At 48.7% G+C, this 57,671-nt stretch carries 49 protein-coding genes and 1 riboswitch (1 of these 50 running past the window's edge); of the genes, 30 read left to right on the top strand and 19 right to left on the bottom strand.

The window, feature by feature from the left end; all coding sequences use genetic code 11:
* The 8 genes from L6I86_RS31335 to L6I86_RS31300 form a co-directional block, all read left to right on the top strand.
* Positions 1-308, top strand: partial view of a carbohydrate ABC transporter permease gene (locus L6I86_RS31335; RefSeq protein ID WP_171633585.1) — the final stretch only. It extends 574 nt beyond the left edge of the window; 308 of the gene's 882 nt are visible here — the last part of the coding sequence; its start codon lies beyond the left edge, outside the window; it ends in the stop codon at positions 306-308.
* Positions 309-388: 80 nt separating this feature from the next.
* Positions 389-2,230, top strand: coding sequence for a sensor histidine kinase (locus L6I86_RS31330; protein WP_236292577.1), 1,842 nt, complete (start codon positions 389-391; stop codon positions 2,228-2,230).
* Positions 2,231-2,239: 9 nt separating this feature from the next.
* Positions 2,240-3,436 carry a response regulator gene (locus L6I86_RS31325; RefSeq protein WP_236292575.1) on the top strand — a complete coding sequence of 399 codons (1,197 nt, stop codon included), beginning with the start codon at positions 2,240-2,242 and terminating at the stop codon, positions 3,434-3,436.
* 158 nt (positions 3,437-3,594) lie between these two features.
* The gene (locus L6I86_RS31320) at positions 3,595-4,128 is read left to right on the top strand and encodes a C40 family peptidase (RefSeq protein ID WP_236292574.1); all 534 of its coding nucleotides are present in this window, start codon (positions 3,595-3,597) and stop codon (positions 4,126-4,128) included.
* An 83-nt stretch (positions 4,129-4,211) separates the two neighbouring features.
* The gene (locus L6I86_RS31315; protein ID WP_056622355.1) at positions 4,212-4,610 is read left to right on the top strand and encodes a pyrophosphohydrolase domain-containing protein; all 399 of its coding nucleotides are present in this window, start codon (positions 4,212-4,214) and stop codon (positions 4,608-4,610) included.
* A 12-nt stretch (positions 4,611-4,622) separates the two neighbouring features.
* Positions 4,623-4,841 carry a helix-turn-helix domain-containing protein gene (locus tag L6I86_RS31310; RefSeq protein ID WP_236292573.1) on the top strand — a complete coding sequence of 73 codons (219 nt, stop codon included), beginning with the start codon at positions 4,623-4,625 and terminating at the stop codon, positions 4,839-4,841.
* Between the two features lie 169 nt (positions 4,842-5,010).
* Positions 5,011-5,211 carry a cold-shock protein gene (locus tag L6I86_RS31305; RefSeq protein ID WP_028555213.1) on the top strand — a complete coding sequence of 67 codons (201 nt, stop codon included), beginning with the start codon at positions 5,011-5,013 and terminating at the stop codon, positions 5,209-5,211.
* Between the two features lie 185 nt (positions 5,212-5,396).
* Complete coding sequence (locus L6I86_RS31300) at positions 5,397-8,054, top strand: SLC13 family permease (RefSeq protein ID WP_236292572.1); 2,658 nt, start codon at positions 5,397-5,399, stop codon at positions 8,052-8,054.
* Between the two features lie 344 nt (positions 8,055-8,398).
* Here the strand turns inward: L6I86_RS31300 and L6I86_RS31295 are convergent, their stop codons facing one another.
* The 3 genes from L6I86_RS31295 to L6I86_RS31285 form a co-directional block, all read right to left on the bottom strand.
* Complete coding sequence (locus L6I86_RS31295; protein ID WP_236292570.1) at positions 8,399-9,733, bottom strand: 5'-deoxyadenosine deaminase; 1,335 nt, start codon at positions 9,731-9,733, stop codon at positions 8,399-8,401.
* Positions 9,734-9,807: 74 nt separating this feature from the next.
* Positions 9,808-9,907: riboswitch (purine riboswitch) on the bottom strand.
* 126 nt (positions 9,908-10,033) lie between these two features.
* Entirely contained in the window at positions 10,034-12,157 is a 2,124-nt protein-coding gene (locus L6I86_RS31290; RefSeq protein ID WP_236292569.1) for a multicopper oxidase family protein, read from the bottom strand.
* Between the two features lie 25 nt (positions 12,158-12,182).
* Positions 12,183-14,291 carry a multicopper oxidase family protein gene (locus tag L6I86_RS31285; protein ID WP_236292568.1) on the bottom strand — a complete coding sequence of 703 codons (2,109 nt, stop codon included), beginning with the start codon at positions 14,289-14,291 and terminating at the stop codon, positions 12,183-12,185.
* 308 nt (positions 14,292-14,599) lie between these two features.
* On the opposite strand from L6I86_RS31285, the gene L6I86_RS31280 reads away from it, so the two are divergent.
* The 4 genes from L6I86_RS31280 to L6I86_RS31265 all read left to right on the top strand — a co-directional run bounded on the left by L6I86_RS31280 (position 14,600) and on the right by L6I86_RS31265 (position 19,206).
* Complete coding sequence (locus tag L6I86_RS31280; RefSeq protein WP_056622333.1) at positions 14,600-14,800, top strand: cold-shock protein; 201 nt, start codon at positions 14,600-14,602, stop codon at positions 14,798-14,800.
* Positions 14,801-14,890: 90 nt separating this feature from the next.
* A complete protein-coding gene (locus L6I86_RS31275; protein ID WP_056622331.1) occupies positions 14,891-15,118 on the top strand; it encodes a cold-shock protein in 228 nt (75 codons plus the stop codon).
* A 128-nt stretch (positions 15,119-15,246) separates the two neighbouring features.
* Positions 15,247-16,677 (top strand): M23 family metallopeptidase, encoded by a 1,431-nt coding sequence (locus L6I86_RS35755; protein ID WP_276574918.1) that lies wholly within the window; start codon positions 15,247-15,249, stop codon positions 16,675-16,677.
* A gap of 198 nt (positions 16,678-16,875) precedes the next feature.
* A complete protein-coding gene (locus L6I86_RS31265; protein ID WP_236292567.1) occupies positions 16,876-19,206 on the top strand; it encodes an ATP-dependent DNA helicase in 2,331 nt (776 codons plus the stop codon).
* Between the two features lie 73 nt (positions 19,207-19,279).
* On the opposite strand, the gene L6I86_RS31260 is transcribed toward L6I86_RS31265, so the two are convergent.
* A complete protein-coding gene (locus tag L6I86_RS31260; RefSeq protein ID WP_236292565.1) occupies positions 19,280-20,443 on the bottom strand; it encodes an iron-containing alcohol dehydrogenase in 1,164 nt (387 codons plus the stop codon).
* Positions 20,444-20,616: 173 nt separating this feature from the next.
* Here L6I86_RS31260 and L6I86_RS31255 point away from each other — a divergent pair, with 173 nt between their 5' ends.
* The 3 genes from L6I86_RS31255 (at position 20,617) to L6I86_RS31245 (ending at position 24,316) form a co-directional block, all read left to right on the top strand.
* Positions 20,617-21,666: a GGDEF domain-containing protein gene (locus tag L6I86_RS31255; RefSeq protein WP_236292564.1), complete on the top strand. Its 1,050-nt coding sequence runs from the start codon at positions 20,617-20,619 to the stop codon at positions 21,664-21,666.
* A 5-nt stretch (positions 21,667-21,671) separates the two neighbouring features.
* Positions 21,672-22,067 carry a VOC family protein gene (locus L6I86_RS31250; RefSeq protein ID WP_236292563.1) on the top strand — a complete coding sequence of 132 codons (396 nt, stop codon included), beginning with the start codon at positions 21,672-21,674 and terminating at the stop codon, positions 22,065-22,067.
* 434 nt (positions 22,068-22,501) lie between these two features.
* Positions 22,502-24,316, top strand: a complete 1,815-nt coding sequence (locus tag L6I86_RS31245) for an ABC transporter ATP-binding protein (RefSeq protein WP_276574920.1) — start codon at positions 22,502-22,504, stop codon at positions 24,314-24,316.
* A 61-nt stretch (positions 24,317-24,377) separates the two neighbouring features.
* On the opposite strand, the gene L6I86_RS31240 is transcribed toward L6I86_RS31245, so the two are convergent.
* Positions 24,378-24,989: an FMN-binding negative transcriptional regulator gene (locus tag L6I86_RS31240; protein ID WP_236292562.1), complete on the bottom strand. Its 612-nt coding sequence runs from the start codon at positions 24,987-24,989 to the stop codon at positions 24,378-24,380.
* 204 nt (positions 24,990-25,193) lie between these two features.
* Between L6I86_RS31240 and L6I86_RS31235 the strand changes: the two genes are divergently transcribed.
* Complete coding sequence (locus tag L6I86_RS31235; RefSeq protein WP_236292561.1) at positions 25,194-26,171, top strand: Gfo/Idh/MocA family protein; 978 nt, start codon at positions 25,194-25,196, stop codon at positions 26,169-26,171.
* Positions 26,172-26,237: 66 nt separating this feature from the next.
* On the opposite strand, the gene L6I86_RS31230 is transcribed toward L6I86_RS31235, so the two are convergent.
* A complete protein-coding gene (locus tag L6I86_RS31230; RefSeq protein WP_236292559.1) occupies positions 26,238-27,725 on the bottom strand; it encodes an MDR family MFS transporter in 1,488 nt (495 codons plus the stop codon).
* 117 nt (positions 27,726-27,842) lie between these two features.
* Between L6I86_RS31230 and L6I86_RS31225 the strand changes: the two genes are divergently transcribed.
* Complete coding sequence (locus L6I86_RS31225; protein WP_236292558.1) at positions 27,843-28,382, top strand: PadR family transcriptional regulator; 540 nt, start codon at positions 27,843-27,845, stop codon at positions 28,380-28,382.
* Between the two features lie 22 nt (positions 28,383-28,404).
* Here the strand turns inward: L6I86_RS31225 and L6I86_RS31220 are convergent, their stop codons facing one another.
* Complete coding sequence (locus L6I86_RS31220) at positions 28,405-28,890, bottom strand: hypothetical protein (RefSeq protein WP_056622309.1); 486 nt, start codon at positions 28,888-28,890, stop codon at positions 28,405-28,407.
* A gap of 190 nt (positions 28,891-29,080) precedes the next feature.
* Between L6I86_RS31220 and L6I86_RS31215 the strand changes: the two genes are divergently transcribed.
* On the top strand, positions 29,081-29,755 hold the full coding sequence (locus tag L6I86_RS31215) for a response regulator transcription factor (protein WP_056622307.1): 675 nt from the start codon (positions 29,081-29,083) through the stop codon (positions 29,753-29,755).
* On the top strand, positions 29,752-30,897 hold the full coding sequence (locus L6I86_RS31210; protein ID WP_236292557.1) for a sensor histidine kinase: 1,146 nt from the start codon (positions 29,752-29,754) through the stop codon (positions 30,895-30,897). The genes L6I86_RS31215 and L6I86_RS31210 overlap by 4 nt, the downstream gene beginning before the upstream one ends.
* 550 nt (positions 30,898-31,447) lie before the next feature.
* Here the strand turns inward: L6I86_RS31210 and L6I86_RS31205 are convergent.
* From L6I86_RS31205 to L6I86_RS31195, 3 genes are all read right to left on the bottom strand, one after another.
* Complete coding sequence (locus L6I86_RS31205; protein ID WP_063795711.1) at positions 31,448-31,819, bottom strand: DUF2500 domain-containing protein; 372 nt, start codon at positions 31,817-31,819, stop codon at positions 31,448-31,450.
* Between the two features lie 54 nt (positions 31,820-31,873).
* A complete protein-coding gene (locus L6I86_RS31200; RefSeq protein ID WP_056622305.1) occupies positions 31,874-32,317 on the bottom strand; it encodes a GNAT family N-acetyltransferase in 444 nt (147 codons plus the stop codon).
* Between the two features lie 177 nt (positions 32,318-32,494).
* The gene (locus L6I86_RS31195; protein WP_236292549.1) at positions 32,495-33,571 is read right to left on the bottom strand and encodes a M42 family metallopeptidase; all 1,077 of its coding nucleotides are present in this window, start codon (positions 33,569-33,571) and stop codon (positions 32,495-32,497) included.
* Positions 33,572-33,732: 161 nt separating this feature from the next.
* Between L6I86_RS31195 and L6I86_RS31190 the strand changes: the two genes are divergently transcribed.
* Both L6I86_RS31190 and L6I86_RS31185 read left to right on the top strand, forming a co-directional pair.
* Positions 33,733-34,458 (top strand): MBL fold metallo-hydrolase, encoded by a 726-nt coding sequence (locus L6I86_RS31190; RefSeq protein WP_236292547.1) that lies wholly within the window; start codon positions 33,733-33,735, stop codon positions 34,456-34,458.
* 18 nt (positions 34,459-34,476) lie between these two features.
* Complete coding sequence (locus L6I86_RS31185) at positions 34,477-35,055, top strand: TetR/AcrR family transcriptional regulator (RefSeq protein ID WP_236292545.1); 579 nt, start codon at positions 34,477-34,479, stop codon at positions 35,053-35,055.
* 611 nt (positions 35,056-35,666) lie between these two features.
* Here the strand turns inward: L6I86_RS31185 and L6I86_RS31180 are convergent.
* Positions 35,667-36,353: a DNA-3-methyladenine glycosylase family protein gene (locus tag L6I86_RS31180; protein ID WP_236292543.1), complete on the bottom strand. Its 687-nt coding sequence runs from the start codon at positions 36,351-36,353 to the stop codon at positions 35,667-35,669.
* A gap of 148 nt (positions 36,354-36,501) precedes the next feature.
* Between L6I86_RS31180 and L6I86_RS31175 the strand changes: the two genes are divergently transcribed.
* From L6I86_RS31175 to L6I86_RS31160, 4 genes are all read left to right on the top strand, one after another.
* Complete coding sequence (locus L6I86_RS31175; protein ID WP_236292541.1) at positions 36,502-38,502, top strand: GTP-binding protein; 2,001 nt, start codon at positions 36,502-36,504, stop codon at positions 38,500-38,502.
* A gap of 190 nt (positions 38,503-38,692) precedes the next feature.
* Complete coding sequence (locus tag L6I86_RS31170) at positions 38,693-39,271, top strand: glycerol-3-phosphate responsive antiterminator (protein ID WP_236292623.1); 579 nt, start codon at positions 38,693-38,695, stop codon at positions 39,269-39,271.
* Positions 39,268-40,776, top strand: coding sequence for a glycerol kinase GlpK (gene glpK / locus L6I86_RS31165; protein WP_236292539.1), 1,509 nt, complete (start codon positions 39,268-39,270; stop codon positions 40,774-40,776). Before L6I86_RS31170 ends, glpK begins: the two co-directional genes overlap by 4 nt.
* 135 nt (positions 40,777-40,911) lie before the next feature.
* Complete coding sequence (locus L6I86_RS31160) at positions 40,912-42,684, top strand: glycerol-3-phosphate dehydrogenase/oxidase (RefSeq protein ID WP_420851958.1); 1,773 nt, start codon at positions 40,912-40,914, stop codon at positions 42,682-42,684.
* A 375-nt stretch (positions 42,685-43,059) separates the two neighbouring features.
* On the opposite strand, the gene dgoD is transcribed toward L6I86_RS31160, so the two are convergent.
* The 7 genes from dgoD to L6I86_RS31125 form a co-directional block, all read right to left on the bottom strand.
* A complete protein-coding gene (dgoD, locus tag L6I86_RS31155; protein WP_236292535.1) occupies positions 43,060-44,208 on the bottom strand; it encodes a galactonate dehydratase in 1,149 nt (382 codons plus the stop codon).
* A 23-nt stretch (positions 44,209-44,231) separates the two neighbouring features.
* A complete protein-coding gene (locus L6I86_RS31150) occupies positions 44,232-44,879 on the bottom strand; it encodes a bifunctional 4-hydroxy-2-oxoglutarate aldolase/2-dehydro-3-deoxy-phosphogluconate aldolase (protein WP_236292534.1) in 648 nt (215 codons plus the stop codon).
* 28 nt (positions 44,880-44,907) lie between these two features.
* Entirely contained in the window at positions 44,908-46,524 is a 1,617-nt protein-coding gene (locus tag L6I86_RS31145) for a response regulator transcription factor (protein ID WP_236292530.1), read from the bottom strand.
* Positions 46,521-48,278, bottom strand: a complete 1,758-nt coding sequence (locus L6I86_RS31140) for a sensor histidine kinase (protein WP_236292526.1) — start codon at positions 48,276-48,278, stop codon at positions 46,521-46,523. Before L6I86_RS31140 ends, L6I86_RS31145 begins: the two co-directional genes overlap by 4 nt.
* A 108-nt stretch (positions 48,279-48,386) precedes the next feature.
* Entirely contained in the window at positions 48,387-49,202 is an 816-nt protein-coding gene (locus L6I86_RS31135) for a carbohydrate ABC transporter permease (RefSeq protein WP_056622278.1), read from the bottom strand.
* Positions 49,199-50,161 carry a carbohydrate ABC transporter permease gene (locus L6I86_RS31130; protein ID WP_420851957.1) on the bottom strand — a complete coding sequence of 321 codons (963 nt, stop codon included), beginning with the start codon at positions 50,159-50,161 and terminating at the stop codon, positions 49,199-49,201. The genes L6I86_RS31135 and L6I86_RS31130 overlap by 4 nt, the downstream gene beginning before the upstream one ends.
* A gap of 11 nt (positions 50,162-50,172) precedes the next feature.
* Positions 50,173-51,519 (bottom strand): ABC transporter substrate-binding protein, encoded by a 1,347-nt coding sequence (locus L6I86_RS31125; RefSeq protein WP_236292525.1) that lies wholly within the window; start codon positions 51,517-51,519, stop codon positions 50,173-50,175.
* Positions 51,520-51,796: 277 nt separating this feature from the next.
* Here L6I86_RS31125 and L6I86_RS31120 point away from each other — a divergent pair, with 277 nt between their 5' ends.
* Together L6I86_RS31120 and L6I86_RS31115 are read left to right on the top strand one after the other, a co-directional pair.
* Positions 51,797-52,837 carry a Rossmann-fold NAD(P)-binding domain-containing protein gene (locus L6I86_RS31120; protein WP_236292524.1) on the top strand — a complete coding sequence of 347 codons (1,041 nt, stop codon included), beginning with the start codon at positions 51,797-51,799 and terminating at the stop codon, positions 52,835-52,837.
* The gene (locus L6I86_RS31115) at positions 52,770-53,399 is read left to right on the top strand and encodes a LysE family translocator (protein ID WP_236292523.1); all 630 of its coding nucleotides are present in this window, start codon (positions 52,770-52,772) and stop codon (positions 53,397-53,399) included. The genes L6I86_RS31120 and L6I86_RS31115 overlap by 68 nt, the downstream gene beginning before the upstream one ends.
* A gap of 52 nt (positions 53,400-53,451) precedes the next feature.
* Here the strand turns inward: L6I86_RS31115 and L6I86_RS31110 are convergent, their stop codons facing one another.
* On the bottom strand, positions 53,452-54,336 hold the full coding sequence (locus L6I86_RS31110) for a LysR family transcriptional regulator (protein WP_236292522.1): 885 nt from the start codon (positions 54,334-54,336) through the stop codon (positions 53,452-53,454).
* A gap of 131 nt (positions 54,337-54,467) precedes the next feature.
* Between L6I86_RS31110 and L6I86_RS31105 the strand changes: the two genes are divergently transcribed.
* The 3 genes from L6I86_RS31105 to L6I86_RS31095 all read left to right on the top strand — a co-directional run bounded on the left by L6I86_RS31105 (position 54,468) and on the right by L6I86_RS31095 (position 57,165).
* A complete protein-coding gene (locus L6I86_RS31105; RefSeq protein WP_236292521.1) occupies positions 54,468-55,688 on the top strand; it encodes an MFS transporter in 1,221 nt (406 codons plus the stop codon).
* Between the two features lie 81 nt (positions 55,689-55,769).
* Positions 55,770-56,426, top strand: coding sequence for a glycosyltransferase (locus tag L6I86_RS31100; RefSeq protein WP_236292519.1), 657 nt, complete (start codon positions 55,770-55,772; stop codon positions 56,424-56,426).
* A 151-nt stretch (positions 56,427-56,577) separates the two neighbouring features.
* The gene (locus tag L6I86_RS31095; protein ID WP_056622260.1) at positions 56,578-57,165 is read left to right on the top strand and encodes a TVP38/TMEM64 family protein; all 588 of its coding nucleotides are present in this window, start codon (positions 56,578-56,580) and stop codon (positions 57,163-57,165) included.
* Positions 57,166-57,671: the final 506 nt, after the last annotated feature.

Raw genomic sequence — 57,671 nt, 5'->3', positions numbered from 1 at the left:
ATGGTGCAGGGATATTTAAAATTTTCACTGGAATTATTCTTCCAATTTCCGTTCCTCCGATGATGACGGTTTGTATTCTTACCTTTATCAACATCTGGAACGAGTACATCTTAGCAGCAACGTTCATTTCATCCGAGCGACTCAAGACACTTCCATTCGGGGTGAACAGCTTCGTAAGTCAGTATTCCGTTAACTACGGTGCCATTGGCGCTTTCCTTGTACTAGGGGCGTTACCGGTTATTATCGTGTACTTCTTACTTGCGGACAAAATTACAAAAGGTATGGTAGCAGGAGCGGTGAAGGGTTAACTTCACCCTCTTTTTTTCATTTATGCGCAGCTGTGTTAAAATAGCAAATACTGTCGCTGCGAAGGGGGATCACGATCAGCGTGAAACGGGGCTTTAATTCCATTCATAATCGGCTTTTTTTGCTATTTATCTCATCCATGCTAGTGCTTGTTGTGCTTGTCAGTGTCTTGTATTATCAAAAGACCACGCAAATCATACATAGTAAGATTAACGATTTAGCGCAGAAAAATATTTCACAAACGGTTGGTTTATTTGATTTGCTGTTACAAGGATATGATAGTATTACGAAATCTTTGAACAGTAACTATGAAATGATCCGACTCATTGAGGATCGCGACTCCAATTCAGATATGACCGCTAACATATTGAATGAACGTACGATTACGAACATTTTGGGAGCTATTTACTATTCGCGGGATGATATTATAGGGATTCATGTCATAACCAATGCAGGTAAAAACTACAACTATGAACGCGGCTTCGACAGTGTCATCGACACCAACTATTCATCAGCGGATTGGTACCAAAAGCTTCTGGACTCCTCTGGAGAAATGGTCTGGTTAGGACTCGTGCAAGGGTCGGTAATCAATCAATTTCAACGAAATCCACTCTTTGTTTTTGGACGAAAACTATATGATCTTACAGATCATCGCGTGATTGGTGTCATGTTGATTGAAACGAATCCACAGCCAATTGTGTCAGCATTATCGAACGTCACGATCAGTCCGAATAGCCGAGTCTATATCGTTGATCAAGAGAACAGGATGATTGCAACGACGGCGGAAGATAAGAAGAATCTGCCTCCCTCTTTTACAGGCTTACCGCGACCCCAAACGAGCGAGATCATCATCGATGATCGTACCGATCAGTTGATTGTAGCAGCAAAAGCAAAAATGTCGGACTGGACTGTCTTCGGTTTGACTCCAAAAGGGGATATTAATGCCGAAGTTGTCAAAACGAGAGAGTACTTATACGTTGTTGTCGTGGTCCTTATTATTTTATCTACGGCATTGGCTAGTTTGATTTCGCAGAATATTGCTTCCCCGTTAAAGCTGTTGATTCGTGAGATGAAACAAGTAGAGATGGGGAATTTCAAGGGGTCCGTGACGGTCAAATCCTTTGAAGAGATTAACTCGCTAGTATCCTCCTTCAATCGCATGGTGAAACGGATGGATGAGCTAATCGAACGCATTACCTTGGCTTCTATGAGTGAGAAAAATGCCGAACTGCAGGCACTGCAATCTCAGGTAAATCCCCATTTCCTCTATAATACTTTGGATATGATCTATTGGATGCTGGATGAACGGGAGAATGATCGCTTAGGTAAAGTAATCCTTTCGTTATCTCATATGTTCCGGTATAGCAGTGATTGGCAGGAAGCGTCCAAAACGACGCTGCAGCAAGAGTTGGATCAGATGCGCCACTATATGACGATCATCGAGAACCGCTTGGAGGGCAGGGTGAGTACGGAGATTCACATTGATCCAGAATGGCTGGATGTGGTTCTGCCTAAAATGACCTTGCAGCCAATTATCGAGAATGCAGTTAAATATGGGCTAGAGCCGCTGAGAGAGCCTGGCGTGCTTCGCGTCTTCGCTGAGGTGCATGATCAAGAACTGCACATCATTATCTCGGATAATGGTGTGGGGATCGAAGAAGATCTCCTTCATCAAATGCAGATGAGGTTAGTAGAAGATGCTCGTATGATCGGAGATTCGTACGCTTATCAAGCGGAGGAGTCTCGGGGCGAAGTGAAGCCTGATCTGAATAGCAAAATGACACGGAGAGGCATCGGGCTTACGAATGTACACCGGCGTATCGTTTTACTGTTTGGAGAGGCCTATGGACTTCGGATACAAAGTAAACAAGAGGTAGGAACTACGGTTATCATTGCGATGCCGCTTCCTCGTAAGGGGGTATAACAGACCATTATGGATATTCTTATAGTCGATGATGAAACCATTATTCTTCAAGGCATTCAGCGCACGCTTCAGAATCGCTTTCCCGAGCACACGATCCACTTAGCCTCGAATGCAGAGCAAGCCATCAGTATCCTTCGCAGTCAGACGATTCATATCGTGCTAACGGACATTCTGATGCCGGGAATGACAGGGTTAGAGCTCATGAATATGTCACGTAGTCGCCATCCCCATGTGAAGTGGGTCGTAATTTCGGCTTATTCGGAGTTTTCTTATGCGCAAGAAGCTGTACGCCTTGGTGCGAAGGACTATTTGCTGAAACCGATTGGCAAAGAAGTGTTGAGCGAAATGATTAGGAAGCTGAGCGAGGAAATCGCCCATGATACCGAACTGATTGAGGAAGCAGAGCTGCTCAAGACGAATCGCAAATATTTGCAAGAAGCTGTGTTCCAGCGCTGGGTGCAAGGTCTGGATACGGGGCGGATTGATATGGGGCCATTCGTGGAGCAGCATCCTTATTTCTATCTGATCATGGTCAAAATGGAGACCGATAAGGCCGTTTTCTTGGAGAATTTTATTATCGAGAACGTCCTGTTGGAGCTGATCGAACGCTATGGCAAAGGTTTCGTGACGGTTCACGACAGCAAAAGCCTATTAGGGCTCGTCACCCCTCCTGAAGGCACTAGCATCGCGCAGCTTATTGAGGAGCTTCGCAGCCATCTCATTAAATATTTGAAAGTCCCGTTCCAGATCATGTCAACGGAGCGGATCGAGCAGTTCCAATCCGTACCCGCGGAGGTACAGCGGATGCGGCAAGCGTCCACGACACAGGTCTATGAGCATCACGCCAGCGGAAGTGATCGTTCTGTTGAAGTGGCTTTGCAATATATGCGCACGCACTATCAAGACGATCTTTCACTTGAGAAAGTGGCTTCGATCGTGTATTTGAACCCAGTTTACTTTAGCCAGTTGTTTAAACAGAAGACGGGGCAAGGCTTCAAGGATTTCGTGATTAACCTGCGGCTGGAGCAGGCGAAGCAGCTGCTGCAGAATCCAAAGATGAAGCTGGCGGACGTTGCTGAGCGCATCGGCTATCAAGATATGAGACATTTCTCTCAAGTGTTTAAGAAGAAGTATGGCGTGACACCTTCAGAGTTCCGGCAGGAACATACTGGCGATAAAGCGGATTCATTGGTGTCAAGAGATTGAGTCTCATGGAATTCTCATGAAATTCTCAGAAAAATGTCTACAATTAGGTGTGGCGCGACTTTCCTCCTTTGCTGTTAAATATTAGGTTATTTGGTATGTGCTATGGTAGTAGCAGGTCCAACAAACTTAGATTTTCATATCAAAGGAGGAAATCAATCATGATTTTTGTGAAGAAGAACCGCCTTAATCCATCTGTTGTAGGTCTTAGTCTTTCCTTGCTAATCGCTGGAACAGCGTTATTGAGCTCGCAAGCGGCCTCTGCTGCCACGACAACGACGAATGGGGCGGTAGCTGCCGCGACAGCCATGAGCACGTCCCGTGCAGACAGCATTGTGCGTACAGCCAAGTCATACATCGGAGATGTCACTTACCGATATGGTACTAGAAATACTAGCCGTCTAATCCTGGACTGCTCTGCCTATACGCAACTTGTTTTTAGCAAGAATGGTATCAAGCTTCCATGGGGCTCCCAAGCGCAAGCGAAGCTAGGAACTCGGGTCTCCAAGAAGACAAGCCTAAGCAAGGGCGACCTGGTCATGTTCAGTACATCGACACCAGGCCGGATTAATCATGTAGGTATCTATATCGGTAATGGGCAGTTTATCAGTAATACAACAAGCTCAGGTGTCGTTATACGTTCCATGACCTCAGGCTATTGGAAAGACCGTTTTATTATGGGGCGCCATGTTTAATAAACATCCGACATATTGACCACAACTCCCTTCGGGTGGTATATAGTAGAAAACTATAACCATGTTAAGGGAGATCAGATACAATGACATTAAAGCTAGCTTTCGAAGCTGTGAAGAAGTTCCATGAAACGTTCGAGCACCCAGTGGGCGCATCACCACAGCGCCTATCTGCTCAGCGTAAAGCCGCGCGCCTGGCGTGGATGCAAGAAGAGCTCAATGAGTTTGAAGAAGCAGCTACGCTAGAAGATGAAGTAGATGCGATGATTGATGAATTGTATTTTGTACTAGGGACACTTGTTGAAATGGGAGTAGAGCCTGGACCGATTTTTGATATTGTTCAGCATGCGAATATGTCCAAGGTTTGGCCCGATGGGAAGGTTCACAAGAATGAAATGGGCAAAACCATCAAGCCGCCGCACTGGGAAGACCCATTCGACAAAATTAGAACCGAAATTCAAAAACAAAAAAATAAAGAAAGTTGAGGTGGGGCTAGCATGGCCTTCCACAAACGGCTCAAAGAGCTGAGGCAACAGCAAAATCTCACATTACGTAAGCTCGGCGAGAAAGCGGGGATCAGCTATTCCATCCTAAATTCTATCGAAAATGGTCGAATCATCCCGTCGAAAGATGTCGCATTAGCACTAGCTATAGCACTTAAAATTGACGATAGGGAAGCCTTCGTTGCTTTAGCAATAAATCCCTCTCAGGTATAATTGCAATACCTAATATAGTGTGGTACAGTATTAATAGTCTTAAAGGGAAAACCTGAATTGCGTATTGCAAAGGGTTATCATTTAAGTAAATGAAACCTTTTCCAATGTGTAATTTTTTTGTTCGAAACAAGAAAAAAGACATGTTAATAAAACTTTGGAGGTATTACCCATGGCAGTAGGAACAGTTAAATGGTTTAACGCAGAAAAAGGATTTGGATTTATCGAAGTTGAAGGTGGAAACGATGTATTCGTACATTTCTCCGCAATCACTGGCGAAGGTTTCAAATCTTTGGACGAAGGCCAACGCGTTGAGTTCAACGTAGTTCAAGGCAACCGCGGACCACAAGCTGAGAACGTTGTAAAACTGTAAGCTTCAGCTTGCAAATATAGCATTCTCTAGAAAGACCCTTAACTTCGTTAAGGGTCTTTCTTTTTTGCGTTTGGGAGGCTGCTAGCAATTTTTGTGGACAAATTTGTCATACCAAGCGTACAGTATTCTTGGAGTTAATAGCTTTGAGAATAGTCATAGCATCGTGCAAGGAGAGTAGATCATTCGTGGCGATTAAAGATATGGAGATGTTTAAGGATTTCTCTAACATAGAGTTAGCCAAGCTTCTTGGCAAATTGGACATGGTGAAAGGGCAAGCGGGAGACATGCTTTTCGAGCAGGGTGATCCTGGTGATAGCATGTATCTGATTGAGAGCGGCAGAATAGAACTGTTCTCTCAGAAGCAAGATGGTACACGCCAGTCGCTCGCAAGCTTACAGGATGGGGATACGCTCGGGGAAATGGCGCTGTTAACGAGCGAGCCCAGATCGGCAACGGCCATCATAGCTGCAGAAAGCGTTCTCTACTATATTGATCGAGAGACCTTCGATCGGTTAGTCGTCGAGCAACCGCAGATTTCTTCCTATTTCATTCGGCTGCTTTCGCAACGGTTGGTATCAACCAATGGTCGATTACAAGCCTCCAAGGAAGCGAAAGCGCAATGGGTACTGCATGAGGTGGAGTTACTGCCGGCGTTGTTGCGGGATTTCCTTTTCGCGTGTGCTTGCTTGCCAAGTGTGCGCGATGGTCTGCTTAAGCATCTCTTTGGTATGACCATAGAAGAAGCCAATCAGGCATACGCTGCACTAGGACGATTCGTCCAGCAGGACGTGGAACGGGATTTCGTTCACATGCGGCCCGAAATCGCTCGTGTCCTGCTCGACATCCTGCCACAGCGGTACGGTGAGCGTCAGCAGCAGCTGTGGGTGGATCAGGCTTTGTCTTACTATCGGACCGAAGGTGATTGGGCGTCGATGGTTGAGGTCTATGCTGCGCGCAGTGAGTGGGCGCTGGCGCTGGATGTGGCGGCTATTGCCGCGGGTGAATTGGCGGAGCCGGGGCACGTTAAGGCAGCAGAAGCCGCCCTGGCTGAGTCTGTGCGGCAGCAAGAGGTAATCAGCCAAGCGCTTCGGCGCTGCCCGGACGAGCTGCTCGTCGCGCGCTACGCGGTCTTGTGGGCTTATGTCCGCTACTGCGTGGAACACGCGCCTGAAGCGGGCTTGGCCATCGTAGAGGCGGCGCTGGATCAGCAAGGCGCCGCTTATTCGGCGCAGCAGCTCACCACCGTCTACGAGTGGGGCGCTGATCTGTGCCGTAAGCTGGGGCGCAACCAGCTTGCGCTGGAATATTTGCAGCTCGCGGAGGCAACCGCGCTGTCGGGATCGGGGGCGGCCAAGCGCAGCGGCGACCAAAGCTTCGGTCTGGCCAAGCAGATGCTGGCCAGAAGCAAGAGCGAGCGCCTCGCCGCAGGCGCGGGGCGGCTTGGTGACCGCAGCCGCTGGCTGGGCCTAGCGGCAATCATCTTGGCCGTGGCCTCGGTGCTCGGCTTCCACATCGCCGAGCCCGTCGCGGGGCTGTCCCGCCACGGCATGGACTTCATCGGGATCGGCTTAGCCGCCGTGATCCTCTGGATCGTGAACATCATGCCCGACTACATCGTAGCCTTGGGCATGGCCATGCTTTGGGTGCTCGGCGGCCTCGTCGAGCCGGAGGTCGCTCTGTCGGGCTTCGCCTCGCCGACGTGGCTGTATATGATCTTCATCATGGCGATGAGCGCCGTGATTACGAAGTCAGGCTTCTTATACCGCTTCTCTCTCCATGCCCTGAAGCGCTTTCCCGCTAACTATCGCGGGCAGCTGTGGGGCATCGTGGCCGGCGGTATCATGTTGAACCCGATGATCCCTTCCTCTTCAGCGAAGGTATCACTCGGTGTGCCGATCGCCCAAACGTTGTCCGAATCCATGGGCTTCGGAGCACGCAGTCACGGCGCAGCAGGTTTAGGCCTTACTGCCATGCTGTTCTACGGCTTCACAGCGCCATTCGTGCTCACAGGCTCGTACACGAACGTACTAGCCTTCGGACTGGTCACAACAGCTTCACCAGTGAACTGGATTCAGTGGTTTATCTATGCTTTACCGGCATTTATCATATTTAGCAGCGTACTGCTTGCCATCATCTTCATCATGTTCCGCAAAACAGCTTCCGCTAAGCCGATTGCTGCCGATGTCTTAGACGAGCAGCTGCGACTGCTAGGACCATTGACGCGCGAGGAGCGCATTGCCGTCGTAACCGTCCTAAGCTGCATCATCATGCTGGTGTTACAACCACTCCATGGTATCGACAGTGCTTGGATTATGCTGATTGGCTTTGCCGTGCTCGTCATCAGCGGCGTGCTGGATCGCAAAACGATTTCCACAGGCATCGACTGGACGTTCCTGCTTTTCCTTGGCGTGGCCTTCAGCTTCTCTGCTGCTGCCAATGAACTTGGGCTTGTCGAAGCCTTGTCATCATTCCTAGGCCAGCATATGGGCGTTTTCGTAACGTCGCCATTCTTCTTCCTAGCCGCCGTTATTGTGCTCTCATTCATCGTCACGTTGATCGTCAGGGACGATCCAGCTGTTATTTTGCTGGTCACGGCACTCTTGCCTTTAGCCGACCAAGCGGGGGTTCACCCATGGATTCTCGTATTCGTGGTACTATTATCTACGGACCCATTCTTCTTCGCCTATCAATCGCCGACATATCTGACGGCTTACTATAGTTCCGAAGGGAAAGCATTTAGCCATCGCCAAGGCCAGAAGGTTGCATTTGCTTACGGATTAGCTGTGTTGCTGCTTGCTCTTCTGTGTGTGCCCTATTGGAAGTGGTTGGGGCTGATTCACTAGGCATCGAATTTAGCTGTAGAACATGTAGGTAATTTCTTGTGAAACTAGCTACAATATAAGATAAATGGAAAACTTCCATCTATTTTCACGTGAACCACCTCTTTTGCGGGAATCTGCCTAAATTAACTGCACATTTTCCATCTACTTCCTATTTATAGGCGATTTCGAGATAAATAACTGTACATTTTACATGTATTGCTGGATGGAAGGACAAATTTGTGGTGGTTATGGTACCTTTGTGTTTTGTACGTTGAATGAGTAGTCAGCCTGCCGAAATGCAGAACCCCCAACAAATCCTACGCAATAGGAGGATTTGTTGAGGGTTTTTGAGCTGCGCGACAATGTTAGCGCAGGTTAGCTCTCTTCAACAACCGCTGAATCGAGCGGTTCGCTTCAGGCAGGACGATGTCCTTATCAACCGTCCGCAGGATGCGGTTTTCCATCACGATCCGACCATTGATAATGGTCGTTTCGACATCAGCACGCGTCGCCGAGTAGACGATGCGCGAGATCGGATCCACGTCGTAGGACGGATACGTGTGGAAGTTGTTGAGATCGAGGATCGCGAGGTCGGCTTTCTTGCCGACTTCGAGCGAACCGATCTCATCGGACATCCCGACGGCACGAGCGCCGCCGATGGTCGCCATGCGGAACACCGTCTGCGCGTTCATTGCCGTCGGTCCGTGCACGGGCTTTTGGATGAGCGCAGCGAGCCGCATCTCGTTAAACATATCGAGATTGTTGTTGCACGGCGCACCATCTGCCCCTAAGCTGACGGAGATGTCCAGCCCCAGCATCTCTGGGGTCTCGGCGATCCCTGAAGCCAGCTTCAGGTTGGAGCCCGGACAGTGGCTGACATGCACGCCTCGCTCATGGATGATACGTTTCTCTTGCTCATCGAGCCAGATGCAGTGCGCCAAGATCAATCGCTCATTCGCTAAGCCGAGATGATCGAGGTAGACGACGTTGCGCATGCCCGTCTCGGCTTGCACGATCTCGATTTCACCGAGATTTTCAGAAGCATGTGTGTGGACCTTCACGTTGTACTGTTCCGATAAATTACGAACCTCGCGCAGCAGCTCCTCCGTACACGAGATAACAAAACGCGGTGAGAACGCGTACTGGATACGACCGTCGTCGTGCCCGTTCCATTTTTCCAGCAAATCAACGCTTTGTTGAAGCGAATCTGTCGTATTTTCCTGCAAGGCGAACGGAACTTCGTCCCCTTTGTCCATCATCACCTTGCCTGACAGCGCGCGAATACCGCTCTCAGCAATGGCCTGAAAAGCAAAATCGGTGTGATGAACCGTCTCCATATCCACAATGGTTGTGGTGCCGCTTTGAATCAGTTCACCAATACCGAGCATCGCTGAATAGTAAATCGACTCCTCATCATGGGAGGCTTCCAGGGGCCAGATCCGCTTTTTTAACCAATCCATAAGCTCCAGATCGTCACCTTTACCTCGGAACAATGTCTGGCACAGGTGAATATGCGTCTGAATAAAGCCCGGAATGATGGTGCGATTCTTAGCGTTAATAATTTTATCGGCATGTGCAGGGTTCAAATCGGGCCCGATCGCGGTAATGCGGTCATTTTCGATCAGAATATCCCCCGTTATGATGTCTCCGTTCCGATTCATGGTCACGATCTGAGCATCTTTAATTAAAATCGTTGTCATCGATCAAAACCTCCTACTCCCCTAATATATGAAAATGTAGGCACAAAAAAACTAGCCATGAAAAATATGCCTGTTTCTCAGTGCACATTTTTCGTAGCTAGAAATTTACGGTTTCTAAGTAGAGACCCTTAATCCAATTATTAAGGTTATACGAAAGAGGTGATATGCAATTTGTCGTGCCTTCCTCTTTTAGAGTAAACTGCCAAGGTGTATTTTGTCAACTGTGTGTAAGTTAATGTGACATGCCCTCCCTCTTTTTTGAAAAAACGGCTTCCAATCTTGTCAAAATGGTGAATACCGTCACTCCGGATGATTTGTAGTCGCACTTCCCACGAAATATAGCGTTGTAATCCCCTCATACATCAAATGCATGGTCATCCCCGCCGTCGCATGCTGCAGATTGTGGCAATGATCCATCCAGAGTCCGGGGTTATCCGCGACGAAAGCAATTTCGTAAGTCTCTCCTGCGGCAACGTTCAACGTATCCACCCACCAGGGACTTCCGGATGAAGGCTGCCCGTTGCGACTCAGCACCAACATGTGGTGCCCATGCAAATGCATGGGATGACTAGCGCTGCTATGATTAACGATCGTCGTTTTCACCATGTCGCCCTCCTTCACCATCAACATTGGCGTATCAGGAAAAAGTTTTCCGTTGATCGTAAACGAATACGCGAGTCTTCCGTCGAAGAAGCCTAATCGTTTATCTAAAATAAGCTGGAATTCACGATCATAATGACCTGTGAACGCAGCAACTATTCGGCTATCTGGCCTGCCATACGTCAAGGGGTCAAAAACAGGTCCGCGTGAATCTACGGCATCTGCATCGTCGAAATCCCCATCCCTACCGTCTGGGCTCATTAGTAAGGAGGCGTGGCTGCCCCTTTCTTTCTCGGACTGTGGACCTAGAAGCACATCTCCCTCTGGCATCGTAAACGTCACATCATAACGCCCGCCTGCTGCGAGGAGAAGATTTTTCCCTACTAGATCTGTGGGCCCAAGCAGGCTCGTTCCATCAATGGCGGTCACTTGAAAAGCAGTTCCTACTAACTTAAACGTCATTGGTGAATTATCCGTATTAATAAGACGTAAGCGAACCGCTGTACCCGGCGCAATCTGCCGGATTTGCCGCTTATCCGAAGCTCCGAAGGAGATCGTATTCGATGTGCCGTCTACGGTCGTATAGGTGTGTGCAATAATCGGGATATCTAGTTCATTTGGCTTAATTTCGGTCGAAGTCTCAGCGGGCTCAACGAGTAACGATCCGAACAGTCCTTTACCTGCACCTACATACGATTGCTGATGCGAATGGTACCAGTAGGTGCCTGCATCACTTGCTATGAATCGGTACACATAAGTTTGGCCTGGCATGACGGCATTTTGTGTCACACCTGCCACGCCATCTTCTGCGTTGGGGACGTCAAGACCGTGCCAATGCAGGGTTACGCCATCTTCAATATCAGCGTTTACCAACGTGACTTCTACCAATTGACCTTGTTTTACACGCAGCTCTGGGCCTGGCAGTTGGTCGTTAAACGTCCACGCTTCCACCTGTTTGCCAGAGCTGAGCGTCACCGTTTTCTTGCTGGCCGTGAGCGTAAACCGCTGATCCGGCGTCCCCTCGCGGGGACCCGTCAGCGTCGCCAAGCTCGTCCCGCCCACGCCGTGGTGGACGGCGTGGTCAGTAGTGGCCAGCGCTGCGCCGCCGCCGTAGTCCATGACCCCCGCCGCCATGTTCATTTCGGCGGGCAAACGGCTGATCTGGCTAGCTGCGCTCAGCCAGATCACTAACCCCGCCGCCGCCGCTAGGACACCGGCGGCGGCGAGCACTACCCGCACCCCGAGCCGTGGCTTCGTCCACGCGGGGCTGCGCATGGCCAGGTATCGGCGGTGCAGCCGATACCCTTGTATGGAAGTGCCGGCTGCGGCAAGCAGCGGCGGCACGACAATCATCTTCACCGGCAGCGGAACCGCGGTGAAGAAGGTGTAAAAGAACACGGTCATCGCGCTCAGCATGACCGCTTGCACCGGCAGCGCCACCGCGATATGCGCGGCGTTGACACGCACTTCCGCAGGTAAGGCTTTGCCCTGCGGTCCACCCTCCGTCCGTGCTATACGCCACAGCCTCGGCACGGACCACACCAGCGTCGCCAGCGCTGGTGCGACGAACAACCCCAGCTCCAGCCCCAGCTTCACTTGCATCTGTGGCCATCCTGTTGGCCATGAGCTGAGTATGATCGTGGCCTTCGTAAAGGCAAGCACCTCACCTAGCAGAACGAGGGTGAGTAGACCCAAAGACCTGCGTCGCAACTGCTTTTTCCCCGAGCTATAGGCCAAACGACTGCTCCAATAGGCAGCAATGGACCACAAAAAAAGAAGGCCGAAGGAACTAAATCCTGCGGCACCAAATAGATCTTCTGTCATGTGAATAGTTCCCCCCGTGGAATTCTTATTCCGGACGATTCTGAGTGCCACTTCCAACCGAAAATGGCGTTGTAACGCCTTCATACATCAAATGCATCGACATTCCCGCGGCAGCGTGCACGAGGTTATGGCAGTGATCCATCCATAGTCCAGGATTATTAGCAACGAAAGCGACCTCATACGTTTCACCAGGCTGAACATCTAGCGTATCCGACCACCAAGGACTCCCGATGGAAGGTTTACCATTGCGTGACAGAACCAGCACATGATGACCATGCAAATGCATCGGATGCTCGACATTACCGCGATTAATGAACGTCGTTTTAACCAAATCCCCTTCCTTCACCATGAACATCGGCGCATCTGGGAACACTTTTCCATTCAACGTATAAAGGAAATCGAAATTTCTGTTATAGAAACCTAGTTTATTATCTAAAATCAGTGTGAAATCTCGATCAAATTTGCTATCCGCATCAAAGGGTGTGGCCTTCGGACTGCCATAGGTAAGCGGATCGAAAGCTACGGTTTGCGGAAGGTCAGGAACGTTCCCTTGGCCATCGGCTGACAGAAGAATGCCTCCGTTTTTATTCGTTCCCACATTTAAATAAACAGGATGATCAGGCATAACAAACGTAAGATCAAATCGTCCGCCAGTTGGCACAATGACACGTGTATTGGTCAAGAGATCCGGCTTATTCAAGTCCGTCCCATCGATAGCAGCCACTTCAAAAGGAGTACCCACTAGCGTATATGTTTGATCGACCCAATCATCAGTGTTGATTAGACGCATACGAACAGGCGTCCCAGGAGCGACTGTTTGACGATCGAGCTCATCATTTGCGCCAATAGCGAACGTATTCTCCCAACGATGGGTCATAACCGTGATATCTTTGAACGGAATTGTAAACGTTGTTGTATCTGCAACCTCTTTCGGCTCCACAATTAACGATCCGAAGAGTCCTTTACTTACCGCTTCTTGTGAATCCTGATGCGAATGATACCAGAAACTGCCCACTTGCTCGGCGCGGAAACGGTACGTATAGGTTTCGCCTGGCATAACCGCATTTTGCGTAGCCCCAGCAACGCCATCTTCGGCGTTTGGTACATCTAAACCGTGCCAATGGGCGGTGACGCCAACATCAATATCTTCGTTCGTTAGCGTGACTTCAATGAGTTCGCCTTCTTTCATACGAAGCTCAGGTCCAGGGATTTGACCGTTATAGGTCCAAGCATCCACCGTTTTGCCAGAGCTGAGTGTGACCGTTTTTTTCTGCGCTACGAGTGTAAAATGACGATCCGGCGTGCCCTCTTTCGGGCCCGTTAGGTCGGCCACTGATACCATGCCTGCCATATTGGACATAGCGGTCATGTCATGACCAGCATGCTCGCTTACCGCTCCGCCGCCGTAATCATGCGTTCCGCTGGCCATGTCGATTTCGGCTGGCAGTACGCTTTTATCCATCGCGAATGTAATTAAATAAAAGCCGATACCCGCAGTCACGATGAGAACGCCCGTCATGGCACCAAAGCGCGCTAATAGACGAGGTGCTTGATAGTTAGGTGCTTTACGTACCTGCTTGGCACGCAGATCATGTCTCAACCAAAGTCCAGCGGCTAAAACAATAAACACTGCCAGTGGAATAGTGATTTCTAACCAGTGGAAAGGAACTGGAGGTACAAATGAGAAGTATAGTGACGTTACTGCGCTAAGCGCGGTTAATTGGTAAGGAAATATAAGGCCTGGGCTAGCAGCCCTTTGGAACATAGCAGACTCAATTGTAGAGCCACTCTCTGCTATGCTTATCTTGGTTAGAGAGCGAAGCTTCAGGAGCTTAGGAACGGCCACGAACCATATGCTCAAAAGCGGAACAACGACTAGCGGTGCTTGCAGGAAGATGCGGTCCTTCCAGAAAATAGGGTCCATATTCATCTGGAGCCAGACGATGGCGGCTACAATTGCTGCCGCAGGAATGATGGGAAACCATGCCCAGAAAAGCAGCTTGCGCGTTTTGCGGTGCAGTTTCTCTAAGCTTCCACTGTACAATAATCGGGACGCCTTGACGCTTCCGATCCATGTGAAAATGACGAATAAAACACTTACGGCTAATATCGTTTGAATACTTGCGTTATACACGATTAAAACCCTCCTAGACTCGATACCACAAGTATAGTCCCCCTGCCCTGCGCATCAAACCGTCTGGAGACCAAGAGGCAACCTAGACTAAAGTTGGGGAGCCCTTTTTTAAATTTTATACTTGTAAAGTCTGGAAATAGTTTGCGTTTTCATAAGTGGTGTGTTATGATAAATCCAATCGACAAATAGAACCTGAATTCACATATTGTAAAGGGTTTTCATTTTTGTTAGTGAACCTTATACAATGTGTGAATTTTTTCTCTTTGAAGAATAAAAAACATGTTAATAATTTTTGGAGGTATTTCACAATGGCTACTGGTACAGTAAAATGGTTTAACGCAGAAAAAGGTTTCGGTTTCATCGAAGTTGAAGGCGGCAACGATGTATTCGTTCACTTCTCCGCAATCCAAGGTGAAGGTTTCAAAACTTTGGACGAAGGTCAATCCGTTGAATTCAGCGTAGTTCAAGGTAACCGCGGACCACAAGCAGAAAACGTTGTAAAACTGTAATATAATTAAAAAGACTGCCTTTACTTAAGTAATGGCAGTCTTTTTCAATTTAAAGCTAGCTGACGCTTAGTACTCTAAGGAGGTTTATCCATGTATTCCAGAAAAAAGTCGCTTGAAGAGATGCCTCTAGAAAATGTGACGGTATGGTCTTGTGAAAATGAAGGCTGTAAAGGCTGGATGCGAGATAATTTTGCATTCGATCACGTGCCGACATGTCATTTATGTCAGTCCACAATGGTTCGAAGTGTCAAGTTACTTCCATTAGTTAATAACACGAATAGTGATCAGAAAACGCTCAAAAAGGGCGTACAAATATAGCGTTATAGAACCCGAAGACATAACTGTCTTCGGGTTTTTTGTGTTACCATAAGAAGAGTGAAATCAGAGGACGAAGTCGTCTTAATAATTAGACAACCTGTCGTCATTCAAGGGAGGTAGGAACGTCTGTGAGACCAAGAAAAAGGCGTCAATGGCCACTGTTGGTTGGCGCTTGCATCCTAGCTGCTGGTGTGGTCATTTTCATGGGAGACTCACCGTTTGAAACATCGACCTCTTCGAATAAGGAGGTACCATATATCGCAGTCGCAACACCTGTACCAACCCCAGCACCTCGCGAAGCCTTGGAGTTTCGGATGCTTGATTTCGATCGAGGCTGGGTGAAATACGCGGATGGGATGGCTCAAACTTCGGATGGCGGCGCGCATTGGCAGGAAGTCACTAGTACGGAAGCCCTGCAGACAGATGGGGGAACGCCTACGGATGGATTGGAAGCGATCACAAAGCTGCTGAGCTTGGAGAGCGGGACTGGGAGTGCGGCGGAAGGCGTATCAGGAGTTTCAGCTACGACGCCCTCAGGAAGCTTGACCGTGGATATTGTTACGCTGAACGGGGCTATGTTTGATGTGAAGCAGTCACAGTTCGTGACACCGAAGATTGGTTGGGCTCTATTACCAAGCACAACGAATAGTAAAAGCCCACTCGTGCTCACCGTGGATGGTGGACAGAGTTGGATAGATGGCATGACGAAGGACGCAAAAGCGGTCATTCAAGGGGTGAAAGCCCATTTAACGCAGCTCAAAGCGGAGGCTTTGCTCTATAAAGATGAAGCGGGCGCGAAAGCAGTCATGGGCGCTAGCTGGAGGCTTATACCGGAACAGGCGTCGCCGGGGGATATCGTGCTTGTGCGTCATAAGGAGCCAGGCAGTATTGCTTGGCAGGGCAAAACCTACACACTTCAACCTTATGAAGCGGGATATTTCACGTATTTGCCAATCTCGATGAGTGTGAAGGCAGGCACATATCCGATTGGTGATCAGACGCTGACCATCAAGGGGAAGAAGTTCGAGACGCAGTACTTGAAGGTTACCGAGCAAATGGAAAGCATGAAACAGGATACGGCGCGCATCAACGCCGATCAGAAGAAGATCGATCTGGCGCGCAGCAAGTCGGAGCCGAGTTTTTTGTTCAGCGGGCCGTTCGTGAAGCCGATCGAGGGGATTTTGACCACACCGTATGGGTACACCCGTTATGTGAACGGGAAATACGACAGCGCGCATATGGCCCTTGATCTGGCCGCCAAAGAAGGCACGCCGATCAAGGCTACGAACGATGGCGTTGTAGCGCTAGCGGAACTCCTGTATTTGACCGGCAATTCCATCTATATTGACCATGGGATGGGGCTGTTCTCGCAGTACGCGCATCTCTCCGAGCTGCGCGTCAAACCTGGCGACCGCGTCAAGCAGGGCGACATTATCGGGCTTGTCGGCACAACGGGGTTCTCCACGGGGCCGCATCTGCATTTTACCTTCTGGGCGCATAATATTCAGGCCAATCCGGACTTGTTTTTTAATACAACCCCGTTTCAGTGGGGGAAATGATCGTGAAGTGATACGGTAACAAGACTAATCACCCCTTCTGCGTATGAGTTAGGCTCGCCGTAGAGGGGGTTTTTGGCGTGGGGCGTGGGGTTAGCTAGGGGTTTGCGATGCCATCATCAACTTTGACAGGAGCCAGTAGTGTTTCACCAATGTACATGGTATAATAAGGAACAAATGTTCTAAAAATGGAGACGTGGTATGCTACCTGTTGTTCAGATATCAGTTCGTTCGCTTGTGGAATATGTGTTTAGCAGTGGGAGTATTGATACGGGATTTCGGTCGAGTAAGTCATTAAGTGATGGTACAAAGGCACATCAAAGATTGCAAAAGCAATACGGAGAATCCGATCAACGTGAAGTGTATGTATCTGCGGAGATTGCGTATGAGGGGCTTTTATTTGTTATAGATGGGCGTTGTGATGGGCTGCTAACTGGGACTGATGACGGCGGTGCATTAACGGTAGATGAAATCAAATCGACTTCCGGAGATATTGCGCTGATTGAAGAGAATTCGTACCCTGTGCACTGGGCACAGGCGATGTGTTATGCCTACATGATTGCTCATGATCGAGAGCTAAACCAGATGCGAGTTCAGATGACGTATACACAGGTAGATACGGAGGAGACGCGGCATTTTGTGAGGGAAGCTGCTTACGAAGAACTAGAGCGGTTTGTGCATGAGGTGATTCAGAGCTACTATCCGTATGCACAGGTGAAATATGACCATGAGCAGCGCAGAAATCTGAGCATCAAGGAGCTGCAGTTCCCTTTTCCACAGTATCGTGAAGGGCAGCGCAAGCTGGTGGGGGCGGTGTACAAAACTATCCAGGATGGGCACAAGCTATTCGCTAAGGCACCGACAGGCATTGGAAAGACGATGTCGACGCTTTTCCCGTCGGTGAAAGCGATGGGGGAGGGCGTGTTGCAGCGTTTTTTTTATTTGACGGCGAAGACGATCACGCGCACGGCGGCAGAGGAAGCTTTTTACCTGTTGCAGGACAAGGGCTTGCAGCTACAGGTGGTTACGCTAACCGCGAAGGAGAAAGTGTGTTTGAAGGACGAGGTCAAGTGTACACCGACACACTGTGAGTTTGCGGACGGCTACTATGATCGGGTAAACGAGGCGGTGCTGGATCTGCTGAGGCAGGAAACGGTGATGACGCGTTCGGTGATTGAGACGTATGCACGGAAGCATCGCGTGTGTCCATTCGAGTTCTCATTGGATGTGGCCTATGCGGCGGATGCTGTGATTTGTGATTACAATTATATCTTTGACCCGCGTGTGAATTTGAAAAGGCTGTTTGAGGAGCAGAAGCGCAAAACAACGCTGCTTATTGATGAAGCGCATAATCTGGTTGATCGAGCACGGGAGATGTACGCCAGTGAGTTGCATAAATCGGTCTACCTTACGCTGCAGCGGGAATTCAAAGGTGTGAGTAAAGAGCTCCATGACGCGGCTAAAGCTGTAAATGCCTATTTCATAGCGCTCCGTAAGCAGGTGGGCGATCGTGAGATGATGGTGGAGTCTGGGCTGCCGGAATCGTTATTGGTGCATGTGGAAGCATTTATAGCGATAGCGGAAAAGGAATTAGCGAGATCGGCCGGTGGTACTTCAACGAGTGCGGTACTTTTGGATGCGTATTTTGGCGCTCAAAATTTCGTGCGCATCTCGAAGTTATATGACGAGCGGTATGTGACGCTAGCTGTGAATGACCGGAACGAGGTCAGCGTGAAGCTCGTGTGCTTGGATCCATCTCATCTGCTGCGGCAGATGGGGAAGGGGTATCGGGCGCATGTGTTTTTCTCGGCGACACTGTCACCATTGTCCTATTTCATGGACATGTTAGGGGCAGGAGAAGACGATTACTCTGTGACGGTGCCGTCGCCTTTTGCGAAAGAGCAGCTGGAAGTTTTCGTGCAGCCGCTCTCCACCCGTTACCAGGATCGGGAACACAGTCGTACGCAGATTGCTCGTTCGATCTATGAGCTAGTCACGGGACGAGAGGGGAATTATTTGGTGTTTTTCCCTTCGTATGCGTATATGAGCAGTGTGTATGAGGCTTTTACGGATCTTGTAGGTGAGGCGGCGGATACGTCGCACCTCAACATACTCGTCCAGCAGGCCAAAATGACGGAGGAAGAGCGAGAGCACTTTCTATCGGCGTTTCAGGCGGGATCGGAGATGACGTTAGTGGGGTTTGCGGTGATGGGTGGGATCTTCTCCGAGGGCATTGATCTTGTCGGCGATCGTTTAACGGGCGTCGTTGTAGTGGGTGTTGGCTTGCCACAGCTAGGACCTGAGCGTAATCTGATCAAGGATTACATGGAGCGCACGGGCAAAAACGGCTACGACTATGCCTATGTCTATCCCGGCATGAACAAAGTACAGCAGGCTGGCGGAAGGCTAATTCGCTCCGAAACGGATCACGGCATGCTGCTGCTGATTGACGATCGGTACCTACAGCCGCGTTATCAGCGTCTGTTGCCGGAAGAATGGCGCGACTATAAGGTGCTGCCTGTGCAGCGTTAGGATCTCAAAGTTAAAAAGCCGCCCCCAAGGTTGATACCTCGGAGGGCAGCTTTTTCATGTTAGCTATGATGTCTTATAGCGACATCTGATAAATTTTCACGACATCTGCGCGAGTCAGCTTCTGGAAGTTCCCGAAATCGCCGTAAATCATGGCTTTATCGGCCATGAGCTCGATGCTGGATTCGTCGATGTTGTAATCAGCCAGTCGGCTAGGTGCGCCGATACTGGTGAAGAACGCACGCAATGCCGCGATACCTTCCTCGGCAATTTGCTTATCGGATTTGCCTGCAGCATCAATGCCGAAGACGCGCTGCGCGAACTGTTTGAAGCGTCCCACGTTGGCATCGAGGTTGTGAGTCATCCAGTTCGGGAAGAGAATGGCCAAGCCGCCGCCGTGCGGAATATCATGGACGGCGGAAACCGCATGCTCCAGGTTGTGCGTCGCCCAATCCCCGCGGATGCCCATGCTTAGCGTGCCATTCAGCGCCATAGTGCCGCTGTACAGAATGGTTGCGCGGTGTTCAAGATTGTTCAGATCCGCTAGCAAAAGAGGAGCCGTGTCGATAACCGTACGCAGAATCGTTTCGCAGAATCCATCCTGCACAGGAGAGTTCGTGTCATGATGGAAGTATTGCTCGAACACGTGAGACATAATATCGACCATGCCGTATACGGTTTGATTTTCAGGCAAGGATGTCGTATTAGCGGGGTCGAGGATAGAGAACTTCGGGAATGAGTATGGACTTCCCCAGCCAAGTTTATCTTGGGTTTCCCAATTTGTAATGACAGAACCGGAGTTCATTTCGGACCCGGTCGCAGCAATTGTCAGCACGGTTGCTAACGGAAGTGCGCCTGTTGCTGCTGCTTTGCGGGTTGCGATATCCCAGAAATCGCCATCGAACTTGGCACCAACGGCAATGGCTTTCGCACAATCGATAACACTGCCGCCGCCTACTGCAAGGATGAGATCGATATTGTTGCTACGGCACAGGGCTACGCCGCGGTGGACGGTCGTTAATCTCGGGTTGGGCTCAACGCCGCTAAGTTCTACGATGGTTGCTTCTAGACCTTGTAAGAGCTGAACAACCTTGTCATAGATGCCATTGGCTTTGATGCTGCCACCACCATAGACAAGTAAAATATTTTTCCCATACTTCGGTACTTCGGTCGTTAGTTTGTCTAATTGTCCTTGACCGAAATGTAGGGTAGTTGGATTATGGAAAGTAAAAGTATTCATGATTATACCTCCTCGAACATATCTGGGGCATAGGTGCCCTCTTACTATTGTATAGTAACCATCTGCTAAAAACAAAATTAGCGAAAGAACAGGGGATCGGAGATAAGAAGGACATAGAAATCATTTATAGAATGAATAAGGAGAATGTCATCTGGTAGGGATGTGATTGCAGCATGGTGAAAATAAGAAAGTCTGACCATATCTTAGAAATTGCATATAGCTGTGTACGTTGGTTCCTTCTTGTTACTACATCTTATGTGTATTTGAACTATTACTACAGCGCCTCGCAGAGTCTATCTCTTTTTTGGAGCATGCTAGCAGTCGCTATTCTCTATATGGGAACTACGGAAGTGGCCCTGCATTTTACTTCTATCGCTTCAAGCTTTTATCGCACAGTGACGCGATTGGGTGTCGTTATGGATTACTTCTCATTTATCGCCATTATCGCACTCACAGATGGCACACATAGCCCACTTCTCCCAATAGGCTACTTGGTTATTCTTCATGCTTCGTTATACTGGAGTTTCCGTGGATCCATGGTGGCGACGGGGATGATCATCATCGGATATTGCTTCATAGTTGTGCTAGTGGATGGTGGATTTCGGATAGACGACTTGCCCCGACACTTTTTTAATTTTGCCTTTCTGCTTATGTTTGGATTCATTGGGGGCATCCTTGTAGCAAGGGAGCGAAAGCATTTTGTCGAGAAAGGCATTTTTGAAAATTTAGCGAAACAGGATTACTTAACTGGACTATATAACCATCGAAGCTTTCAAGAACACATACGAGAAGCTATCTCAAGTAAACAACCGGTTACGCTGCTGATGGGGGATATTGACTATTTTAAGCAGATTAATGATCGTTATGGTCACCAAGCGGGAGATACGGTGTTGAGGGAGATCGGCAGTTTATTGGAGACGTCCATCCCAAGTACACAAGGTCGTGCCTTTCGCTATGGTGGCGAGGAGTTTGCGATTATTTTTTATACAGATTCTCAGGATAAGGCGACGGAGCTTTATCATGTATTTTTGGATAAGCTGCGAGCCAAAGTATTTGAGCATGGCAAAGACGCGTTTCAAGTTACAATGAGCTTCGGTGCCGCACTCCGTGATCGGGGACAAGGTAAGTCGGAGTTGGTCGCCGCGGCGGATAAGTTACTATATGAAGCGAAGACACATGGCAAAAATCAATTGCTATGGGCTCGTACAGAAGGGATGAAGTGATAGCGATGGCAACCTTATCTCCTTATATTTATAGTGCCGATGCGAGAAAGCAGGCTGACTTTTATGTGAGCGTGTTTGGCGGTGAAATCACCAGCATTCAATCGTATGGCGACCTGCCTGGGATGGAAGAGTCGAAGAAGCACTTGATTATGCATTTGGAATTGCAGGCGCTGGGCTTGCGATTTTTCATGGCTGATGCAGGGATAGAAGCCAATGATCGAGGCACTGGCATGGATTTAGCACTCACCTTTAAGGATGAGGAGGAGGCACGTACGATTTATGATGGTTTAGCAATTGATGGCGATGTTATTATGCTGTTTGAACGCATGTTTTGGGGCACGATGCTGGGTCGTGTGCGAGATCGTTACGGAGTCATGTGGCAGGTAGCCACCGAGACATAAGTAGAACAATGAGAACTCCCTTGTGAGAAGCCGTATGGCTTTCGTGAGGGAGTTTTTTTCCTGTGCAATTCTAACGGACACGATTGCCGCTATTTCGAGAGAATCACACAAATTCCTTGTCTAACGGACATAGGCACCGCTATTTACGTGTTGGAGGCAATATTGCACCACAATTTAGGAGAATAACGGCTGTGTTATCCGTTAGAACATGCGAATCAAGCCCAATGATCGATTAGCGGTCATCTGTGTCCGTTAGACGGGGCGAGGGCTGAATAGGGGGGGATTCGCCCTCCAGAGCTGCTTTTTCCGCCCGAGGACCGATTCGAACCCGTTTATATTCTGTTTAAAATAGGGGAGTATGATCATATCCATAGGTAAATACAACGTACACACGGAATCATATCCGAACGGTAAAGGAGTAGAGATAGATGGCTATGACGAAAAGCGAACAACCGAAACAAAAAAGCAACTGGCGGGGCTTCCTCCGCTTAATGATGAGTGCGAAGCCACCTAAGCTTTTATTAAGTATTGCACTGGGGTTAAGTGTGATTGCCACACTGGTGTCGTTGGTGATCCCGCTATTCACGAAAAATGTGGTTGATAATTTCTCGATCTCATCCCTAAATTGGTGGCAAATTAGCGGGATGGCTCTTGCGTTCATCGCATCAGCTGTAGCTTCTGGTGTAGCTACTTATCTTCTTAACTATTCAGGTCAGCGCGTAGTGGCAGGTATTCGAGATCGCTTGTGGAAGAAGCTGCTTGTGCTGCCAGTCCGGTACTATGACAACAATCAAACAGGAGATACCATCTCTCGGATGACGAACGATACCGCAATTATTAAAGGACTTATCGCGGAGCATACCGCGGGCTTTATTACAGGCAGCATTTCCATTATCGGGTCTATTATCGTGCTCTTATATATGGATTGGAAAATGACACTTATCATGTTCAGCATATTCCCGATTGCTTTTCTGATCCTTTTTCCATTGGGTATGCAAATGTACAAAATTTCTAAAGGCATGCAAGCCGAAACGGCTAATTTCACGTCTGTGTTGAATCGCGTTTTATCTGAAATTCGGTTGGTGAAGGCTGCTAATGCAGAGCCTGTGGAATACAAGGAAGGCAGTGCAGGGATCCAGACGTTGTTCAAATTTGGGCTAAAAGAAGGCAAAATTCAAGCACTGATGTCGCCGCTGATTATGTTTGTCATGCTAATGATGTTCGTCGTCCTATTCGGTTATGGCGGCACGCGTGTAGCGTCTGGCGCGATATCTGCGGGGCAGTTAGTGGCCTTCATGCTGTATTTATTCCAAATAGTGATGCCGATAACGCAGATTACACAATTTTTCACGCAAACGCAGAAAGCGATGGGCGCAACGGATACCATTCTCAAGGTCCTGGATCATGAGGAGGAAGATCCGCATGCAGGTTTACAAGTCAAAGATGCTTCCCAATCCCTGCATTTCGAAAACGTATCGTTTGGATATAAAGAGGGCGAATCGGTTCTCAAGGATGTTAGTTTTACAATGGAATCGGGTAAAGTTACCGCGATTGTAGGACCGAGCGGAAGCGGGAAGACGACGATGTTCTCGTTGCTGGAGCGTTTTTATTCGCAGCAAGAAGGTAACATCTCGCTAGGCCAAGAAAAGATTGGTCATTACTCGCTTATCTCCTGGCGCAGCCAGATCGGCTATGTATCGCAGGAAAGTCCGCTCATTGCGGGGACGATACGGGATAATATTTGTTATGGCTTGCAGCACGAAGTGACGGAAGAGGCGCTGAAGCGGGCTTCTGAGATGGCCTATGCGGATGGCTTCATTGAAGAACTTCCGCAGAAGTATGACACGGAAGTCGGTGAGCGCGGGATTAAGTTGTCAGGCGGACAACGCCAACGGATTGCTATTGCCAGAGCGCTGCTGCGCGATCCGAAGATTCTCATGTTGGACGAAGCTACTTCGAGTTTGGACAGCAAGTCCGAGGTCGTCGTTCAGCAAGCGCTGCAGAATTTGATGCAAGGACGTACAACGCTAGTCATTGCCCATCGGTTATCCACGGTCGTGGACGCGGATCAGATCGTGTTCCTCGACAAAGGTGTCGTTACCGGCCGCGGCACGCATCAAGAGCTCATCGAGTCGCATGAGATGTATCGCGAATTTGCAACGCAGCAGTTGCAGATACAAGAACAGCTGATTGCGGTGCATTCCCCGCTGACGCCTGAATTGCTGCCGACCGAGCAGATCCATTCTTAAATGAAAGAGCCTCTACACCCACGAAATGACGGGATGTGGAGGCTTTTGTTCATTCACGGTGTTAGGAACCGCGTAGGCTTCTTTTCATAAGTGCGGCAATCTGCTGCTCCTGATCTCCCTTAAGCTCCAATTCTCGAATAATGCGCTCTTGGCGTTCGACCGGCTGATTCTGGCTGAGCTTGGCCTTGCCTTCGATGCTGGAAATCGAGAGCCGGAAAGCTTGTATCCCGTTGCTCAGCCCCGCAATAAAGTGAGGATCAATGCTGTCTAAATCATACCGGCTGTCTGCCCCTTCATACTTGCTTGTTAACTGCCGTAAGACGCGTAAAACTTCTTGATCGTCGTGAATGAGCTCGATCTTGCCATACACATGAACAGCCGTATAATTCCACGTTGGGACAGCGGCAGGCGTTCCATACCAGGAAGGCGAGATATAGCAGTGGGGACCTTGGAAAATCACCAAAATCTCCTGTCCCTCGATATCCATCCACTGTGGATTAGAACGAGCGAAATGCCCATATAAGCACTGCTCTTCTGAACGCAACATCAAGGGGATATGCGTCGCGAAGGGGCGCTCCTGATGATGGGAAACGACCGTAGCGAAGCTATGTGCGTTGATGAGGTCATACATCTCCGACAGCACTTCTATTTTAAAATGGGAGGGTGTACACATGGCTGCACCTGCTTTGTCTTAGCATTTTAGCAATAGTATAGCAGTCGATATGGTACATAAAAAGTGCCAATTAGTTCGGTTTTGAATAGACCGCTTTGGACGATCTTGCCTATAGGTTCATGTTGCTTACGAATGCTGTACAGGAGGTCACAACCCTGATGTCGAATACCTAACCAACTACGCAATTCAAGAGGAGGCAATAGAATGGAAAAGGTTCGTTGGGGAATTATCGGCTGCGGTGACGTGACGGAGGTCAAAAGCGGCCCAGCTCTGCAGAAGGCAGAAGGCTCGGAACTAGTCGCTGTTATGCGCCGCAATGGGGCACTAGCAGAGGATTATGCGAAGCGTCATGGTGTGGCAAAATGGTACGATGACGCCGCGGCGTTAGTCAACGATCCAGATGTAAATGCGGTCTACGTTGCAACGCCGCCAGGATTCCATCATGCCTATACCTTACTCGCTGCCAAAGCAGGAAAGCCTGTCTACGTGGAGAAGCCGATGGCTAGGAATCACGCAGAGTGTCAAGAAATGATCTCCGCTTGTGAAGAAGCCGGTGTGCCTTTGTTTGTGGCGTATTATCGCAGAGGGCTCCCTAAATTCGTGGAAATCAAGCGTCTTATTGATAGTGGAGTGATCGGTGAGATCCGCTTCGTACAATCAACGTACCTGCAACCGATGAGAGATTATGAAGAAGGATTAGAACCGTGGCGCATTCAGCCTGAACTGTCAGGTGGCGGTCTATTTGTGGACTTGGCAAGCCATGCATTAGATATTCTTGACTATTTGTTGGGGCCGATCGGAGAAGTCAAAGGCTTCGCAAGCAATCAAACCGGCAAGCAAAAGGTCGAAGATATCGTGACAACGAGCTACGCATTTGAATCCGGTGTGATGGGTACAGGGGTATGGAGCTTCAATGCGTTTACACGCCTAGATTTGAATGAGATTGTGGGTAGCCTTGGCAAACTATCGTTCTCTACGTTCAGTGGCGATCTGCGCATTGAAACCGCTGACGGTGAGGTTCAAGAACTGACGATTCCCAACCCTCCACACGTTCAACAACCACTGATCCAGACCGTGGTGGACGATCTTCGAGGCATTGGTCAGAGCCCCAGCACAGGCGTTACAGCTGCACGTACCAATCGTGTGATGGACGAGCTGTTGCGCGATTTCTACCGCGCTTGAGAATAAACGAAAACCCCAGCCTAATGTGAAAGTCATCACATCGGACTGGGGTTCTTTATTCATGCATTAGGCTTTCGGGCTCGGCGTTGCTACAATAGGAGCAGGTGCCGACGCGGAAGGATTGTCGGGTGCTAGGGAGCGCTTGTTAAGGAACAAGCTGAGCGGTAGCGCGACCAGCACAATAAATGTTGCAAGCAAGTATACGTCATTGACACTCATCGTGAAGGCGTGAGTACCAATTTGTACTTTGTCCGTCATCCCGCCGGTAGCAAGATCCTTGCTATGTGTTGCGGTTTGGGATGATAAAACGGAAGTGAATAGGGCGATCGCGAAGGACCCGAATACGTTACGAACCCAGTTATTAATAGATGTTGCATGGCCAGAAAGAGTTCTCGGAATTTGCTCCATCCCTGCATTACTTGCAGGCATCGTAGCGAAGGCAATCCCGACGTTTCGAACGATCATCCAGAACACAATATAGCCGCGTGATACGTCTGTACTTAACCAACTGAGCGTGAGCGTACCAATCGCGATTAACGAAATACCGATAAAAATTAGAATACGAGGTCCGACACTGCTATACAGCTTGCCTACGATTGGCATACAAAGTGCCATCACGAGGGAGGCAGGTAATAGAATTAAACCTGTATCCAATGGAGTTACGTGCTGAATGTTTTGCAAGAAAATCGGTGTCAGGAAGGTACCTGAGTACAAGCTTATCGTAACAATACTGGAAATAATGAGAGATAACGTGTAACGTGAGTTTTTCAACACACGGATGTTCAATAAAGGTGAATCAGCCTTGAGCTCTCTCCAAATAAACAGCAGAAGGACTAGGAATCCTGTTGCAAATAAACCGATAACACGACCTGATGACCATCCCCAAGCATGGCCTTGCGAGAACCCAACGAGCAACGCAAGACTGCTGACAACAACAGTGAGTAAGCCGATTAAATCGAATCTTTTTGGAACAGAAAGACGGTAATAAGGGATTAATTTGAAAACGAGAATAATAGCAACAATGCCGACAGGTACGTTCATGAGGAACAACCAGTGCCAGCTCCAATTTTGCAGTAACCAGCCGCTCAATGTAGGACCGATTGCTGGCGCCATCATAGCAGACAAGGACCAAAGTGAAATTGCGATAGGTTGCTTATCACGCGGGATAACTTGATACACAATCGTCATGGTAGCCGGCATAATCAGACCGCTGAAAGCCCCTTGAATAATACGGAAAGCAATCAGTGATGAAGCGTCCCATGCTAAAGCGCATAGGAGTGAAAATACGGTAAAACCAATCAACGCAATGGCGTATAATCGTTTGTAGCTGAATTTCTCCCCGAAATATCCTGTAATCGGAGCGATTGTACCGCTTGCGAGCATGAAACCAGTAATCGTCCATTGGATTTTGCTCAAATCCGTATGGAAATGATCACTAAGAATCGGTATCGCGATATTAATCGTACTCATACTTAGAATCGAAACGAACGATCCGAAGAAGATAGCTATCATAATTGGCCAGAAGCGCACTTGCTGTAACTCATCCTTACTCAAAATAATGCCTCCACTCTATCATTGATCTTAAAGATAGTATTCTCTATAATTTTGAATGAAAATCATCATACTACCGAACTGTTTATATGTCAATAATGACATAAAGGAGGAGCGCTATTGAATACCCTTTCATATGGATTATTAAGCCTTTTAACCAAAAACTCCCGCTCGGGGTATGAGCTTATGCAGCATATTCAGCCTTTTTGGTCAGCCAAACATAGCCAGATCTACCCACTCTTAGCACAATTAGAGCAAAAGGGGCACGTCGCTTTCGTACATGTTGCTCAATCGGATAAGCCGGATAAGAAAGTCTACTCCATCACGGAGCAAGGGAAGGATGCTTTACGGGGCTGGATTGCTGAGCCAACGGATGAACCCGTGACGAGAGATGAGCTTTCCCTTAAGGTGTACTGCATCGGTTTAGTGGATAAAGAGCAGGCGAGGAAGATGCTCGCAGTACGCGAAGTATATTATAAGAAAAAAAAAGAGCGATTCAACCTCCTGATGGATAAGATCCAACAAGGAAGTGAGAAACCGCTCGATCAATTAGAAATTGGTGATGATGCATTCGGCATGTATGTATTGGTACATAAAGCCACAATGAAGGTAGATACGGATTTGTACTGGTGTGAGTGGATGAAGGAGAAATTGAAGTGATTCGAAGTATTTTTAAGTGATCCTAACTGCCGATTTCCTGAATGACCGTTTGAATTTTCTGCAGACGAATGTATTCGGACTTCTCTAATTGCGGTCGGAAATAAGCGTACAGATAGGCCGCATCCTCGAACGTCAAGGCGGGATAGCAGACAACCTCTTGCACCACGAGTGGATTATCCATGATAACCTGCCATTCTCCAGCTCTCTCTGCTTGAGGGATATTCGCGAAAATGTGTTTCTTGGCAGCTATGGTACTTTCGAGCTCTGGCCAAATCTTCTCCCAAGATGGGCTGAAATCAACGGGTTCAGGGAAAAGTCGCTTCGCTTTCGCAACCGAATGTTCCACGGTATCCATTTCTGTGTCACCCGCGGCTTTGATCGCATCCGTGAGACTGTCGAGTAACCGCCTGAAACCTGCGAATCCTTCCGAGAGTACCTCGCGCCTAAATAGGGCTTCCGCTTCCGCGGTAGTCAGCTTGTTGAAATCCGCCAATGTGTTATTTGTCATACAGGCCACAACCCCCCAAACTGTTCCTTTTCCCAAATTTATCATAAAACATTTTCCAAATAAAGCCCTTTCATTTTATAAAAATAGGCTTTGGTTTAAATTCAGTTTATATTGCTCCTTTATGCTAATTTCTATCATATCCACAGTCTATATGCAGACAATACCATCAAGAAGTGAGGATGAATGAATCATGGCACCCATTATGATCGTAGATGATGATCCGTATATTCGTGAGCTTGTCCGCGTGTTCATGATGAACGAGGGCTTCGATGTCGTCGAGGCCGAAGATGGCGTCGAAGCGCTCAAGAAGCTGCAAACCGTCCAAGTCGATATGGTTATTCTCGATGTGATGATGCCGAACATGGACGGATGGAAGCTGTGCGAGGAGCTTAGAGAGCATTATGATTTGCCGATACTCATGCTAACGGCCAAAGGAGAAACGGCCCAGAAGGTCAAGGGCTTCGAGCTTGGTGCAGACGATTACCTCACCAAGCCCTTCGAGCCGCTTGAGTTAGCGATGCGAGTGAGAGCGCTGCTGAAGCGCTACAAAATCGCTTCCTCGCAAACGATTCAGGCTGGCGATTTAAGTATGAATCGCAAAACCTATGAAGTCACCGTTGGCGCAGAGAGCATCACGCTGCCGCTTAAGGAATTCGAGCTGCTCTATAAGCTCGCGAGCTATCCTGGCAAAACCTTCTCGCGCGATCAATTGATCGAGCAGATTTGGGGATTTGACTACGAAGGAAATGAACGGACGGTTGATGTGCATATAAATCGGCTGCGTGAGCGATTTCCTGAGGAGCGGCACGCTTTTCGCATCGCTACAATTCGAGGCTTGGGCTATCGGCTGGAGGTGCTGAAATGAATCATCGACACAGAGTAGAGAGAAGAGAGCGGAGAGAAAGACAGAAGAAGCGGAGAATGAGCCAGAATAATAAGCAGTCCATTCTCCAGCGATTAAGCGGCTTCTTTTTTGCCTTACTGGTATTTACTCTTATTATCGTGTATTGGTTGGCTGCCTTCTATGGCACGGAGTATCTCTACGTGCATCTGGGGAAACGGCCTGCGGAAGTCATCGTGCAATTGATCAACTGCATCGGAGGCATGTTCTTCTGGGGGATTACTATGGCCATTCTTGGCCAATTTATGCGTAAGCATCAGTTGATTTTCTTCCAAAGTTTGAATCAAGCGATCCGCAGCATGTCGAGAGGGGATTTCAATGTGTTGGTAGATAATAACCCGCGGAATGGGCCTTTCGTGGAGTTAGCGGAGTCCATCAATCAAATGGCGACTGATCTCGGGCAATTAGAGAAAATGAGGCAGGAGTTTATTTCGAACGTCTCACATGAAATCCAGTCGCCATTAACGTCCATTAGCGGATTCTCCCGCGCACTGCAGAATGATCAGCTGTCGCCGGAGGAGCGTAAGCATTATTTGACCATTATTGAAACGGAAAGTGTACGGTTATCCAAGCTCAGCGAAAACTTGCTGAAACTGACTTCCTTGGAGTCGCAGCATCATCCTTTTGAACCGAAGAGCTATCGTTTGGATAAACAGCTGCGCAATCATATCCTCGCTTGTGAGCCGCAGTGGGTAGATAAAGATATTGAAATGGACATCGAGCTGGATCCTGTAACCGCCGAGGCCGATGAGGATTTGCTCAGCCAAGTATGGACGAATCTCATCCACAACGCAGTGAAATTTGTACCTGTTGGCGGAACGATTCGTGTTCGAGTGGTCAGTAACGGAGATGAGGCTGTAACGCGGATTTCGAATAATGGGCCTAGCATTCCTGAAGAGGATCAGACGCATATTTTTGAACGATTTTACAAAGCAGATAAATCTAGAAATCGCATGGCAGGCGGCAATGGGCTGGGCTTGTCGATCGCGAAGAAAATCGTGGAGATGCATCATGGATCGATCACAGTGGAGAGCGGGATGGAAGAACTGACGTCCTTCATCGTCCGATTACCGATTGTTCAGAAGGCTCAGCTACCCAACATATAACATCATGTGAACGCAAATAGAGGCCCCCGCTTATCCATGATAACCGGAGGTCTCTATGAGTCATTTTGCCTATTCAATTGTTCTTCCACACACTCCGTTCCCCGAAAATTCGTAAGTCAGTTGCTGCAATCGATACATTCGCCTCAAAGTTAAAGTGTCCTTTCCTCTTAGTTAATTGCCCATTTAATCAACCATACGACAAGTCCCTCACTTCTGTTCCTTTCCTAGAATGATGACCTGCCTGATCTGATTTCCCGCATGCTGGATGAACGAGTGGGACGTTCCTGCACTCGGTTCTTGTCGTTTAGAACGCAAGTGAGTAGCATGCTTCGCTAACGTGGCCCAATGGACTATCCCCTCTCCTAGAAGGTAATAATAAGGCTCTTCGTTGATTCTGCACCGTATGGTGCGGGTTGTCCTCCCTGTCTGCCTTGGATTTATAATAGCCCATTATTAAAATATTGTAAATATTCAGATTATTCAAATATCTGCCTGAATATGCCTATTTTTTTGTTTTTCCTTCTAAATGCTTACGTATTCGTGGAATTGCTCACATTGCTTTCTTGCGTTCGAATTCTTTGAAACGAGTGCCTTGAAAAGTTAAATTCCCTACGTCCCCCTCGACCATATGGCCAAACTGCTGCCTGCCTATCCATAGTTCCATTCTGCTCCGGTCTTCAAACTCAAAAGTAACAAAGTAAGAGGTATTAGAATCTAAATTACTGGTGTTTCCAGAGAGTTGTATCCGTTTGGCAACAACCTTACAGAATCGATCTTGAATGGGTGCATTGTTATTGGATGTCCAGACCGAAAGGGATTTGATAATAATGAATAGAAAGATGCCAACCACAAGAATAAGGATGAGGATGAAGAGGATAAGGACAAGCGTACTTAAAGCTCCTTCATTTAACCCAGCTAGCACAAGTAAGCACTCCTTCGCAGTATTGATAGAATAGGTGAATCGACTTTCTCCTAGCTAGAGGAAACGTTTGACAAAACGATAGCCGGTTTCATGAAAGCCGATGGGCGGTCGTGCGCTTCGGGACATGTCAGTGGATTCTTCATCAGTCAACCACATCATGCCAGAGCAGTTATGATCACTTGCCAGCTGTTCGGCATAGCTTCTCAATTGCGCCAATGGTGCTTGGTTACTATCGGGATCTTGCTTATAGGAAATAACCGAAATTTCACTAAATGTTACATCGTGTGCGGCATGATCTCTGCGGATACGAAAGCTTAATGTACCGAGAATCCGATTCTTTTCTTCATAGACATATAGCAATTCGTCTGGGTTGCCGCGCATGTTATGCAGCCTATTTTCAATATGTAAAGGGGAAATCAGTTTGCCGGTCAGATGAGAAACGAGTGAACTAATTGCTGATGTATCCTGGGGTGTTGCTTCACGAATGCATGTAGTCATGGGTATCCTTCTTTCTAATAACAAATTATATTGCTAATTGTACCATATATTGGAACATTAGTTCTATATTTATGAAAAAAATGTCAATTTCTTACGTTTAAGAACAATGTTTAATGAAATGCCAAAAAAGCGCAGCAAGAATTCATCTTGATACGCTTTTATGGTTATAAACAACACTTAGGCTTGTGAAAGAATGGTGTTTAACGTTGTGCGATCGCTGGCTTGCACTAACTTGATCAGCAATTCCTTAGCCGCGGCGTAATCATCCACGTGAAGAATCGACGCAGATGTATGAATGTAGCGCGCACATACCCCGATCACAGCGGATGGAATCCCGCTGCCCTGTACGTGCACCTGTCCCGCATCCGTTCCCCCTTGCGAGATGAAGTACTGATAGGGAATCTTATGCGTTTCCGCCATATCCAGAATGAACTCGACCATCCCACGGTGGGTAATCATCGTGGGATCGAAGATCCGCAGCAGCGCCCCGCGCCCTAGCTGCCCGAAAGCATGGCGGTCGCCGGTCATATCCCCGGCGGCACTGGCATCGAGCGCGTAGAACAAGTCCGGCTGAATCATATTCGCAGCCGTTCGTCCACCGCGCACGCCGACCTCTTCCTGTACGGTGGCTCCCGCGTACAGGACGTTCGGGAGCTTCGGCCCGCCGTGAAGCTCCTTCAAGAGCTCAATCGCGAGGCCGACGCCGTAGCGATTATCCCAAGCTTTGGCCATAATCCGCTTCGGATTGGCCATGGGCGTGAACGGGCAGATCGGCACGATCTGCTGCCCGAGCTTGATGCCGATGGCGATGGCATCGGCCCGATCTTCGGCGCCGATGTCAATGTACATCGTCTTGATGTCTGCGGGCTTGCTGCGCGCAGCCTCGTCCAGCAAGTGCACGGGAACGGAGCCGATCACACCGATGATCGGTCCATTCGCCGTCATGATCTGCACGCGCTGCGCGGGCAGGACTTGACTGAACCAGCCGCCGAGCGGCTGGAACTTGACCGTGCCGTGCTCGGTGATGCCGGTGACGAGGAAGCCAACCTCGTCGAAGTGGCCGGCAACCATGATGCGCGGTCCTGTCTCGTCGCCGCGCACAACCCCGAAGAGGCTGCCGAGCGCGTCCTGCACGAACTCATCGGTATATTTGGCTAACTCGCCGCGTACAAATGCACGGATATCTCGCTCAAAGCCAGGCGCAGCTTGCATTTCGGTTAACGTTTTAAAAAGTGCTAAAGTTTCAGTGTTCATTAGGTAACCTCACTCACTTTGTATGGACTGTAGGACAAATATGAGAACTATTTTACCACAGTCTAATAAAGAACACGCAGACAAATACTGTGAAGCCTATTTACAAAACTAATGACATTAGTTATTATACTAATATAAATAGTTAATTGGAGGCGTTGAACATGAAAATAACGCGAATCGGACATTTGTATCAGCTGGCTTTTATGCCGAGGTTTTTCCCAGTGAATTGTTACTTGGTGGAGGAAGAATCTGAATTAACCTTAATTGATGCGGCTTTACCATTCAGTGTGAAAGGTATCCTACAGGCAGCGAAGCAAATTGGGAAGCCGATTACACGCATTGTGCTGACTCATGCTCATGGCGATCATATTGGTGCCTTAGATGGCTTGAAAAAAGAATTGCCTCATGCACAAGTGTACATCTCCAGAAGGGATGCGAAGCTGCTGGCAGGCAACGTGGAGCTGGAGGCAGATGAGCCTCAAACGCCAATTAAAGGCGGCATTCCAAAAGGGATTCAGACGAAGCCAGATATGCTGCTGACCGATGGAGATCGGATTGGGTCCTTGCAAGCTTATGCAGCTCCTGGGCATACACCTGGTTCGATGGCTTTCCTTGATGTGCGGAGCCGGGCGTTGATCGCTGGAGATGCGTTCCAAGTGCGAGGCGGAGTAGCGGTATCAGGTGTGGTGAAATTCTGGTTCCCGTTCCCAGCGATGGCGACGTGGAGTAAAGAAGCTTCTTTGACAAGTACACGCAGATTGAGGCAGCTAGCGCCAAGCTTATTGGCAGTCGGACATGGACGAATGATTGAACAACCGGCAGCGGTGATGGATGCAGCACTGGAAGAAGCATCGGCGAAATTTCAGGGCGAATCAGCGACAATCTAGAATAAAAAGGGGTACAAAATGGCTACTAGACAAGGATTAGATGCAGAGACGGTCCTGCAGGCGGCGATAGAACTCGCAGATCAACAAGGGATTGAACAGCTTTCGCTTGCTGCACTAGCGACCAAACTAACGATCAAAACACCTTCCCTCTACAATCATATCAAGGGTTTGCCCGATCTGCGGAAGCAGCTCTCTAAGCGAGGTCTTCTCCTCGTGAAAGAAGCGATGATCGAAGCCGTAATTGGTAAAGCTGAGGATGAAGCCTTGCTGGCTGCGGGTGTGGCGTATGTGGATTTCGCTCGGAAGCAGCCAGGTTTGTATGAAGCGATCTCAGCGCTGCCTGATTATGAAGATCCCGAGCTGAAAGAGGTCGGCGCTGGGGTTGTGAGCTTCTTATTGCGCATCCTTGCGCCTTACGGACTCAGTGAGGAAGATGCGCTGCATGTGGTGCGGGGTTTTCGGAGCATGGTGCACGGATTCGCCTCGCTTGAGCATCGGAATGGCTTCCGCATGGGGCTGGATCGGGATGAGAGTTTGCGTCGGTTGTTGCAGACATATTTGCGGGGGCTGCGTGCGGATGCAGGTCGTGAGAAGTAGCGAGACGCTTACTTCTACATCACACGCACACTATACTGCCTTCTGTTCCACCTAACTTCTTCCCAATTAGCGAAGAGCGCAAGCTCGCATGGCCAACTAAATGGAAAAAATACAGCTGATATAGCCGTATTTCATGAAATTGGATAAATAGATGGAAAAAGTACATCTATTTTGGATTTATTTGATGATATGGCGACTTTGGGCGGAAATTACCTACAGGAAATCCAGTTATTCTCGTTTCAGGGTGATAATCAGCAGAATTAGCTTCATAAAATCCAGTTAAATTTGTTGAAGTGCGTTGGGATCGGCTGTGGGGGAAGTTTGGGTCGTGGAAGTTGAGGGAGCAGCAGAAGCTTAGGCAGAGTGGTAGAACAAAGAGCGTAGTAGGAGTAGTAGGGAGTAATAGGGATAGTAATAAGAGTAGAAAGTATATGTAGAAGTAGATGTAAATGTTGCGAAAGCGAGCTAGTGAGAGTTAGTGCTAGTGTGAGCGTGAGTGTGTCCTGTTGTGTTGGACTGCTCGCGTTTTTTTGCGTGAAGCGGCCTTGTGGAAGCTGGGGAGGCGAGCATGGTCCCGTCACTCCCCCAGATTCAGCAGGAGCTAAGCTTCTCTACGCCTGCATCGGTTTCACACACGCTTCCACTGGCAGGCCAGAATCAACGAGGCCTGTATCGATGGCGCGCCATAAATAGAGCGAGCCAAAGCTGCGATAAGGCGCCCAGCCTTCGGCGGCGACGCTTAAGTAGTCCTTATCTTTGCGCTCGGGTAGCGTATGCAGCCAACGGGCTGCACGCTGCAGACCGGCATCGCCGAGTGATAGAATGTCGGGTCGGCCCAAGGTGAAAATGAGGAACATTTCGGCGGTCCAGACGCCGATGCCTTTGACGCTAGTCAGCTGCTTCAGAAGTTCTATGGTATCTACATCCTGCAGCTGATCAAGCATGACTTCGCCGCTCAGCACCTTGGTGCTAAGGTCGCGGATGTATCGGATTTTGGGATAAGAGACCCCGCATTGGCGGATAGCTTCCTCATCTGTTGCGAGAACATCCTCTGGCGTAATGGAAGGGATGATTTGTTTAACTCTGGTTTTAATCGTTAATGCGGCTTTGGCCGAGAGTTGTTGTGAAATGATCGACATGACGAGAGATTCATAGGGACGAAAGCTGGGTGTAAGTGTGAGCTCGCCGATGAGTTCGATTAGACGGGCTAGTTTCGGGTCAGCTTGAGATAGGGCGATGATGGCAGGGTGCTGGTTATGAAGTTTAATGGTTGTAGTAGGCACGGTAGGTTGGTGCATAATAATTCCTCCTCTGAAAAATCATGTCCAAAACGGCGCATTCTCGCTGACAATTCTCTCAAGATGAGAGGATTAGGTGGCTTATCCAAATTGACTCTCTTTGAGTATAATAGAAGAAAGAATGAAAGCCAAAGGGGCCGGAGCCGGAATGACAGATGAGAAACGCATAGCGTCGAGAAGGAACGTGGGGATATTTGCGCACGTCGATGCGGGGAAGACGACAACTACGGAGCATTTGCTATATCTAAGTGGGCGTATTCGCGCGCTAGGCAGTGTAGATAGCGGGACGGCACAGACGGATTCCCTGGAAGTAGAGCGTGAACGGGGGATTTCGGTTCGCAGCGCAACGACAAGTCTAGTGTGGCAAAATACATGGATCAATCTGGTAGATACGCCAGGTCACGTCGATTTCTTGTCGGAGGTAGAGCGTTCCTTGCGTGTGATGGACGGAGCGATCCTGATTATTTCTGCGGTGGAGGGCGTGCAGTCGCAGACGGAAATGATCTGGCATGCGCTGCAATCGCTTAAAATCCCAACGCTTCTCTATATGAATAAACTAGACCGTGTCGGCGCAGACCCCGAACGCGTCTTGCAAGAGATTCATAAGCAGCTCACGGGGATGGCGGTGCCGATCTATGCGCCGCTGGGCATTGAAGACACGTTCCGCGGAGCGCAGAACGTGCTGGACGACGCGCCACCTGCAGTCGGCGCGCTCCCTGGATTCGACCTCGCCGCCGCGGTCGAAAAGCTCTCCGAGCTCGATGAGGCGCTGCTCACGAGCTACATCGAAGGTGCGCCCATCGCGGCGCACGACGTCAAGACTGCCCTGCAGCGATACGCGCGGCAGGGGGAGGCTTTCCCTTTGCTGGTCGGAGCCTCCAGCAAAGCAATAGGCATAGAGGAGCTGCTCGCAGCGATCCTCGATTACTTGCCCGAGCCGCGCGGCGATGCGGAGCAGCCGCTGTCGGCTGTGGTGTTCAAGGTCGAGCGCGACAAGACCATGGGGCGCATGGCGTACGTCCGCCTCTACGAGGGGACGATTCGTAACCGGGACACCGTCGTCAATGTCACGCAGGGCGTGGAGGAGAAGGTGACCCAGATTCGCCGCATCGACGGCCGCAAAGCCGAAGATCTCGGTGTGGTCGCCGCGGGCGACATCGCGGCCGTCTGCGGCCTGACGCAGGTGCGGATAGGCGATGTGCTGGGCCGGCCGGACAGCGTGCCGCCTGCGCCGCGCATGGCGGTGCCGCTGCTGACCGTGCAAGTGCACGCCGAGAGCGATGCGCAGTATCCGGCGCTCGTCGCCGCTCTGCAGGAGCTGACGGACGAAGATCCGCTGCTCGACCTGCAATGGCTGCAGGATGAGCGTGAGCTGCACGTCAAGGTCATGGGCGCGATCCAGCTCGAGATTCTGACGAGTCTCTTAAGCTCGCGCTTCGGTCTCGTGGTAAGGTTCGATCAACCTTCCGTCATCTATAAAGAAACGCCTTCGCAAGCGGGTGAAGGCTTCATAGCTTATACGATGCCCAAGCCGTGCTGGGCGATCTTACGGTTTCGCATCGAGCCGGGTAGCCCGGGCAGCGGGCTCGTGTACGAGTCTCAGGTACGCGGCGAGCAGCTGCTCGTGCAGTACCAGAACGAGGTAGCGCGCCGCATACCGGAGGCGCTGCAGCAGGGGCTCTTCGGTTGGGAAGTCACCGATATAAAGGTGACGTTGGTGGAGGGGGAGCACCACGTGTGGCACACCCATCCGCTCGATTTTGCCGTTGCGACGCCGATGGGCATCATGCAAGGGCTCGCGCAGACGGGCACGACGCTGCTGGAGCCGATGCTGCAAGTACGCATCACTGTGCCGGAAGAGTTCGGTGGCAAGGTGCTTAGCGACCTTGTGCAGATGCGGGCGACCTTCGATGCGCCTAGCATAGCGGGAGGCCGATTCGTCCTAGAAGGGCGGCTCCCAGTGGCAACGTCGCTCGAATATCCCGTGAAGCTAAGCGCCATGTCGGGTGGGCGCGGCGTGATTACGTCCTCTTTTGCAGGCTATCAGCCAAGCCCGCCAGATGTCCATGCAGAGCGCAAACGGCGCGGTGTTAATCCGCTCGATCAGTCGAAGTATATTTTGGCCGTACGAAAGGCCTTATCCAACTAAGCTCTCTGGGTGTAACCATCGACCATTGACAGGGCATCCATCCATTGAGTAAAATACAGGTAAGTTAATAACATGTGACGGAGAACAGGAGACTCACTCGGATTGCCCTTTGAATATTGGAGGCAAATCTTGGTGAGTCTTTTTGTCATGGCGGTCATGTTCAGAAGTTCAGAAAATCGAGGTGAAGCGCATGTCGCTGCAGGAGCAGTGTATTTTACCAGCCATCCGTAAGATGAAGGATTTAGAGAAGCTCATGAAGTCGTCGTATACGTATATCGTGCTGCTCGACAGTCATATTGGTCAGCTCAAAAGCATCGTAGACCTAGGTCGAGCCCATGGGAAGAAGATGCTGCTTCATGCGGATTTGATCGAAGGGCTGAAAAACGACGAGTTCGCGGCTGAATTTCTGTGCCAAAGCATTCGCCCTGCGGGGATCATTTCGACGCGTGGTAATGTGATTACGAAGACAAGGCAGAATGGCTTGCTCGCGATTCAACGGCTTTTTCTGCTGGATAGCTCGGCGCTGGATAAAAGCTACACCTTGCTCAAACGCACGCAGCCGGATTACATCGAGGTTATGCCGGGTGTCATTCCGCACATTATCAAAGAGGTGAAGGAGCGTTCGGGTATTCCGATTTTTGCAGGCGGACTGATCCGTTCCATTGATGATGTGGAACAGGCGCTTGCGGCAGGAGCAACGGCGGTGACGACCTCGAACCATGAGCTTTGGCAGCATTACAATGGCGTGACAAGGAGGCATAATCAATGACAACAACGGGATCCAAGCCCTCATATATCCTTTCCCTTGATCAGGGGACAACGAGTTCTAGAGCGATTTTATTTGATCAAAAAGGAAGTATCGTGCATACTTCTCAGCAGGAATTTAAGCAGTATTTTCCGAAGCCAGGCTGGGTAGAGCATGATGCGAACGAAATTTGGCTGTCGATTCAAAGTGTGATCGCAACGCTTCTATCTGAGACAGGGGTGCAGCCTACGGAGATTACCGGAATCGGCATCACGAACCAGCGAGAGACGGCAGTAGTGTGGGATAAGCATACGGGGATGCCGGTGTACCATGCCATTGTATGGCAGTCGCGCCAGACGGTAGACATTTGTGAGGAGCTGAAAGCTGCGGGCCTGAACGACCTATTTCGGGAGCGGACGGGACTACTCATTGATGCGTATTTTTCGGCGACTAAGATCAAATGGATTCTCGACCATGTTGATGGAGCCAGAGCAAGGGCTGAGCAGGGAGATTTGCTTTTTGGCACGATGGACACGTGGATCATCTGGAAGCTGACAGGCGGCAAAGCGCATGTTACAGATTACTCGAACGCTTCACGCACGCTCATTTATAACATTCACGAGCTGAAGTGGGACGAGGAGCTGATGGGACATTTGGACATTCCCGCAGTGATGTTGCCCGAGGTTCGATCTTCGTCCGAGGTGTATGGGCATACCCAGGAAAGCCTATTCTTCGGTGCTTCGATTCCGATAGCGGGCGCGGCTGGGGATCAACAGGCGGCTTTATTCGGCCAAGCCTGCTTCGAAAAAGGGATGGCCAAAAACACCTACGGCACAGGCTGCTTCATGCTGATGAACACAGGGAATCATGCGATTCCGTCGCGCAGCGGCCTTTTGACTACCATTGCATGGGGCTTGAACGGGAAGGTTGAGTATGCGCTGGAAGGCAGTATTTTCGTGGCGGGCTCGGCGATCCAATGGTTGCGAGATGGGCTGCGCATGATCAAATCCGCGAAGGATTCCGAAGAGTACGCCAAACGCGTCGTATCGACCGATGGTGTGTATGTGGTTCCTGCTTTTGTGGGGCTGGGGACGCCGTATTGGGATAGCGATGTGAGAGGTGCGGTTTTTGGGCTGACACGGGGGACGTCGAAGGAGCATTTTATCCGGGCAACGTTAGAATCTCTTGCGTATCAGACGAAAGACGTGTTGCAAGCGATGGAGGATGATTCAGGCATTGAGCTAACGAAGCTGCGGGTTGACGGCGGTGTGGTGAAAAATGACTTCCTTATGCAGTTCCAAAGTGACATGCTGGGCGTCACGGTTGAGCGTCCGGTTATCAATGAAACGACAGCGTTAGGGGCGGCCTATTTGGCTGGTCTAGCGGTTGGTTTCTGGCAGGATCAGGCGGAAATCGCGGCGCAGTGGCAGGTGGATCGGGCTTTTGAGCAGGAAATGGCAGCAGATTTGCAAGAAAAGTTGTACAACGGATGGAAAAAAGCAGTAAATGCCGCAATCGCTTTTAAATAAATGCATACAGTGTTATACTACACCTAACAAGTTCATATTCGGTTGGAGACTAGGAGAAACCACAGCGGACCTTAACGTGCAAACGTGATAGGTATGTTGTGGTTTTTTCATATTCATAAAAAGGGAGAGATTGGCATGGCAACAGGACAAATGGAAGCTGGACAACATAAACGGGTCGATCAACGTAGACAATTTAACGGGTTGAAAAGGAAAGAGACGCTGGAAGCGATGGCGCAGCAGCAATTCGATGTGATTGTGATCGGCGGAGGGATTACCGGCGCGGGTATTGCGCTGGATGCGCAAAGTCGCGGACTTCGCACAGCATTGATTGAGATGCAGGACTTTGCTTCGGGAACATCGAGCCGTTCGACGAAATTGGTGCATGGTGGACTGCGGTATTTGAAGCAGCTGGACGTAAAAGTTGTAGCAGAAGTAGGTAAGGAACGGGCGATTGTGTATGAAAATGGCCCTCATGTGACGACGCCGGAGTGGATGCTGTTGCCTTTCTATAAAGGCGGGACTTTCGGCAAGCTTTCTACGTCACTCGGCTTAAGAGTTTACGATTTCTTGGCGGGGGTCAAGCGTTCGGAACGACGCAAAATGTTCAGCCCTAACGTGACTTTGCAGCACGAACCTTTGCTTAAGAAGAAGGATCTCAAAGGCGGCGGTTACTATGTGGAGTATCGTACGGATGATGCGCGGCTGACCATTGAAGTTATGAAAAAAGCGGTGGAGCTCGGCGCAATGGCGGTGAATTATGCCAAGGTTGAGGAATTGATCGTCAAGGATGGGACGCTGGTCGGGGTGCGGGTTGTGGACCAGTTGGCTGGAGCGGGTGGAACGGCTGGAACAGATGGATCAGATGGGAAAGACGGGAGAGAACGGACAGCTTCCTATTCGCTGTATGCGAGCAAAATCGTGAATGCGGCGGGGCCGTGGGTGGACACGCTACGCGAAATGGACCGCTCGAAGCAGGGGAAAACGTTGCATTTGACCAAAGGAGTGCATTTGGTTTTTGATCAGAGCCGATTCCCGCTGGGGCAGGCGATCTATTTCGATACGCCGGACGGGCGGATGGTGTTTGCGATCCCGCGCGATGGCAAAACTTATGTCGGCACGACCGACACGAACTACAAAGGGGATATTGCGAATCCCCGTATTACTTTGGCTGATCGCGCCTATGTGCTGCGTGCCGCGAACGAAATGTTTCCGTCCCTCGGTTTGACCGAGGCTGACGTCGAATCGAGCTGGACCGGGCTGCGCCCGCTGATCCATCAGGAGGGCAAAGACCCTTCCGAGATTTCGCGTCGCGACGAAATCTTCGTGTCTAGCTCCGGCCTCATTTCGATGGCCGGGGGCAAGCTGACCGGCTACCGCAAAATGGCGGAGTCGGTCGTGAACCAGATCGCCGCCATGCTGGTGGCGGAAGGCAAGGTCTCGGCGGCACTCCCGCCGAGCCGCACGAAGACGCTGCCGATATCCGGCGGCGATGTGGGCGGCTCCGCGCAGCTGGCGCCGTTCTTGCGCAGCAAGGTCAGCCAAGGCCTGCGGCTGGGGCTGACCGAGCCTGAGGCGATGCTGCTTGCACAGCGATACGGGTCCAACGTGGACACCGTATTCGCGCTGCTGGAGCAGCACCGGGATGAGGCGGAGCGGCGGGGTATGCCTGCCGCGGTGCTCGCTGCGCTCGTGTACGCGATCGAGCGCGAGATGGTCGTGAAGCCGGCGGATTTCTTCATCCGCCGTACGGGCGCCCTCTTCTTCGATATCGCGTGGGCAAGACAGTGGAAGGCTGCGGCGACGGCCTTCCTGGCGGAGCGCTTCGGCTGGAGCGAAGCGCAGACAGCGGCTTACACCGCCGAGCTGGAGCAGCTGCTCCATGAGGCGGTTCATCCGCTGGAGGCTTAAGCTGCTATTGTAGGCTTTCAATCACATAAACGTATTCCATGTCATTAGCTAGCGGAACTGCAAATAGAATAACTGGAATTTCTGTAGCTAATTTAGCCCAAGTAGTTCTTTTTGGGAAATTAACTGGAATTCCTCCAGCTAAAATGAGCCATATCCCGTGTAATAGGGATTTTCGGCCGATATAGCTGGAGTTTTTCCAGGTAATCTGCGATTTAGCGGAATTGCGCAGGATTTAACTGGAGGTTTTCCATCTATTGCTTCGAAGCTAGCTTATCCAGACCTCTAAGTGCCTTGCAAACAGAATAAGTCGTCCCACAATTCATCAAGGAATTGTAGGACGACTTATTTGTGCTTGTTAGAGGTGAGTTTCCTCTCCTACCACTCCGCCACTGTACCATCCTCTTGACGCCAAATTGGATTCTTCCAATTGTGCCCGATGGCCGCCATTTCGCGGACTTTCTCTTCATTGATTTCGATCCCTAGGCCGGGAGCCGTTAAATTCTTCACGAAGCCATTTTCATATTGGAACACGGAAGGATCTTTCAAGTAATCCAGCAGATCGCTGCCTTGATTATAATGAATGCCCAGGCTTTGCTCCTGAATGAACGCGTTAGGTGAACAAATATCCAGTTGCAGACAAGAAGCTAAAGCGATTGGACCTAACGGGCAATGCGGTGCGATGGCAATGTCATACGCTTCGGCCATTGCGGCAATTTTCCGGGTTTCTAAGATCCCACCAGCATGCGAAAGATCTGGTTGAATGATGTCGACGATGCCTTGGGCGAGTAGTTCTTTAAAGCCCCAGCGTGTATACATGCGCTCTCCTGTGGCGATAGGACACGAGGTATAACGAGCGATTTCTTTCAGCGCCTCATTGTTTTCAGGCAGAACGGGCTCCTCAATGAACATCGGGCGATAAGGCTCGAGCTCTTTCACGATGATTTTGGCCATCGATTTATGAACGCGACCGTGGAAATCGATGCCGATGCCGACATCTTTGCCAACGGCCTCGCGGACGGCCGCAATGCGGGCAATAGCTTCATCTACTTTGCGGATTGAATCAATATAATGAAGTTCTTCTGTAGCATTCATTTTCACCGCGGTGAAGCCAGCTTGGACTTGCAGCTTAGCAGCTTGGCCTACATCACTCGGGCGGTCTCCGCCGATCCAGGAGTAGACACGTGTGCGGTCACGGCAGGCACCGCCTAATAAATCGTATACAGGGGCGTTATAGAATTTGCCTTTAATGTCCCAGAGTGCTTGTTCAATACCGGAAATGGCACTCGAAAGAATCGGGCCACCACGATAAAATCCTCCGCGGTATAGCACTTGAAACATATCTTCGATCCGCATCGGATCCTTCCCGATGATATGGTCGCTCATTTCCATTACGGCTGCTGCCACCGTATCGGCTTTCCCCTCAACGACAGGTTCTCCCCATCCTGTAATGCCTTCATCCGTTTCGATTTTCAAAAACAACCATCTTGGCGGTACTTTGAACAGTTCTAATTTCGTAATTTTCATGGTATGTTTCCTCTCCCTGTACCTTAGAATGTTTGAAAGTTCACTGCATGTACGGCCGCCATGAGCTGCTCGGCGTAGGTAGTAATCGCACTGTAATTACCTTGTTGAATTTCGTTAAGCGCTACCAAATTTCCTCCTATACCTACAGAGGAGGCGCCAGCTTGCAGATAAGAAGGCGCATTTTCTTTTGTTATCCCTCCGACTGCGAGGATATTGAGTTCATTTAGAGGACCTCTGATCTCTTTCAAAAACGAAGGACCTAAGCTCGAGCAAGGAAAAAGCTTAACGATCGGAGCGCCGTAATTCATGGCCTGCACGATTTCGGTTGGTGTCATAGCACCCGGCATCGGAGTTACTTGATGCGCTAGTGCTGTCTCGATCATGCCTTGATCGACATTCGGGGATATAAGGAACTCTGCACCTGCTTGTATGGCTTCTGCGGCTTTACTGGCATTAAGGACTGTCCCAGCTCCAATGATCATGCGGCCATCATACTTTTCACGCATGTGATCTATGATTTGGAGTGCATTCGGTGTATTCAAAGTTACTTCTGCAAGCTGAATACCCCCTGCAGCAAGTGCCTCGAATAGAGGGGGCGCCTGCGTGAGTTCAATTCCCCGAATGATGGCAATAACTTTGGACTGATGTAACCTGTTTAAGACGTTTGGCATAGCGCTGCTCATCCTCCATTCTTTCTGGTTAAGAATATTGATCGCGATACTCCTGAGGGGTCATCCCGTAATGCTTTTTGAAAGCATGATTAAAGGAGTGCGGACGTTGGTATCCGAGCTGCGTAGCAATTTCGTAAATTTTATCGTGACCGTTTTTTAACAGATAGGAAGCTTTATCCATACGTACCCGATTGACGTAGTCGCTTAGATTATCGCCAGTTTCCAATTTGTAAATTTTAGACACATAAACAGGGTGCAGATACACGTGATCCGCAATCGATTGCAAGGAGACATCGCTGGCTAGATGCAGATCAATAAAAGAGCGAATGTCATTAATTAGGGTGACCCGGCTATCTTTTCTCTCCTGATCCATATCCTCCATCATCCGATGTAAGGAGCGAATGGACCATTCACGTAATTGGTTCACGCTGCGGAAGGGAATGCCTTCCGTCATTTTCTCGTAGTCCCCGCCAATGAGCTGATGCAAGGGTCTGCCGTTTTTATGAGCAATATAAGCAAAAGCGGATGCAACCGAGAAGTAAACCTCCAACAGGTGCTCTTGGGACTCCGAGAACTTGGCTTCCATTTCGTCGAAAATCAATGAAAGCTTCTCTTCGGTATCTTCCCAGCGGGCTGCCTCCAAGAGATGATTGAGTGTAGGAGGTTCATACAGTTTCTGCAAAGCGGAAAGCTCCGTTTGGGCGGAGTCTTCGCCGAGCACCATTAATAATTCATGTTCGCTCCCAATCCGCTTACGAAAGGCACTTAGAGAGGAGTTATATAAGGTTGTGATATCCCCAGGAAACTCCCCCCAACTGCTGAGTAGAATGGAGATTTTGCCCTTCAAATAATTGTTCACGGCGGATTGGAGGACAGCTGCTGTTCGTTCAAGCCAAGCAGGGTCTTCCTTCTCGGTAGTAACCGGCTTCCGTTTCATGATAAAAACCAAATAATCATGTGCGTCTTTGGTAGACCAGCTATCGAATTTCTCTGCAAATAATTCCTCAACCATATTACTGATGGCATATTCCATTAAGGATAGACGCCCCATATCATATTCAAGGAAGTCAGATTCAAGTCGAATCATCATACATACACAAGTCTGTTCATGAAAATCAGGGAGTTCCAGCATAAGCATTTTCTCTTGGAGCGATTGCTCAGAAAGTTTGCGTCCCTGAAGGAGATCATTTAGCAAGTTTCCTCTCAGTAGAGGCAGGTTTTCTTTGAACGTGTAAGTAAGCCGCTGGGTGGAGATGACTTCTTGCCATTCCTTCTGAAGCTTATCCATGACCCGACCAACCGTAGCCAGCAAATCCTTCTCTGTAACGGGTTTTAATAAATAATCCTCCGTACCTTGAAGGATGGCCTCTTTGGCATAGCTGAAATCAGAGTAACCCGATAAGAGAATACACTTCGTTTTCTGCCATCTATCGTTGATTTCAGCAATCAGTTCCAAGCCAGTGATCCCCGGCATTTGAATGTCTGTAATGACGATATCAATGGAGAATTGCTCAAGCAGCTCTAACGCTTCTTTACCCGAATAAGCCTTGAAAATTTGTTCGATGCCCAGCGACGCCCAGTCAATCGTAGCGTGCAGCCGATCTACAACATGCGCTTCATCATCAACAATGAGAAGTTGAATCATGGTCTTCTCTCCTGAGCAGCTGGAAGAGCTTCCTGCTGCTTCTCACGCTTCCAAGTCAACACTGCCTTCATGCCCCCATCTTCTCCTAATTGAAAAGTCAGCCCCGATCCTTCTCCGAATTGATAAAATAGCCGATGATGAATATTCCATGTACCACAGCCAATGTCATCGGACATTGGTTGCTCCAGCTGTTTCGATAGCTGAGTGAATTGCTCTTGGTTCAGACCAGGGCCGTTGTCCTCGACAATCACTCGGTTCCAGTCCCCATCTTGCTCGCCTTTGATGGTGATGCGGTCACTTTCCATACTGCGTTCAATGCCATGAATAATGGCGTTCTCCACCAAAGGTTGAAGAATTAGCCTAGGAACCGATTCGTTCAACATGTCATCCGGCATGCATATGTCATACACTAACCGATGAATACGCAGTTGCTGAATGTTTAAATAGTGAATAACGAAATTCACTTCTTCCTGCAGCCGAACGACTTGTTTCTCGACTCTTGTTGTATACCGATAAAACTCGGCTAAATTTTGTGACATAGCCACAACGGACTCCTTATCATCCATCTCAGCTGAATTGATAATGAAGAATAACGAATTGTACAGAAAGTGCGGATGGATCTGTGACTGCAGCTGCTTCAAAGTGGCTTCGCGCGAGCGTATTTTCTCCGCATAAACATCTTCAACCAGCACTTGAATTTGCGTTGCCATTTCATTAAATCGTTGAATGAGGAAATCAAATTCATTCTTGGCTTTGTAGTCAATGCGTGCCGATAGGTCGCCTCTTTTCACCTTCTGCACACTTTGAATCATCTTGCCGATAGGTATTTGAACATTCCGATACAAGATAAAAGAAGCTAACACACTCAACATGAGCAAAAGTCCGATCGATATGTAAAACAATTTGCGGGTCATGGTAATGGGAGATAGTATTTTCTGAACGGGCACATAGTCGACCAAATACCAATTTAATTGCGTTGATTTCACATAGCTGACCAAATACTGCTGTTTGTCGATTTTTATTTGCATTTGGCCGGAGAGCGGTAGCGTAGATCCCGTTAGTTGCTCTCTGATAGAGGTCGTAATGGACGAATTTGAAGAGCTGTTGAGAATCAAGGATTGCGCATCATCCACCAAAAACGGATCGCTTCGTTTATCTTTCTTATACACATCCAGCAGCTGAACCATATTCTGTACACTAAATCTCACTTGATAAAGCACATTCGTTTGATCCACAATCTGCGCACGAATGGGCTCGCTAACTTCCCTAATGAACGATCCGACACCTTTGTCACCTTCACGTATTTCATAGGTCCAAGTTCTCTGAATCGGCCTATGCCAAGGCCATGCGTCGGTGCCATTTACGAAGATGCTGGAGGATAGCACTTGCTTTCCTTTGGGAATAGCTATCGTGAGTTCATTTACCCATCCACTGGAGACACTTTGCAGGCTAAGCTTTTGGATGATGCGCGATTGTTCCTTCAGCATGTCATAATCCGGTGAATCGTTCTTATCGATGTACTCTCTCACATAGGGGTCACTTCCCAAAATCACGGGAGACATCGCTAATCGCTCCACATCTGCATCCAGCTGGTGCATAAAAAAAGACAGTTGGTTCAAATTGGACGATTGAATCTGATCTTGAACGACGTTGTTTGTAATGCGATTCGTATAACTGTAAAGCAAGACAATGGGAATCAGTAGCAAAACTAACAGAATTAAAATTTTGCTGAAAATATTCAATTTATAGGGCATGCGAAATCACCTTCCACGTATCTGCTAAGCTAACCAACTTCAAATTTAATATACGAGAGATACTGTCCAAAAGAAAGGCGGCATCTCCCGTATTCACAATTCTGGTTGTTAACCTTTAACAGCACCGGCGGAAAGTCCGCTTACTACATAACGTTGAGATACTAAAGCGATGATGAGAACCGGAAGTGTAATGATGCAGGCGGCTGCCATCAATGCTCCCCAGTTGATTTCGGAGTAGGACATAAAGTTAAATACAGCGATCGGGAGCGTCTTCGTTTTGTCTCCAGCCAGAATTACGGAGAACATGAAATTGTTCCACGAGAAGATGAAAGAGAGAAGAGATGCCGTAATAACGCCAGGTCCCGAGATGGGCAAAATAATGCGTAAGAAAACTTGGTGGTGCGTACAGCCGTCGATGAGACCGGATTCTTCGATTTCGGTAGGCAGAGCCTCGAAGAAAGAGATCATAATCCAGATAATAAAAGGCAGTCCAACAAGCATATGGCTTAAAATAAGTGCTGTATACGTGTCCACCAAGTGGATTTTGGAGAACAGGATGAACCAAGGAATTAGAAAGGTAATTCCCGGGATAATTCTCGCGACTAAGATGAGAAGCCCTAGCTTATGAAGGTGATGACGAGCAATCGCATAGGCCGCTGGGAGTCCTAGAATAAGTGACAACAGTGTCGAACCAGCAGCGACGAGGAAGCTATTCCAAATGAATCTAATGAAATCATATTCTTTAAACACACTGACATAGTTATGAAACGTCGGTTTGAAAATAAACATTTGCCCTGTCGATAAGATCTGTGATTGTGTCTTAAACGATGCGAGGAGCATCCATACGAATGGAAATGCAAACACAATGACAACTAGGAAGGTAAGCAGCGTTTGTGCAATTCTCGGACCCTTCTTTTTTTTCATGATGTCGTTCCCTCCATTCGTTTACGCATCCAAATCATAAATAACGTCAGTCCCATCACTAGTGCGAAGAAAATAACGAGTAGTGATGAAGCCATCCCAAGCTTAAAGTATTGGAAACCAAGCACATATCCGTATAGATTCAAAGTCTCTGAAGCGAAGTTCGGCCCGCCTTGCGTCGTCGCATAGATGATATCGAATGTCTTCAAGACGTCAATCAATCGCAGCATAGCGGCCACAATAATGGTCGGTCTTAATAATGGAAGTGTAATGGAAACAAACTTTCTCCATGTACTTGCGCCGTCTACATCCGCAGCTTCATAAGGATCTGTTGGGAGTGTAGCTAACCCTGCCATAATAATGAGTGCAATCATAGGCGTCCATTCCCACACATCGACGATAACAAGCGAAGGGATAACCTGAGTAGGTGAAGCTAACCAGAGGAGTGGCTGTAGACCAAACGTTTTGAGCAGCATGTTGGCTACTCCGATGGTAGGTTCGTAGATCAGCATCCAGACTAAGCCCATGGCAACCGGTGTTGCTACCATTGGCAGTAGAAAGATTGTTTTTACGATATTCTTCCCGCGGAACTCTCTGGAAAGAAGCAAAGCAATGGCGATACCAAGAATCACTTCGAGGGTAAGCGCTGCGAATGTGAAATAAAATGTAGAGCCTGCTGCATGCCAGAAGCGTTCATCTTTGAACAAGGCTATATAATTCGACAAACCAACCCAGAGAGGTGGTGTCGTTGCGGACATGCTCCATTCATAGAAGCTGATCCGAACGGTATAGATGATCGGAAACAGCATCATAAGCAGGACGAAGATGACCGCGGGGAGTGTATAAATCCATTTTAAGTTGCGGTTAAACCAACTGTATTGCACGCTGCATGCACCCTTCCTGATGTCGTTATTTTCTGTATGAAAGATGAAAAGGGCCATCAGATGACCCTTTTCACCCATTGATCATGTAGTTATCTTGTTTTATCTTTATCCATAATGGTTTGCAGTGCTTGGTTGGCTTTGTCTGCCACAGGTTGAAGATTCGTTTCACCTGACATAACCTTCTGAACAATTTCACCAACAGCATCACGAGCTTCGCCTACACTAATTACGGTTGGGCGGTCGTGGTCAATGCCTGTTTTGGCACTTTCTTTGATGATCGGAACGAGCTCAGCAGGGAAGCCTGTTGTACCTTCCGGTTTATCCCAAATCGAAGCGCGGGCACCAGGGTTACCTTTTTGCTGTGTTTTCAACACAATATCTTTACTTGTTGCCCATTGAATGAACGCCCAAGTCGCGTCTTTGTTGGCGGATTTGCTGTTCATCGCAAGTCCCCAAGATGTAATACTGTACGGCTTGGAGCCTGCTTTACCCCCAGGGAATACAGCAAACCCAACTTGATCAGAGATTTTCGATTTCGCCGGGTCTGTTGCGTTCTGGTAGAGTGAGTTCGCATCGGTTAAGAAAGCGACCTTACCCTGAGCGAAGATACCGAAAGCTTGCGGCCATGACATATTGAGCACACCTGGAGGTGCATAATCTTTCAACAATGTGCCGTAAGTTGTAAAGGCTTTGAGCGCTTCAGGCGTATTAATGCTAGCTTTTTCGCCTGTTGTGAAGTCTGCACCTTCGGAGTATAGGAAAGAAGAAACTTGCGTAACAAGTGGAGATCGTTGGCCTCTGGCTACGAATCCGTACATCTCATTCTTCGGATCATGCAGCTTTTTAACCGCCGCGGTAAGCTCCTCTAACGTTTTAGGAACAGCAATACCCGCCTTTTGCAACAAGTCTTTCCGGTAGTACAAAATTTCTTGTTCCGTAATAATCGGGATACCAGCTAATTTGGAATCAACGGTCGTTGAACCGATGGCGGATTTTGAGAAATCATTAAAGTCGTAGTCTTTTGCTTTTTGAGCGTATTCGTCAAGCGGTTGAAGCCAACCATTTTTGTAGAAAAGCTTGCCTTCTTGAAGAGGGCGATACATAAAAACATCAGGTGTTGCAGAACCAGATGTGAATTGCACGGTCAGTTTCTGTGTGAGCTGATCTTCGAAGAAGTTTTCAACATTCACTTTGATACCCGTTTCTTTCTCGAAGTCGGGAAGCAAGGGTTTAATCGCTTCTGCCCAAGGATGGTTAGCTGTTACTAAGGAAATTGTTTTTCCTGCGAATGGTTTCGCATTAGCTGTTGCAGCAGCCCCTGGTGCTGTTGTTGCTTGTTCTGTCTTCGTGGATGTATTGCCGCATCCTGCAACCACCGTTGCAGCCATGACGACTGTCGTGCTGACACCAATCCATTGTTTGAATGATTTTTTCATGTAATATGTGACCTCCCAAGTACGTTCAAGTGGTTGTGTTTACATCTCTAAGAGTACCTGATTCCTCTATTTGGTTGATATAACTAAGATTCAATATGGATAACTACGACTGAAGGAAATGGGAGTGATGTAAGTTAGTGTTACCATTTTTTCGGCAAGAATGAAAAAACAGGCTGCACGGATGTTCGTGCGCCTTATTTTTTTGTATGTGTAGATGAGGGACATCTATGTAACTATTGACACATATTCCTACTCCGTCTAAAATGTATAAAAATACATGACAACGAATAAATATACGAAAGTGGTGACGAAGTTGCAACACCTGTTATCTTTACAAGAGCTCGACAAAGCTGCCTTATTGTCCATCATTCTCAAAGGCATTGAGATCAAAAACAATCCCGAGGCCTACTACCATCACTGTGAGCGCAAAGGGTTGCTCATGCTTTTCCAGAAATCATCGACCCGAACGGCGCTTTCGTTTCATTCAGGTATTCATCAAATGGGTGGCTATGCGGTGAATATGGACTGGGATGCCAGCAATTTCAGTATCTCTCCAATACAATACGAAGCCCGATATGCATCAAGAAACTGTGATGTGATCATGGCTAGACTCAAAAAGCATGCAGATGTACTAGAATTAGCCGCCTATTCTCAGGTGCCTGTGATTAATGGATGCTGCGACATGTACCATCCATGCCAAGCGCTTGCAGATTTAATGACGATTTATGAAGTCAAAGAAACTTTTGAAGGCGTAACGCTAGCTTATGTTGGCATTCATAATAATGTCGTCAATTCCTTAGTTGCAGGTTGTATGACATTGGGAGTTAAACTGCTGCTAGTCACCCCGATCGTTAATGAAGCTTCATGGGATGAAGAATTAATGAAGCAAGCGTACCAAAGTGGATACGTCGAGGAAGTCGAAGTGCTGTCTGCTGCGATGAAAAGGGCTGGCTTTATCTACACAGATACCTGGGTCGACATGGAGTTTTTCTCGGATGCACAGTATCAAGAAGAAAGGGATCGTCGAATTGACATCATGATGCCTTTCCAGATCAACAAACGCAGTCTTGGGAAGCATTCACCCTATATCATGCATGATATGCCCATTCATCCGGGTTTTGAAATCTCAGAAGACGTAATTGAATCAGAGCAATCTATCATTTATCAGCAAGCGGAAAATCGGATGCATGTTCAAAAGAGCTTGCTTTTACACCTACTGAACTTAGAGTTGAAGGGGGAACTCAATCGTCATGACATTCACGACGCTCCTCGCTTTTGCCTTAGTCTCACTGGGCATGGTGTGCACGCCCGGACCTAATATGATCTACCTCATATCTCGCTCGGTCACGCAGGGAAGAATGGCGGGCATCATCTCACTGTTGGGCATTGTACTTGCCTTCCTGGTCTACATCGTGACTACGATGTTGGGGCTGTCGGCGTTGTTTTTGGCAGCTCCCATTGTGTTCGACGCTGTAAAGCTAGCCGGAGCTGCCTACTTACTATGGCTGGCTTGGCAAGCTGTCAAGCCGGGTGCTAGATCGGTGCTAACCGCACGAGATCTTCCCGTTGACGCGCCCAAGAAGCTATTCTTGATGGGCTTCATGACCAACCTGCTCAATCCGAAAGCTGCGGTCTTGTATGTGTCGCTTCTGCCTCAATTCGAGGACCCTGCTAGGGGCTCATTATTGCTGCAGAGCGCATCACTGGGACTCACGCAAATTACGGTGAGCTTTACCGTGAACCTTGTAATCGTGCTAACGGCAAGCCATATCGCCGGTTGGTTTGGCACACGACCGAAATGGCTGCAAATCCAACGGTGGCTGATGGGAAGTGTATTAACGGGGCTGGCTGTACGGCTCGCTTTTGAGCGGAGACAATAAAACGAGAGAGGAGACCCACAGCAAAAAATCGCTGAGGGTCTCTTTTACATACCTAACCTCGCTTAAAAAAAGCAATGACAAACTCACGGAAATGAATAGCTGCTTGAGAGAGGTAATGCTTGCGATTCCAGGCGATTCCGAAGGTGCGGTGACAATAGGGCTCTGTTATTTTTAACTGAACGGTGTCAGGATTTGAAGCCCTCCTCCCTAAGGAAAGGGGAAGTGTGAAAGTAATGCCGAGCCCCATTTCGACTAAAGTTTGAATAGCGCTGACTTCCTCAAGCTCGAACGCGATGTGAGGTTCAAACCCTGCTTGACGGCAGAAGTCATCCGTAATTTCCCGGAAATTCGTTTGGGAGGATAGGGAGATGAAGGGTTCATTTGCAGCTTCTATTAACCGAATACTGTCTCTAGCGGCAAAACGGTGCCCCTTCGGGACGGTCAAATATAGCTCTTCTTCGACGAGTGTAAGCCATTCAATATCCGGTCCGATTACCGGTGTAGACGAGATACAGAAATCGATTTCGGCATTCTCGAGATCTTTTTTCATTTCCAAGGCAGAAGCCAACTGGCGCTGGATGACTCTGACGTGGGGATGAAGGGTCAGGAATTCCTTGAGCAGAGTCGGTAGCACGTAAGGAAGCGATACAAAAAGGGAGACGACGCCATGGTCGAGTCCAGCCATATCTTTGATCTCCCGTTCGCCTTCTTTCAACTCTAGGAAAGCTTGCTCAACGCGGCGGAGATAGGTCTTCCCGAAGGCATTCAATTTCACATGCCGGCCTTGCCGCTCGAATAAAGGGAGACCTAACTTCTTCTCTAGCCGATGGATGGAGTTGCTAAGTGAAGGTTGTGAGACATTGAGTTCTTTGGCAGCTTGGGTCATATGCTCAAGGCGTGCGACGGTCTGAAAATAATGAAGCTGTAGGAATTCCATTGGTTAATCCTCGCTTATTCATAACTTTGATGTGATTATTTTATCATATAATATGTATTATACTTTATTGATTTTCCCTCTTATACTAGTTCAACAGACAGAAAACCTTGGTGGAGAATGGAGCGCATATGTTGACTAGAGAGAGAATTTGGACGAAAAATTTTGTTGTCGTATGTATGAGCAGCTTTTTCATGTTTCTCACTTTTTATATTCTTGCTACGGCATTTCCCTTATATGTAAAGGATAGTTTGCACGGCGATCAGCAGCAAATGGGATTGTCGATAACGATTTATGTCATCGGAGGTGTATTGATTAGGCCCTTTTCAGGACAATGGGTCGATCGATATGGGAAAAAGAAGATGGCCATCATCGGAATGGTTATTTTCTTATTGGCTTGCATCAGCTATTTCGGTGCAAAGGGGATGTTCATGTTTCTGGTGATTCGCCTCATTCACGGCATGAGCTATGCGATTGCTTCGACAGCGACGAGTACGATTGCCTCGTCACTCGTGCCCAATTCACGTCAAGGTACGGGAATGGGTTATTTCAGCATGTTCATGAGTGTCGGCATGGTTATCGGCCCTGCGCTGGGTTTATTTTTATGGAAAGATAAGGACATCCACGTATTGCTGTTGGCGATTTGTGTGATTGCTGCGCTCTCGCTCCTCTTCACGCTAGGTATGCGAGTGCCGAAGCCAAGCCAAGAAGCGTTGCAGTCAGTGAAGCCTGTAGAAAGGGAGAAACGCCGTCTGCAGTGGAGTGATTTTATCGAGCCCAAGGCGCTGCCTATTTCGGTGGTGGGGTTTATTTTAGCTTTTGCCTATAGCTCGTTATCTGGCTTTATGTCTTCGTTCACGGTAGAAATTCATCAATCTCAAGTTGCTGGTACATTCTTTGTCGTATTTGCATTAATGATCGTGGTGTTCCGGCCGCTGATTGGGAAAATATTCGACTCATACAATGAGCATTATCTGTATTACCCCGGTATTATCCTGTTTGCAGTGGGTATGCTGCTGTTAAGTCAAGCACACTCGGCAACGATGGTTTTGGTGGCCGGCGTCATTATGGGCGTAGGCTATGGCGCGCTCTTACCTTGTTTTCAGGCACTAGCGATGAAACTGGCCCCTGAACACCGTAGAGGGAGTGCAACGGGGACATTTTTCTTGCTATTTGACCTCGGGTACGGCTTAGGGTCTTACGTCATGGGAATGATCGCTTCCGTATCGGATTATCGGATGATGTATGTCGTTGCAGGGCTCGTTCCGTTGTTATCCGCGGCTTTGTACTATGTGCTGCACCATCGCCCTCGAGCGAAAATACAACTCCATAATCAGAATGCCAAGTTAGTATAAATAGGAGAATAGGCATAAAAACGTAAGCTTTTCCTCAAAATAAACCTTGTTCGAGAATTGTTTGCAGAGGAGAAGGTTTTTATGAAACGAAGGTTCTTATTAGTAACGCTGCTTGTAATGATGGTTCTCTCTTTCACTTTCATGCCGCTGGGCGCACAAGCCACCGCTGGGAAAGAGCCTGGTTCTGCGATGTGTATGAACGATGCGAAAGTGAAGCTTAAGCAGGACATGAGGAGACTTTGGGTCGATCATGTAGGTTGGACAAGAAGCTATATCGTCAGCGCGATTGCTGGGGTAGCGGATCAGAAGGATGTATTGGCTAGGCTCCTAAAGAACCAGCAGGACATTGGTGATGCGATCAAGCCGTACTACGGAGATGCGGCGGGTAATAAGCTGGCAGAGCTATTGAGGGAGCATATCCAATTAGCAGGAGGCGTAATAGACGCGGCCAAAAGCGGCAATCAAGCTGATCTAGCTAAATATAACAAAGAGTTGTACCGCAATGCGGATGATATCGCCAAATTTCTAAACGCCGCTAACCCGAACTGGTCACAGAAAGAGCAGCAGGACATGCTGTATGCACACTTGCAATTCATTACCGATCAGGTTACCGCTAGGTTGAAAAAAGATTGGAATGCCGATATTCTCGCCTATGATAAGGGTGCGGATCATATGATGATGTATGCCGATATGTTGTCGGATGGGATCATCAAGCAGTTCCCTGATAAGTTCAAATGAGTTAATACCCGCCCACAAGCTGATACTGGATGCATCCGGTATCGGCTTGTTTTGTGCTTCAACCGTGCGTGGATTGGGGCTGTCGTGCTATAATCGTGCCATATGAACGAGAGGAGAGGAAACGTCGAAACTTGTCGACTTTTCACGCCATATGGATATCAAAGAGCTCTTATCTTATTTAACCGAAGAGAATCTGATGCTGCTTTTGGACAAGTACCGTTCATTCGGTCCATTGCCTGGGCTCCTGCTTCCTTTTATGAAATCTTTCATTCCACCGCTCCCAACATTGGTGATCATTAGCGTAAATGCGGCTGTGTATGGGCTGTGGCTCGGTTTTCTGTACTCTTGGATCGGTATTGTCTGCGGTTGCTTGGTGACGTTTGCGATTGTGAAAAAGGTGGCCGGCCACCCCTATCTCGTGCGCTGGTCGCAGAAACCGAACGTCCAAAAAAGCCTCAACTGGGCGCGGCGCCAAGCGTTCAATTATGTCTTTATCCTTAGTCTATTTCCTCTGGGACCTTTCGTAGTTATTAATATGGCGGCGGGGCTGGTGCGAATGCGTTTCCGCTCCTTCTTAGTGGCGGTTGCTGCGGGGAAAGCGGTGATGGTCATGTCGGTCAGTTTTATTGGCTACGATCTGAAGCGGTTCATGGATCATCCCTATCAGCTTATTTATGTGGCCTTATTCATTGCGATTTCTTTGTTTATTAGCAAAAAGGTAGAAAAGCGGTTTATGTAATTGGATACCGCAGGATACCCCGCCTTGCAGCAAGGCTCGTTTCCCGGGATTACAGGGAGCGAAGCCTGAGCGGAGGCGGGGTCTTTTTTACGGAAAGGGAGGAATTATAAATAACTGGATTTTATGTAGCTAATTTTGCTTTGAAACCCAATTTGAGGCGATTAATAGTATAAGGTACAGCTAAATTTACACATTTACACCGAAAGAGGGGAATATGGAGAAAATAGATGGAGTTTTTCCATCTAGATCAGGAAAATGGCCATAACCGAGAAAATTAGCTGCAGGAAATCCATCTAAAGTTTTGTTGGTGCATCAATGGACCCTCGGGGAGGGTACTGAGGACAAGCCTAGGATACCCAAACGAAGAGCGATGCTACTAAAAAGCACATATGCAACAAGAATTCGTAATCCATCCGTTCAGTTTGTTCACCAACCCATCTCAACCCCGAACCTCGCCCGAATTCAATCTCAATCAAACCAAATCGCACCCAACCCCAACCCAACCC

It is taken from the genome of Paenibacillus allorhizoplanae (genome assembly GCF_927798215.1).
GTDB classification, from domain to species: Bacteria; Bacillota; Bacilli; order Paenibacillales; family NBRC-103111; genus Paenibacillus_E; species Paenibacillus_E allorhizoplanae.
This window is presented reverse-complemented; position numbering and strand designations above follow the sequence as displayed.

What these genes read in the sequence shown, in the direction of transcription:
- L6I86_RS31325 (WP_236292575.1), top strand. Translation starts at nt 2,240, where the DNA reads ATGGATATTCTTATAGTCGATGATGAAACCATTATTCTTCAAGGCATT.
- L6I86_RS31320 (WP_236292574.1), top strand. Translation starts at nt 3,595, where the DNA reads ATGATTTTTGTGAAGAAGAACCGCCTTAATCCATCTGTTGTAGGTCTT.
- L6I86_RS31315 (WP_056622355.1), top strand. Translation starts at nt 4,212, where the DNA reads ATGACATTAAAGCTAGCTTTCGAAGCTGTGAAGAAGTTCCATGAAACG.
- L6I86_RS31310 (WP_236292573.1), top strand. Translation starts at nt 4,623, where the DNA reads ATGGCCTTCCACAAACGGCTCAAAGAGCTGAGGCAACAGCAAAATCTC.
- L6I86_RS31305 (WP_028555213.1), top strand. Translation starts at nt 5,011, where the DNA reads ATGGCAGTAGGAACAGTTAAATGGTTTAACGCAGAAAAAGGATTTGGA.
- L6I86_RS31295 (WP_236292570.1), bottom strand. Translation starts at nt 9,733, where the DNA reads ATGACAACGATTTTAATTAAAGATGCTCAGATCGTGACCATGAATCGG.
- L6I86_RS31290 (WP_236292569.1), bottom strand. Translation starts at nt 12,157, where the DNA reads ATGACAGAAGATCTATTTGGTGCCGCAGGATTTAGTTCCTTCGGCCTT.
- L6I86_RS31280 (WP_056622333.1), top strand. Translation starts at nt 14,600, where the DNA reads ATGGCTACTGGTACAGTAAAATGGTTTAACGCAGAAAAAGGTTTCGGT.
- L6I86_RS31275 (WP_056622331.1), top strand. Translation starts at nt 14,891, where the DNA reads ATGTATTCCAGAAAAAAGTCGCTTGAAGAGATGCCTCTAGAAAATGTG.
- L6I86_RS31265 (WP_236292567.1), top strand. Translation starts at nt 16,876, where the DNA reads ATGCTACCTGTTGTTCAGATATCAGTTCGTTCGCTTGTGGAATATGTG.
- L6I86_RS31260 (WP_236292565.1), bottom strand. Translation starts at nt 20,443, where the DNA reads ATGAATACTTTTACTTTCCATAATCCAACTACCCTACATTTCGGTCAA.
- L6I86_RS31255 (WP_236292564.1), top strand. Translation starts at nt 20,617, where the DNA reads ATGGTGAAAATAAGAAAGTCTGACCATATCTTAGAAATTGCATATAGC.
- L6I86_RS31250 (WP_236292563.1), top strand. Translation starts at nt 21,672, where the DNA reads ATGGCAACCTTATCTCCTTATATTTATAGTGCCGATGCGAGAAAGCAG.
- L6I86_RS31245 (WP_276574920.1), top strand. Translation starts at nt 22,502, where the DNA reads ATGACGAAAAGCGAACAACCGAAACAAAAAAGCAACTGGCGGGGCTTC.
- L6I86_RS31240 (WP_236292562.1), bottom strand. Translation starts at nt 24,989, where the DNA reads ATGTGTACACCCTCCCATTTTAAAATAGAAGTGCTGTCGGAGATGTAT.
- L6I86_RS31235 (WP_236292561.1), top strand. Translation starts at nt 25,194, where the DNA reads ATGGAAAAGGTTCGTTGGGGAATTATCGGCTGCGGTGACGTGACGGAG.
- L6I86_RS31220 (WP_056622309.1), bottom strand. Translation starts at nt 28,890, where the DNA reads ATGACAAATAACACATTGGCGGATTTCAACAAGCTGACTACCGCGGAA.
- L6I86_RS31215 (WP_056622307.1), top strand. Translation starts at nt 29,081, where the DNA reads ATGGCACCCATTATGATCGTAGATGATGATCCGTATATTCGTGAGCTT.
- L6I86_RS31210 (WP_236292557.1), top strand. Translation starts at nt 29,752, where the DNA reads ATGAATCATCGACACAGAGTAGAGAGAAGAGAGCGGAGAGAAAGACAG.
- L6I86_RS31200 (WP_056622305.1), bottom strand. Translation starts at nt 32,317, where the DNA reads ATGACTACATGCATTCGTGAAGCAACACCCCAGGATACATCAGCAATT.
- L6I86_RS31195 (WP_236292549.1), bottom strand. Translation starts at nt 33,571, where the DNA reads ATGAACACTGAAACTTTAGCACTTTTTAAAACGTTAACCGAAATGCAA.
- L6I86_RS31190 (WP_236292547.1), top strand. Translation starts at nt 33,733, where the DNA reads ATGAAAATAACGCGAATCGGACATTTGTATCAGCTGGCTTTTATGCCG.
- L6I86_RS31185 (WP_236292545.1), top strand. Translation starts at nt 34,477, where the DNA reads ATGGCTACTAGACAAGGATTAGATGCAGAGACGGTCCTGCAGGCGGCG.
- L6I86_RS31180 (WP_236292543.1), bottom strand. Translation starts at nt 36,353, where the DNA reads ATGCACCAACCTACCGTGCCTACTACAACCATTAAACTTCATAACCAG.
- L6I86_RS31175 (WP_236292541.1), top strand. Translation starts at nt 36,502, where the DNA reads ATGACAGATGAGAAACGCATAGCGTCGAGAAGGAACGTGGGGATATTT.
- L6I86_RS31170 (WP_236292623.1), top strand. Translation starts at nt 38,693, where the DNA reads ATGTCGCTGCAGGAGCAGTGTATTTTACCAGCCATCCGTAAGATGAAG.
- glpK (WP_236292539.1), top strand. Translation starts at nt 39,268, where the DNA reads ATGACAACAACGGGATCCAAGCCCTCATATATCCTTTCCCTTGATCAG.
- L6I86_RS31160 (WP_420851958.1), top strand. Translation starts at nt 40,912, where the DNA reads ATGGCAACAGGACAAATGGAAGCTGGACAACATAAACGGGTCGATCAA.
- dgoD (WP_236292535.1), bottom strand. Translation starts at nt 44,208, where the DNA reads ATGAAAATTACGAAATTAGAACTGTTCAAAGTACCGCCAAGATGGTTG.
- L6I86_RS31150 (WP_236292534.1), bottom strand. Translation starts at nt 44,879, where the DNA reads ATGCCAAACGTCTTAAACAGGTTACATCAGTCCAAAGTTATTGCCATC.
- L6I86_RS31145 (WP_236292530.1), bottom strand. Translation starts at nt 46,524, where the DNA reads ATGATTCAACTTCTCATTGTTGATGATGAAGCGCATGTTGTAGATCGG.
- L6I86_RS31140 (WP_236292526.1), bottom strand. Translation starts at nt 48,278, where the DNA reads ATGCCCTATAAATTGAATATTTTCAGCAAAATTTTAATTCTGTTAGTT.
- L6I86_RS31135 (WP_056622278.1), bottom strand. Translation starts at nt 49,202, where the DNA reads ATGAAAAAAAAGAAGGGTCCGAGAATTGCACAAACGCTGCTTACCTTC.
- L6I86_RS31130 (WP_420851957.1), bottom strand. Translation starts at nt 50,161, where the DNA reads ATGGGTGAAAAGGGTCATCTGATGGCCCTTTTCATCTTTCATACAGAA.
- L6I86_RS31125 (WP_236292525.1), bottom strand. Translation starts at nt 51,519, where the DNA reads ATGAAAAAATCATTCAAACAATGGATTGGTGTCAGCACGACAGTCGTC.
- L6I86_RS31120 (WP_236292524.1), top strand. Translation starts at nt 51,797, where the DNA reads ATGACAACGAATAAATATACGAAAGTGGTGACGAAGTTGCAACACCTG.
- L6I86_RS31115 (WP_236292523.1), top strand. Translation starts at nt 52,770, where the DNA reads ATGACATTCACGACGCTCCTCGCTTTTGCCTTAGTCTCACTGGGCATG.
- L6I86_RS31110 (WP_236292522.1), bottom strand. Translation starts at nt 54,336, where the DNA reads ATGGAATTCCTACAGCTTCATTATTTTCAGACCGTCGCACGCCTTGAG.
- L6I86_RS31100 (WP_236292519.1), top strand. Translation starts at nt 55,770, where the DNA reads ATGAAACGAAGGTTCTTATTAGTAACGCTGCTTGTAATGATGGTTCTC.
- L6I86_RS31095 (WP_056622260.1), top strand. Translation starts at nt 56,578, where the DNA reads ATGGATATCAAAGAGCTCTTATCTTATTTAACCGAAGAGAATCTGATG.